56 protein-coding genes and 1 other RNA gene (1 of these 57 running past the window's edge) are annotated in these 57,671 nt (G+C 40.4%); 6 read left to right on the top strand and 51 right to left on the bottom strand.

The features are described 5' to 3' along the window. The first annotated feature begins 127 nt into the window (after positions 1-127). Positions 128-301, top strand: a complete 174-nt coding sequence (locus BW961_RS31930) for an IS3 family transposase (protein ID WP_082867297.1) — start codon at positions 128-130, stop codon at positions 299-301. A gap of 80 nt (positions 302-381) precedes the next feature. Here the strand turns inward: BW961_RS31930 and BW961_RS13960 are convergent, their stop codons facing one another. From BW961_RS13960 to BW961_RS14005, 10 genes are all read right to left on the bottom strand, one after another. Continuing rightward, positions 382-1,650, bottom strand: coding sequence for an adenosylhomocysteinase (locus BW961_RS13960; RefSeq protein WP_068587568.1), 1,269 nt, complete (start codon positions 1,648-1,650; stop codon positions 382-384). A 21-nt stretch (positions 1,651-1,671) separates the two neighbouring features. Then, positions 1,672-3,306 (bottom strand): bacillithiol biosynthesis cysteine-adding enzyme BshC, encoded by a 1,635-nt coding sequence (bshC, locus tag BW961_RS13965; protein ID WP_068587569.1) that lies wholly within the window; start codon positions 3,304-3,306, stop codon positions 1,672-1,674. Between the two features lie 277 nt (positions 3,307-3,583). Then, positions 3,584-4,522: an ABC transporter ATP-binding protein gene (locus tag BW961_RS13970; RefSeq protein ID WP_068587572.1), complete on the bottom strand. Its 939-nt coding sequence runs from the start codon at positions 4,520-4,522 to the stop codon at positions 3,584-3,586. Further along, positions 4,519-5,514, bottom strand: coding sequence for an ABC transporter ATP-binding protein (locus BW961_RS13975; RefSeq protein ID WP_068587573.1), 996 nt, complete (start codon positions 5,512-5,514; stop codon positions 4,519-4,521). Before BW961_RS13975 ends, BW961_RS13970 begins: the two co-directional genes overlap by 4 nt. 11 nt (positions 5,515-5,525) lie before the next feature. Beyond that, the gene (locus BW961_RS13980; protein ID WP_068587575.1) at positions 5,526-6,476 is read right to left on the bottom strand and encodes an ABC transporter permease; all 951 of its coding nucleotides are present in this window, start codon (positions 6,474-6,476) and stop codon (positions 5,526-5,528) included. Positions 6,477-6,479: 3 nt separating this feature from the next. Continuing rightward, entirely contained in the window at positions 6,480-7,412 is a 933-nt protein-coding gene (locus BW961_RS13985; RefSeq protein WP_068587577.1) for an ABC transporter permease, read from the bottom strand. 192 nt (positions 7,413-7,604) lie between these two features. After that, entirely contained in the window at positions 7,605-9,272 is a 1,668-nt protein-coding gene (locus BW961_RS13990; protein WP_068587578.1) for a peptide ABC transporter substrate-binding protein, read from the bottom strand. Positions 9,273-9,428: 156 nt separating this feature from the next. Further along, the gene (locus tag BW961_RS13995) at positions 9,429-9,815 is read right to left on the bottom strand and encodes a DUF3397 domain-containing protein (RefSeq protein ID WP_170878572.1); all 387 of its coding nucleotides are present in this window, start codon (positions 9,813-9,815) and stop codon (positions 9,429-9,431) included. A 4-nt stretch (positions 9,816-9,819) separates the two neighbouring features. Then, on the bottom strand, positions 9,820-10,803 hold the full coding sequence (locus tag BW961_RS14000; protein WP_068587582.1) for a ketopantoate reductase family protein: 984 nt from the start codon (positions 10,801-10,803) through the stop codon (positions 9,820-9,822). 222 nt (positions 10,804-11,025) lie between these two features. Next, a complete protein-coding gene (locus tag BW961_RS14005; RefSeq protein ID WP_068587584.1) occupies positions 11,026-11,676 on the bottom strand; it encodes an RsfA family transcriptional regulator in 651 nt (216 codons plus the stop codon). Between the two features lie 335 nt (positions 11,677-12,011). Here BW961_RS14005 and BW961_RS14010 point away from each other — a divergent pair, with 335 nt between their 5' ends. After that, entirely contained in the window at positions 12,012-12,248 is a 237-nt protein-coding gene (locus BW961_RS14010; RefSeq protein WP_068587586.1) for a DUF2626 family protein, read from the top strand. A gap of 172 nt (positions 12,249-12,420) precedes the next feature. Continuing rightward, positions 12,421-13,521, top strand: a complete 1,101-nt coding sequence (locus BW961_RS14015; RefSeq protein WP_244555958.1) for a coiled-coil domain-containing protein — start codon at positions 12,421-12,423, stop codon at positions 13,519-13,521. A gap of 28 nt (positions 13,522-13,549) precedes the next feature. Here BW961_RS14015 and BW961_RS14020 read toward each other — a convergent pair whose 3' ends face one another. Next, complete coding sequence (locus tag BW961_RS14020; RefSeq protein ID WP_068587588.1) at positions 13,550-14,794, bottom strand: extracellular solute-binding protein; 1,245 nt, start codon at positions 14,792-14,794, stop codon at positions 13,550-13,552. Positions 14,795-14,991: 197 nt separating this feature from the next. Further along, a complete protein-coding gene (locus BW961_RS14025; protein WP_068587590.1) occupies positions 14,992-16,323 on the bottom strand; it encodes a PhoH family protein in 1,332 nt (443 codons plus the stop codon). Between the two features lie 116 nt (positions 16,324-16,439). Here BW961_RS14025 and BW961_RS14030 point away from each other — a divergent pair, with 116 nt between their 5' ends. Beyond that, the gene (locus BW961_RS14030; RefSeq protein ID WP_068587592.1) at positions 16,440-16,997 is read left to right on the top strand and encodes a YhcN/YlaJ family sporulation lipoprotein; all 558 of its coding nucleotides are present in this window, start codon (positions 16,440-16,442) and stop codon (positions 16,995-16,997) included. Between the two features lie 24 nt (positions 16,998-17,021). Here the strand turns inward: BW961_RS14030 and BW961_RS14035 are convergent, their stop codons facing one another. From BW961_RS14035 to BW961_RS14060, 6 genes are all read right to left on the bottom strand, one after another. Beyond that, the gene (locus tag BW961_RS14035) at positions 17,022-17,474 is read right to left on the bottom strand and encodes a pyridoxamine 5'-phosphate oxidase family protein (RefSeq protein WP_068587594.1); all 453 of its coding nucleotides are present in this window, start codon (positions 17,472-17,474) and stop codon (positions 17,022-17,024) included. 76 nt (positions 17,475-17,550) lie between these two features. Next, positions 17,551-18,636 carry an LCP family protein gene (locus tag BW961_RS14040; protein ID WP_068587596.1) on the bottom strand — a complete coding sequence of 362 codons (1,086 nt, stop codon included), beginning with the start codon at positions 18,634-18,636 and terminating at the stop codon, positions 17,551-17,553. A 65-nt stretch (positions 18,637-18,701) separates the two neighbouring features. Beyond that, entirely contained in the window at positions 18,702-18,992 is a 291-nt protein-coding gene (locus tag BW961_RS14045) for a YlaH-like family protein (RefSeq protein ID WP_068587598.1), read from the bottom strand. A gap of 48 nt (positions 18,993-19,040) precedes the next feature. Then, a complete protein-coding gene (gene typA / locus BW961_RS14050) occupies positions 19,041-20,879 on the bottom strand; it encodes a translational GTPase TypA (RefSeq protein WP_068587601.1) in 1,839 nt (612 codons plus the stop codon). A gap of 176 nt (positions 20,880-21,055) precedes the next feature. Further along, positions 21,056-21,553 (bottom strand): hypothetical protein, encoded by a 498-nt coding sequence (locus BW961_RS14055; RefSeq protein ID WP_068587603.1) that lies wholly within the window; start codon positions 21,551-21,553, stop codon positions 21,056-21,058. A gap of 188 nt (positions 21,554-21,741) precedes the next feature. After that, a complete protein-coding gene (locus tag BW961_RS14060) occupies positions 21,742-22,407 on the bottom strand; it encodes a TerC family protein (RefSeq protein ID WP_068587605.1) in 666 nt (221 codons plus the stop codon). Positions 22,408-22,533: 126 nt separating this feature from the next. On the opposite strand from BW961_RS14060, the gene BW961_RS14065 reads away from it, so the two are divergent. After that, on the top strand, positions 22,534-23,226 hold the full coding sequence (locus BW961_RS14065; RefSeq protein ID WP_068587607.1) for a TerC family protein: 693 nt from the start codon (positions 22,534-22,536) through the stop codon (positions 23,224-23,226). A 118-nt stretch (positions 23,227-23,344) separates the two neighbouring features. On the opposite strand, the gene thiI is transcribed toward BW961_RS14065, so the two are convergent. From thiI to BW961_RS14095, 6 genes are all read right to left on the bottom strand, one after another. Beyond that, on the bottom strand, positions 23,345-24,571 hold the full coding sequence (thiI, locus tag BW961_RS14070; RefSeq protein WP_068587609.1) for a tRNA uracil 4-sulfurtransferase ThiI: 1,227 nt from the start codon (positions 24,569-24,571) through the stop codon (positions 23,345-23,347). Next, positions 24,571-25,731 carry a cysteine desulfurase family protein gene (locus BW961_RS14075; RefSeq protein ID WP_068587611.1) on the bottom strand — a complete coding sequence of 387 codons (1,161 nt, stop codon included), beginning with the start codon at positions 25,729-25,731 and terminating at the stop codon, positions 24,571-24,573. Before BW961_RS14075 ends, thiI begins: the two co-directional genes overlap by 1 nt. Before the next feature lie 131 nt (positions 25,732-25,862). Beyond that, positions 25,863-26,573 (bottom strand): lytic transglycosylase domain-containing protein, encoded by a 711-nt coding sequence (locus BW961_RS14080; RefSeq protein WP_068588097.1) that lies wholly within the window; start codon positions 26,571-26,573, stop codon positions 25,863-25,865. A 168-nt stretch (positions 26,574-26,741) separates the two neighbouring features. Further along, positions 26,742-27,173, bottom strand: a complete 432-nt coding sequence (locus BW961_RS14085) for a hypothetical protein (RefSeq protein WP_244555959.1) — start codon at positions 27,171-27,173, stop codon at positions 26,742-26,744. A 46-nt stretch (positions 27,174-27,219) separates the two neighbouring features. Further along, positions 27,220-27,438: a DUF1540 domain-containing protein gene (locus BW961_RS14090; RefSeq protein WP_068587613.1), complete on the bottom strand. Its 219-nt coding sequence runs from the start codon at positions 27,436-27,438 to the stop codon at positions 27,220-27,222. A gap of 223 nt (positions 27,439-27,661) precedes the next feature. After that, the gene (locus tag BW961_RS14095; protein WP_068587615.1) at positions 27,662-28,171 is read right to left on the bottom strand and encodes a YpuI family protein; all 510 of its coding nucleotides are present in this window, start codon (positions 28,169-28,171) and stop codon (positions 27,662-27,664) included. A 230-nt stretch (positions 28,172-28,401) separates the two neighbouring features. Between BW961_RS14095 and BW961_RS14100 the strand changes: the two genes are divergently transcribed. Then, positions 28,402-30,315, top strand: a complete 1,914-nt coding sequence (locus BW961_RS14100; RefSeq protein WP_068587616.1) for a S8 family peptidase — start codon at positions 28,402-28,404, stop codon at positions 30,313-30,315. A gap of 103 nt (positions 30,316-30,418) precedes the next feature. Here BW961_RS14100 and BW961_RS14105 read toward each other — a convergent pair whose 3' ends face one another. From BW961_RS14105 to BW961_RS14235, 27 genes are all read right to left on the bottom strand, one after another. Then, positions 30,419-30,748 carry a hypothetical protein gene (locus BW961_RS14105; protein ID WP_068587618.1) on the bottom strand — a complete coding sequence of 110 codons (330 nt, stop codon included), beginning with the start codon at positions 30,746-30,748 and terminating at the stop codon, positions 30,419-30,421. A 207-nt stretch (positions 30,749-30,955) separates the two neighbouring features. Then, an RNA gene (gene rnpB, locus BW961_RS14110) (RNase P RNA component class A) lies at positions 30,956-31,367 on the bottom strand. Positions 31,368-31,463: 96 nt separating this feature from the next. Continuing rightward, a complete protein-coding gene (locus BW961_RS14115; protein WP_068587619.1) occupies positions 31,464-32,579 on the bottom strand; it encodes a Nif3-like dinuclear metal center hexameric protein in 1,116 nt (371 codons plus the stop codon). After that, positions 32,555-33,331: a tRNA (adenine(22)-N(1))-methyltransferase gene (locus BW961_RS14120; RefSeq protein ID WP_068587621.1), complete on the bottom strand. Its 777-nt coding sequence runs from the start codon at positions 33,329-33,331 to the stop codon at positions 32,555-32,557. The genes BW961_RS14115 and BW961_RS14120 overlap by 25 nt, the downstream gene beginning before the upstream one ends. A 257-nt stretch (positions 33,332-33,588) precedes the next feature. Then, entirely contained in the window at positions 33,589-34,728 is a 1,140-nt protein-coding gene (rpoD, locus tag BW961_RS14125) for an RNA polymerase sigma factor RpoD (protein ID WP_068587623.1), read from the bottom strand. A gap of 43 nt (positions 34,729-34,771) precedes the next feature. Continuing rightward, positions 34,772-36,592 carry a DNA primase gene (dnaG, locus tag BW961_RS14130; protein ID WP_068587625.1) on the bottom strand — a complete coding sequence of 607 codons (1,821 nt, stop codon included), beginning with the start codon at positions 36,590-36,592 and terminating at the stop codon, positions 34,772-34,774. Between the two features lie 45 nt (positions 36,593-36,637). Then, positions 36,638-37,117 carry a YaiI/YqxD family protein gene (locus tag BW961_RS14135; protein ID WP_082867553.1) on the bottom strand — a complete coding sequence of 160 codons (480 nt, stop codon included), beginning with the start codon at positions 37,115-37,117 and terminating at the stop codon, positions 36,638-36,640. Between the two features lie 170 nt (positions 37,118-37,287). Beyond that, positions 37,288-39,366 (bottom strand): glycine--tRNA ligase subunit beta, encoded by a 2,079-nt coding sequence (gene glyS / locus BW961_RS14140; RefSeq protein WP_068587627.1) that lies wholly within the window; start codon positions 39,364-39,366, stop codon positions 37,288-37,290. A 1-nt stretch (position 39,367) separates the two neighbouring features. Continuing rightward, positions 39,368-40,246: a glycine--tRNA ligase subunit alpha gene (gene glyQ / locus BW961_RS14145; protein ID WP_068537690.1), complete on the bottom strand. Its 879-nt coding sequence runs from the start codon at positions 40,244-40,246 to the stop codon at positions 39,368-39,370. Between the two features lie 341 nt (positions 40,247-40,587). Further along, positions 40,588-41,343 (bottom strand): DNA repair protein RecO, encoded by a 756-nt coding sequence (recO, locus tag BW961_RS14150; protein WP_068587629.1) that lies wholly within the window; start codon positions 41,341-41,343, stop codon positions 40,588-40,590. 33 nt (positions 41,344-41,376) lie between these two features. After that, the gene (locus tag BW961_RS14155; protein ID WP_076576879.1) at positions 41,377-41,526 is read right to left on the bottom strand and encodes a YqzL family protein; all 150 of its coding nucleotides are present in this window, start codon (positions 41,524-41,526) and stop codon (positions 41,377-41,379) included. Between the two features lie 105 nt (positions 41,527-41,631). Then, positions 41,632-42,528 carry a GTPase Era gene (era, locus tag BW961_RS14160; protein WP_068587631.1) on the bottom strand — a complete coding sequence of 299 codons (897 nt, stop codon included), beginning with the start codon at positions 42,526-42,528 and terminating at the stop codon, positions 41,632-41,634. A 60-nt stretch (positions 42,529-42,588) separates the two neighbouring features. Continuing rightward, complete coding sequence (locus BW961_RS14165) at positions 42,589-42,996, bottom strand: cytidine deaminase (protein ID WP_068587633.1); 408 nt, start codon at positions 42,994-42,996, stop codon at positions 42,589-42,591. A 163-nt stretch (positions 42,997-43,159) separates the two neighbouring features. Then, positions 43,160-43,528, bottom strand: coding sequence for a diacylglycerol kinase family protein (locus tag BW961_RS14170; protein ID WP_068587635.1), 369 nt, complete (start codon positions 43,526-43,528; stop codon positions 43,160-43,162). Further along, positions 43,528-44,025, bottom strand: coding sequence for an rRNA maturation RNase YbeY (ybeY, locus tag BW961_RS14175; protein WP_068587637.1), 498 nt, complete (start codon positions 44,023-44,025; stop codon positions 43,528-43,530). The genes BW961_RS14170 and ybeY overlap by 1 nt, the downstream gene beginning before the upstream one ends. Before the next feature lie 3 nt (positions 44,026-44,028). After that, positions 44,029-46,290 carry an HD family phosphohydrolase gene (locus BW961_RS14180; protein WP_068587639.1) on the bottom strand — a complete coding sequence of 754 codons (2,262 nt, stop codon included), beginning with the start codon at positions 46,288-46,290 and terminating at the stop codon, positions 44,029-44,031. Between the two features lie 14 nt (positions 46,291-46,304). Continuing rightward, positions 46,305-47,276: a PhoH family protein gene (locus BW961_RS14185; protein WP_068587641.1), complete on the bottom strand. Its 972-nt coding sequence runs from the start codon at positions 47,274-47,276 to the stop codon at positions 46,305-46,307. Between the two features lie 6 nt (positions 47,277-47,282). After that, positions 47,283-48,476, bottom strand: a complete 1,194-nt coding sequence (gene yqfD, locus BW961_RS14190; protein WP_068587644.1) for a sporulation protein YqfD — start codon at positions 48,474-48,476, stop codon at positions 47,283-47,285. Continuing rightward, positions 48,473-48,766 (bottom strand): sporulation protein YqfC, encoded by a 294-nt coding sequence (gene yqfC, locus BW961_RS14195; protein ID WP_068587646.1) that lies wholly within the window; start codon positions 48,764-48,766, stop codon positions 48,473-48,475. The genes yqfD and yqfC overlap by 4 nt, the downstream gene beginning before the upstream one ends. A 431-nt stretch (positions 48,767-49,197) precedes the next feature. After that, on the bottom strand, positions 49,198-49,659 hold the full coding sequence (locus BW961_RS14200) for a hypothetical protein (protein ID WP_068587647.1): 462 nt from the start codon (positions 49,657-49,659) through the stop codon (positions 49,198-49,200). A gap of 22 nt (positions 49,660-49,681) precedes the next feature. After that, positions 49,682-50,680, bottom strand: a complete 999-nt coding sequence (gene floA, locus BW961_RS14205; RefSeq protein ID WP_068587649.1) for a flotillin-like protein FloA — start codon at positions 50,678-50,680, stop codon at positions 49,682-49,684. Between the two features lie 39 nt (positions 50,681-50,719). Beyond that, positions 50,720-52,060, bottom strand: a complete 1,341-nt coding sequence (locus BW961_RS14210; protein ID WP_068588106.1) for an NfeD family protein — start codon at positions 52,058-52,060, stop codon at positions 50,720-50,722. 181 nt (positions 52,061-52,241) lie between these two features. Further along, positions 52,242-52,685, bottom strand: coding sequence for a GatB/YqeY domain-containing protein (locus BW961_RS14215; protein WP_068537703.1), 444 nt, complete (start codon positions 52,683-52,685; stop codon positions 52,242-52,244). 15 nt (positions 52,686-52,700) lie between these two features. Continuing rightward, positions 52,701-52,874, bottom strand: a complete 174-nt coding sequence (gene rpsU, locus BW961_RS14220) for a 30S ribosomal protein S21 (protein ID WP_036657994.1) — start codon at positions 52,872-52,874, stop codon at positions 52,701-52,703. A 141-nt stretch (positions 52,875-53,015) separates the two neighbouring features. Beyond that, positions 53,016-53,375, bottom strand: a complete 360-nt coding sequence (locus tag BW961_RS14225) for a histidine triad nucleotide-binding protein (protein ID WP_068587651.1) — start codon at positions 53,373-53,375, stop codon at positions 53,016-53,018. A gap of 173 nt (positions 53,376-53,548) precedes the next feature. Continuing rightward, positions 53,549-53,989 carry a hypothetical protein gene (locus BW961_RS14230; protein WP_244555960.1) on the bottom strand — a complete coding sequence of 147 codons (441 nt, stop codon included), beginning with the start codon at positions 53,987-53,989 and terminating at the stop codon, positions 53,549-53,551. A gap of 287 nt (positions 53,990-54,276) precedes the next feature. Next, positions 54,277-57,671: the 3' portion of an AAA family ATPase gene (locus BW961_RS14235; RefSeq protein ID WP_068587656.1), read on the bottom strand. 28 nt of this gene lie beyond the right edge of the window; the window shows 3,395 of its 3,423 coding nt (coding positions 29-3,423); the start codon falls outside the window, past its right edge; the stop codon is at positions 54,277-54,279.

Raw genomic sequence — 57,671 nt, forward strand, 5'->3', positions numbered from 1 at the left:
CAAAGGTGTTCTACTGCATAGTGACCAAGGATTCCAGTATACATCCCGCCAATATAGTCAGCTGCTCAAACGATACAGCATCCAAGCCAGCATGTCCCGGAAAGGAAACTGTTGGGACAATGCATGTATGGAGAACTTCTTCAGTCATTTTAAAGCAGAGTGCTTCTACCTTCATGTTTTTCATTCTGTAAAGCAGGTCGAACACGCCGTTAAGCAGTACATCCATTTCTACAACCATGAACGCTTTCAAAAGAAACTAAACAACCTGAGCCCCTACGAATACAGGACTCAGGCTGCTTAAATATTGCTTTTTGTTAATTGTCTACTTGACAGGGGTCACTTCATATTATGGGAGGCCTGCTAAATTATCCAAATATATATTTAGTGCACATTCCAACTATCTAAATAAGCAACTTGTTCTGCACTCAAGGAATCTAGATCAATCCCTAGACTTTCAAGCTTGAATCGTGCCACTTGTTCATCGATCTCATAAGGTACATTAAGAACTTGTTTACCCAATTTCTCATAATTATCATTCACATATTTCAGAGACATGGCCTGTAATGCGAACGTCATATCCATAATTTCTGCCGGATGACCGTCACCCGCCCCTAAATTCACTAGACGTCCTTCAGCGATTAGGTACATTTTACGGCCATCTTTGAATTGATATTCTTCAATATTCTTACGAACAGTCCGAACAGAACTCGAACGGATAAGAAGCTCAGGTTTGTTCACTTCAACATCGAAATGCCCAGCATTTGAAAGAATAGCTCCATCCTTCATAACATCATAATGTTCACCTGTAATAACAGATTTATTTCCAGTCACAGTTATAAAGAAGTCTCCAAGCTTCGCTGCTTCGACCATAGGCATAACTTGGAATCCATCCATATGCGCCTCAACAGCACGAATAGGATTAACCTCAGTAACGATTACGTTCGCACCCAAACCTTTGGCACGCATCGCAACCCCTTTACCACACCATCCATATCCTACAACTACGACATTTTTACCTGCTACAACCAAGTTCGTTGTCCGATTGATTGCATCAAATACCGATTGACCCGTACCATAGCGATTATCAAATAGATGCTTACAGTACGCATCATTTACAGCAACCATAGGCAACTTCAACATTTGATCCTTCTCCATTGCCTTCAGACGGATAATCCCTGTCGTTGTCTCTTCTGCGCCTCCACGAATGTTGACAAGCAGGTCAGGACGTTCTGTATGTAGAATCGTTACAAGGTCCCCACCGTCATCAATGATAAGATCAGGCTTCGTCTCTAACAAGCGAATCAGCATTTCTTTATATTCCTCAGGCTCTGGATTATGCTTCGCTAATACAGTAACACCATCTTCCACCAATGCAGCGCACACATCATCTTGTGTAGAGAGTGGATTACTTCCAGCAATAGTAACTTCAGCTCCACCCGCTTTTACCACTTTTGCTAGATAAGCTGTTTTTGCTTCTAGATGAAGAGAAATCGCCACTTTTAATCCTTTAAAAGGTTGTTCCGCTTCAAATTGTGCACGAATCCGATTTAACACAGGCATATGAGCTTCTACCCAATCAATCTTCAAGTGACCTTCAGGAGCTAACTTCATATCTCTAACGATACTGTTCTCAATAGACTTAGAATTCATTATGATCCTCCTTATGTGTACCTACAATAAAATGACACGATGATCTTCTGAATAGTCACCTGTCTTCTCTAAGATATCTTCGATCAAAGACAGACCATATCGATTCATATAATGATATACATTGAAGACTCTCTCCTGCGGTTTACCCATTGGAAACAACAACGTACCTATGCGATCCCATTGACGAAGTGTTGCTTCGTGTTGTTGTTCAAGTGCATCCTTAGCTTTACCTTCTAAATAAGCGATCTGGTCGGTAATCTTGTTCTTGTTACTCTGACCCAATGTATACAATCCCGTCTGTAAGTTACCTAGTTGTTCAATTAATGGATCATACAATTGTTCGAAAGCTTCCCTTGTCGTGGTGAACAACTTATCAATCTGTAAGGAGTCTTGTGCGGACAGCCATTGTTCCCGACGCTCTTGTAAACGATATTGTACATCTTGAAATGAAAGTCCATATTTCTCCATATATTTCTGCTGTGTATCCTCAATAAGAGTGAAAGACATCCTAGGTAACAATATAGGCATCTTAGCATCCATGATTTCAAAAGCTTGTCGTGTAATGGCCCAGTAAGCTATTTCTCCTTGGCCTAACACGCATGCAAGAACCGGAAGCAAAGAATCCTGCATAATTGGACGAGTCAGTACATTATTACTGAAACGTTCTGGATGCATCTCCAACATTTCCAATAGTTGTTCTTTCGTGAATGAAACTAACCCTTTACGGTCCATAAATTTACCGTCTTGTTTCGCTAAGAGCAGTCTATTTCCTTCATGAATATAAAATAGGTTAGCACCGTCATCGGCAACATCTGCCTGCAACCCATAACCTAATGATGTAATCTGATCAGCCGAGGCGCGATATGCCTGGCCTAAATCATCGTTGCGCTCAATCATAGACGCAAAAACAGGCGATTCTAGCTTCCTCAATCTGGCATCGCTTGAGTCCAATAGCACCAATCCATACTTTCCAAATATATCGCCCATTAACTTAGCAAAGGCATCACTTAAATTGTCGGAAGTATCAGCTGATTGCTGAATCTTAGTGAGAATATCAGCTTTTACATCACTATCTGGTAACGTATCTGAGAGTGATTGTATAGCACGATCCCACTCATCGGAAGATATAGCGCTATAACTTACAGATGAACGCTGTGATGAATACTTATCCATCTTAATCTTAGACACCTGCTGTGGATCCCCTGAGAGGAAATAAGTATGATTGACCTCATCCCAGTCATGATCTTCACCCGCAATCCAGAATACAGGTACTACAGGTCTATTCAAGCGTTTCTCAGCTTCCTTCGCTGTTTGTATAATCGTGATTGCTTTATACACAACAAGCATAGAACCGGTAAACAATCCACTTTGCTGTCCACCCGTCACAACCAATGTTTCAGGCTTCTCTAACATATAAAGGGATGTATGTACTGCATCATGAGAATTGAACTTCCCATTATAATCTTTCAATATCTCTACCAAGGCATGGCGGTTTACCCGTCTGTCTTCTGTATCATCCAACCACTGCATTCGATCCATCCACGTCTGATCGTGGTGGTGATCTTCACCGTATAGGGGAGAAACTTTCTCATAATGATGAATATAATCATCTGCCAAAGATGAGCCGCTTTGTAGTGGCTCAGAAACAACTTTCATCGGGTATACCTCCTATTCTTGCACTATAAAATTCATCAAGTAGAAACGGCTTCTCTGTCCTAATAAGGACGGTATCCGTTTCAGCGAGAAATATATGATTAAGCATAAGATGAAACCTATACTTCTTATATTTCAATAATATCTAAAATTCTTTCTTGATTGTAACTAATATGATGGTTACAGTCAAAGAAACTTCTGAACACTTTGTCTCACTTACAGAAGTACAAAAAGACCGCCGGGTTCGCCGGCGGTATAAATATTCCCATTGAACTATCAATCAAGCATAAGGTGTTGCGACCCAATGTCCTTTAGATACTTCAACTAATTTGGATTCTGATAAATTGAATTTACTTCCTCCGTTTGATCCATTAGCAGAATGGATAGGTCCATCAAGCTCATCTGGCATGATAATCCGCTTCTTATTCGCCTCAATCTCTGGATCAGCAATTGGAATAGCTGATAGGAGAGACTTCGTATATGGATGAATAGGGTTATTGTACAATTCATCACTCTCAGCCAATTCAACCATTTTCCCAAGATACATAACAGCCACACGATCACTAATGTGCTTAACCATAGATAGATCATGAGCAATAAATAGATACGTCAAGCCCAAGCGATCCTGTAAATCTTTCAGTAGATTTACAACCTGTGCCTGAATAGATACGTCAAGCGCGGAAATAGGTTCATCACATATAATAAACTTCGGATTAACCGCAAGAGCTCGGGCAATCCCGATACGCTGACGCTGACCACCGGAGAATTCATGCGGATAACGAGTTGCATGATCGGAGTTCAGACCAACCATATCAAGTAACTCTTCGATCTTCTTCTTACGTTCTTTACGGCTATCCGTTAACTTGTGGATATCAAATGCTTCACCAATAATGTCAGAGACCGTGAACCGTGGGTTCAGAGAAGCATATGGATCTTGGAATATCATCTGCATATCGCGACGCATAGCTTTCATTTTGTTAGGTGGTAATTTATAAATATCTGTCCCACCAAAATTAACACTACCTGCTGTAGGTTCGTATAATCGAAGAATCGTACGGCCTGCAGTAGACTTACCACAACCAGACTCTCCTACCATACCTAATGTTTCGCCTTCACGAATAGAGAAACTAATGTCATCAACAGCCTTCAAGATTTTACCCTTACCTACATTGAAATACTTCTTCAAGCCATTGACTTGAATTAATGGTTGTTGACTCATGATGATTCACCCTCCCGAGCCATAGGATGTAGATTCCAACAGCGTGCCATGTGCGACTCAGTAAATACAGTCTCATCTGGACTAACACTTTCACAAATCTTCATTGCTTCATCACAACGGGCACAGAATGAACAGCCTAGTGGAGGTTTAATGAGATCTGGAGGCGTTCCGATAATCGGAATTAATGGCTCATCTTTTTTCTGATCCAGACGAGGCATGGAACGCAAAAGCCCCTTCGTATATGGATGTTGAGGGTTTTTGAATATTTCCATGACCGTGCCAGTCTCTACCACTTCACCAGCATACATTACGATTACCTTGTCACACATACCTGCTACTACCCCAAGATCATGTGTAATTAGAATGATCGATGTTCCCAAACGTTGCTGCATTTCCTTCATAACATCCAAGATCTGAGCCTGAATCGTTACATCCAAAGCCGTTGTAGGCTCATCCGCAATTAGAAGTGCAGGACGACAGGCTAGCGCAATCGCGATCATAACGCGCTGGCGCATACCACCAGAGAATTCATGTGGATATTGATCAAAGCGCGCTTCCGCATTTTTGATACCCACAAGTTTCAACATTTCGATCCCTTGTACTTTAGCTTCAGCCTTAGACATTTTTTGATGCTTAATCATGACTTCCGTAATCTGTTTCCCCACTTTAATGGTGGGATTCAAGGAAGACATTGGATCTTGAAATATCATACCTATATCTTTACCACGAATGGCTTCCATCTGCTTATTAGTTTTATTTAATAGGTTCTCACCCTTGAAGATGATTTCACCTTGTTTAATACGCGAAGGCGGCGAAGGAATCAGGCGCATGATCGTTTGAGCGGTAACACTTTTACCACTACCAGATTCTCCAACGATCGCTACTGTCTCACCCTCACCAATCTCAAAGTTCATTCCGCGAACAGCCTGAACTTCTCCGCCTTTTACGTGAAATGATACGTGTAAGTCTTTCACTTGTAAAATTGGCTCCATGGTGCCACCTCCTATTTTTTCAATTTGGGATCTAGTGCGTCACGAAGACCATCACCAAAAATATTAAAACAAAGCATGATCAAACTGATCAAAATTGCAGGGAACAACATGCGCCAAGGATAGTACATCCATCCGGTAAGAGCATCACTGATCATCGAACCTAAAGAAGCTACCGGTGCTTGTACACCAAGACCCAAGAAGCTTAAAAATGCTTCTGAGAAAATAGCACTCGGAACAGATAAGGTCAATGTGACGATGATCGGACCAACCGCATTAGGAAGTAAATGACGGAATATAAGACGAGCATTACCAGCACCCATAGAACGAGAAGCTAGTACGAACTCACGATTTTTAAGCTGAATCATCTCGCCTCGTACGATCCAAGACATATTAATCCATCCGGTAATCGTTAATGCAAGAATAATCGTTCCTAGACTTGGTTCAAGTACAACCAGCAAGAGAATCGTTACTAGCAAATACGGAATAGAATAAAGAATTTCAGAGAATTTATTCATAATTTCATCAACGCGACCACCGAAGAACCCCATTGTTCCCCCATAAATTACGCCAATGATAAGGTCAATTAGAGCAGCTGCTAGACCAACTATAAGTGAGATTCTAGCTCCCATCCATGTACGAACAAACATATCACGTCCCAATTCATCTGTACCAAACCAGTGAATAGAAGAAGGAGGCTGATTCGTATTCACCAGATCATTCGTGTAATGGTTGAAATCAGAAATCAGTGGTCCAAAAATAGATGCAATAATAATAAGGGCCAATATTATAAGAGCAGTCATGGCAATTTTGTTCTCACGAAGTCTTTGCCAAGCGTCTCTCCATGCTGACAAGCTTTCTCTTTGGATCACCTCTGAGTTTTTCTCATCGGTGCCAATCTTCCGAAAGTCTTCAGACGTCAATATAACATGATCTTGAGATGTCTTTGTCTGATTAATAGCCAACAGTTAGCCCTCCTTTCCACCGGATAGTTTAATACGTGGGTCAATCATAACGTAGGCGATATCGGTTAGGAATCTAGCCACCATCAGAATTACACCATAAAAAATAGTAACACCCATGATTAACGTATAATCACGGTTTGTGATCGATTCAACGAACACTTTTCCTATACCACCAATACCAAAGACTTGTTCAATTACAACAGAACCCGTAATAATGTTAGCAGTCATAGGACCCACGTATGTCACGACAGGCAGAATTCCGTTACGAATAACATGCCTAAACATAATAGTCAACCAGTTTAGCCCTTTTGCTTTCGCTGTCTTGATATAATCAGCATGTAACACTTCAAGCATACTTGATCTCGTTAGACGAGCGATAAATGCAATCGGTTGCGCAGATAATGCCATAACAGGTAGGACATAGTCTAACGGCTTATCAAAGCCCAGAACATTAAACCAACCGGCTTTTTCAGCTAAATAATATTGAAGTAAGGAAGCGAGCACAAAGCTGGGTACAGCCATACCAAGTACAGCTAATATCATGGCGACATTATCAATTAACTTTCGATGATAAAGGGCCGCAAGCATCCCGAGCAGAACCCCGACCACCACAGCTATGACAATGGCTACAAGACCAAGCTTCAACGATGTTTGGAACGTGTCCGATATAATTTTGGTAACATCCTGATTCAATTTCTTCATGGATATCCCAAAATCCCCTGTAGCAATGTCACCCAAATACTTGAAATACTGTACATACAACGGCTTGTCTAGCCCATATTGCTCCATGAGACGAGCTTTCATTTCAGCTGATACCTTTTTCTCGGCCTGAAAAGGATCACCCGGAATGGCTTTCATAAGAAAGAATGTTGCAGATATCAATATAAGTAACGAAATAAGCATATAGAAAAATTTATTGGCAACATAACGTACCATTCCATTCACACCTCCATATAAGAGTCCTACAACACGAAAATAATTTTAATATAAAACAAGGATTTTATCTAATCACTATATTTTCATAATAATGAAATCCTTGGATAGTTCATGGCAAGATAAAAAAATCGGGATATATATGGGCTATCCACATATACATCCCGAAGTGACCATTAGACTTCAAATATGACTCTACTCGAAGTATGCACGTGAAAAGTCAATTGCACCGTTATAATTAACGGAAATACCTTTAACATTTTCTTTAGTCAGCGACACATTGCTGTAATAGTAAATCGGCAAAAGAACCTGTTCATCTTGAATCAGAATTTTTTCTGCTGCTGCCATTTTTTCCATACGAACAGCGTTATCTTGGGATACTAGTGTATCTTTAACCAATTTGTCATACTCAGCGTTACTAAATCCGCTATCGTTATTACCACTACCTGTTTTCCAAAGATCCATGAAGTTCATTGGATCATTATAGTCAGCACTCCAGCCCGCGCGAGCAACTTGGTAATTCAAGTTTTGACGAGTCTCTAAGAAGACACCCCACTCAAGGTTTTCAGTCTTCACTTCTACGCCAAGATTGTTTTTCCACATGTCAGCAATTGCCAAAGCAATTTTCTTGTGACTTTCACTGGAGTTATAGATCAATGTGATTTCTGGCAACGTAGTGTAGCCTTCTTCAGCCATACCTTCAGCTAGCAGTTTCTTAGCTTCTTCCACGTTTTCAGTGAAGAAATTATCTTTGTATTCGGTACGGAATTCATCTTTAACACCTTTAATTCCTGGTGCTACGAAACCAAATGCAGGAATTTGTCCACCAAGTGTTACCTTATCAACGATATCTTGACGGCTCATAGCCATTGAGAATGCTTTACGGATCTTCACATTATCAAATGGTTTTGCCGTTACGTTAAATTCATAGTAATACGTACCTGCCGTACCTTTTTTAGAGAATTCTTTAGGTAATTGCTTCTCCATAGTAGGAATAGAATCAGAAGGAATTTCACCGTTAGGCGCACCCGCGAAATCTAGTTGTCCACTCTTATAACTGGAAAGTTCAGAAGCACCACTTGCTACCAAGGAAGCTTCAATCTTACTTAATTTAATATTTGATTTGTCCCAATATTTATCATTTTTAGTGAATTCGAGTTTTTGACCTGTCGTCCAATTTGATAAATTAAATGCACCATTTGTGATCATAGACTTATAGTCTGTCGCCCAAGCGGCATTATTCTGAACTGAACCGTGAACAGGATAAAACGTATAGAAGGATGTTAGACCCAAGAAGTAAGGCGTTGGGTTTTCTAATGTTACTTCTAATGTGTATTCATCAGTAGCTTTAATACCTACTTTAGAGAAGTCTGTAACTTTTTTAGCATTATAAGCCATTGCATTCTTGATGTAACCTAGTTGGTAAGCATAGGGAGCAGCTGGTACTGTTGTAGGGTCAAGAACACGTTGCCAAGCAAACACGAAGTCATTAGCTGTTACAGGATCTCCATTACTCCAGACTGCATCTTTACGAAGATTAAATTTATACTGCAATCCGTCTGGGGATATTTCCCATGATTCGGCAGCTGCCGGAACTTCTTTACCAGCATCATCTACACGTACTAAACCTTCATACATTAGTTTTAGTGCCGTGTTAGCTTGACTATCCTGAGCTTGTCCTGGGTCAAATGTTGGTGGTTCAGCACTCATGTTAATGTGAAGTACTTGTTCCTTTGCTTCTGCTGGTTTTCCAGCGCCGTTTGATGCTCCATCTTCTCTGTTGTTGTTACTGCCGCAAGCCGCGAGTACAGTACTAACAATCAAGATAAGTGCAAGCATACTTAGCAAACGTTTCTTGTTCATCTGATGTTTCCCCCTAGTTGTGTGTGGTATTAGGTTATTGTTATTGATTATACAACCAGTGGTCAAAAAAATCTACAAAACAATTGATGAATTGTTGTATTTTTCTGAAAAAACATCGGATTTTCCATAATTTTCATTGTTTTGTGTGACATTACATTACATCGACTTAAATATGTATCTAAATAATCCAATTATTGCAAATAAAATATAGCTACATGTCATAATTGCGAACGCCATTCTCCACACTGCTCGAAGCATTCTTGTTACATCTACCTTTCCTTTCATCCGATTCTGTGCTCCACCGATCATCCCTACTGCAATTAAAAGGAATAACAAAATAAGATAAAACCCAAATTTCAAATCAAATATATTATTGAATAGTGCTGATACAGACACAATTAGAAATACCGTAGTAACATCCATTGCCATCAACAAGGCATCACGTTTATTATCCTTCCACTTGAGGTAAATAAAAAACACTAATATAAATGGAAAAAATGGAAGAATACTAAACATGATAAAAGAATTACGTAGTAAGTCCAACATTCTATCCCTCCTTTGTACTCATTCCTTGTATTAACTCCACCATAGACTTGTGATACGTAGCAACTAGGCCTTTCTTATCAGCTAGAGTTACGATACTCCCATTAATCCATTTCACTTCCGTTGGATTATCTTCAAGTATATCCTGTAACATAGAAGAGGTGTTTGCAGAAGTGGATACACATATGCTCATAATCTGATCCCACAAATTATGATCCCAATATATTCCGCACGCATCATATACTGCAGTACCTTCTAAGAAGAGGTTTCTCATCATATCCACTCTTGCTTGCGTTGCCAGCAATTCTCCATTATGTATTCGCCACAGAGCAGTTAACGGATTTATACATGCGTTAATTAATAATTTACGATAAATCTGGTTAACGATTTTATTCGACAAATCACTTGCAAATCCTGCTTTTCTAAGCTCATATATCAAACTATTCTCACTTTCTCTTCGATTCTGATCCTCCTTCTGAAATTTCTCATCTGTTACTTGACCAAAGTTAGTTACACCCCGACCCGCATGGAACACCTTGTTGTAAGATACTCTTTTGGCTCCTTCCGTTGTGATTGCTGAATAGATATGCCATTGGGGTAATAATGAGTGTAATAGCTCAATATGACCCGTTCCATTCTGGAAACAAATCATTCCGTGGGTCGCCTTCAGAGTGCTCTTGTCCATCTTTGCGAGCAATTGTGAGCCTATGTATGCTACATCTTTTTGCTTCGTCATAAGAAATATCCACTCAGCAGGATCTCTCTTCCACCCTTCCGTGAAATGATCCAATACATCTGCCTCTATTTGTATAGGATCTACAGAAGATGCATCCAAATTCTCCACACTAGTCATATGTAGACCTTCCGTTCTTAAGGAAAGAACTTGATCCATACTTCGGCACCAAATACGAACTTGATTCCCTTCAGATGCTAACTTCCCACCATAGAGTAGACCTAATGAACCTCCACCAATAATATCAATTCTCATTGCCTATCCCCATTCCATGATCTGTTCGCTTCCCGCCTATTATAGCATTAGGAAGGAACTACAAAATACCCCGTACAGATTGTCATAGACGACTTCTGTACGGGGTATTTTGTTAGATAAGAATTGCTATATAGATTGAACTAAAGTTTCCGCTCACTAATTCAATCATTTCCTAAAGAAGATCATGAATATGAGGCTTCATCTTTAGTTCGATCTATATAGTTAATCGATACGTTCCAGATTCCCATTAGCGTCCATTTTGAATCTAGATTTACTTTCTTCCTCTTCTTCATTCAAGAAGGCCAAGCGTCTTGCGCGGTCCATGATCTGAATCAATGCCTTGTAGTCATCATTCACAACCCGATAATCCGTCTGAACCTCATTAACTTGTTTGGACAATCTCTCATTAATGAGGCGTAAGTGTTCTACTTCTTCATCCTTCTCACGAAGTTCTTTCTCAAGCATTTTTAACTGTCTGGTATTTTCCTGAACAGTTCCCTTCCACTGCCTTAAGAATCGAATGACCGCTTCCATAGATAGTGTTTCTTCGCTTATACCTTCAACCTTATAGTAATTACTGTCTTCTTCCACTTTCATTAAGCTTGCAACCTGTAATCCCACTACGGAAGGCTGCTTCTTGTAGTAACTACGCTTCTGACGCTGCGCTTTAGCAATACTAATCGCTTCGTCATACTTTTTACGGACACAACTGTTCCATCGAAATCCGCAGGCTGCTGAAGTTCTCCCGATTTTTTCACCAACTTCTTCAAATGCAGACAACTGCGTACCGCCATCACGAATATGGCGCAAAGTTACTTCTGCCAAAATAAGATCATCATCTACACTCCATGCGTCCTGTCTTACGGCTGTCATGCAACCAAACCCTCCTAACAACGTCCTAAAATAACCATCTTCTTAACCAGATTTATCCGGCAATGCATGAGGTATAAAAGCTGCTTAATTCATTTCTATGCCTCTCATAGAGTTCATAGAATCTATTTGATACTATTTTGTATTACCAATTTATTGAACAGCCATACACAGGCAACCAGAATCCATGTAGAATAATCAAATGTTATACAAATTCTTCTATAACAATAGTCACAAAATTTGAAAAAATTTACGTTTCATCATTTACACATATTTCCGAAACCGCTATAATGGAGCATATATAAGGTTGACCGTACATATGGAAGGGGATATGATTTGTGGGACGCATGTTTCGAGTTCTAGGTTTTTTCACATTAGCAATCGGACTTATGGCATTTGCCGGTGATTTGGTTGAAATGGCGTTATTGTTTTTTCTTCAGACCGCCTTTTTTGTAATCTTGGGCTATTTAAAATTCACGGAGAGAACCTATGTGCTTCTCTTTTGGGCCTACATGATTGTGACCTTTACAGGATTTAGCTATTGGACTGTATTTGTAATGGATATGCCAGTCTAAGTTTTATTAGTTACACAAGAGAACGATTCTTTGGTCCTTTTATGGACAAAAGGATCGTTTTTTGGTGAATTTTGAATTCATTAACACTAGAGTCTGTTAAAATACAAGTTATAATAACTAAAATGAATGACATATACATATAGTTACAAATACACAAGGGAGGGGAATACGCTTGAAAGGATCAAAAAGTCGATTCATTATTTTGTGTATGCTTTTAACCTTACTTCTATACTCTTCACTCCACCCTCATGGAATAATCTATGCAGACCCTGTTGTGCCACCGGATGAAGAGACTCGCCAAATGCTTGAGAAAAGTCTATCTATTGTGGAAATAGACAGTGAAATCGAGCGTATCAGTCAACGTCAAACAGAAATGGCGATGGAACAAGAAGAATTAAAAATAGAACTTCTTCAGAAGCGTAATCAAATCAAAGACAAACAAGATCGTGCAGGAGCCATTGTACGTTCTTATTACATGGGTGAACGAGATTTTCTATACTCAGGTTTTCTTTCTGTCAAAAATATAAGTGGACTTCTCATCATCTATGGCTATTATGAAATCATCATGAATAATGATAAAGATATTCTAAATACATATCAGTCAGAATATGCCAATTTAGAAATAATGCAAAAAAAAATAGCCCGAAATTCTGTTGAACTTGAGGAAATGAAGAACAATTTGATAAAGCAGCGAGAACGAGTGCTCGCTCTTCAGCAATCAGTAGATGGCAGTCTCCAAACCAGCAGTGATCCAGAGGCTATGCAAAAGATGATGAATGAATTCACGCTATATTGGGAAAACGTAGGGTTATACGAGGTCAAACGCCATTTCAGAGCACTTTCTTCGGCTATGAAAGATTTACCTGAATTTGTTCAGAATACAAAAGGCATTATTCAAGCGAAAGGTTCAACTTACACCATTAATATTACAGAAGATCAATTAAATACATTTCTTCGTTCCAAAGATGATCTATTTAATAACTTTTCTTTTCATTTCGACGATGATGTAATCTCTGCTTCTGGACAAAGTGGTGAGGTATCCATCAGGATAGAGGGGAGATATAGTATTGTTAACGATCCCGAGAATGGGATTATGTTCCATGTATCCAAGTTAATATTTAACAAATTAGAACTACCTGATACGACCTGTCGTGCACTTGAAGAAGAATTTGATCTAGGTTTTTATCCACACAAACTCATATCTTTTGTCAAAGCAACCGAAGTGAAAACTTCTAAAAACCTCTTAAACATCACATTGAAATTATCTATGTAGCTCAAGCAATGATCAGTCCTTATCTAATCTACTTTATCACCTTTGTTTCCTTACCTAACATTGCCTCTTTAAATTGACTAACTTTTATTACACCTGTAAGCAATTGATTAACATGAATGGCTAGTTCTTTCAATTCATTGTTGGTTAATTGCTTAGAATGATTTTCCTCGCTGTTTAGCTCATGTAATACATCTAACCGGAATGGTATATCAAAAGAATCCGTTATAGGGTTCTCGTAAATTGCACTCAAAGAAGGCAATCGATTTGTCTCGTTGAACCATTCCTCTTGATTGGAATAGGTTGTCATATAAGCAATCCATTCTGACGCCTGTTCTGTCAATGAAGACTGTGAAGATACCCCAAATGAACGACTCCGCAAAAATGATGGTGATTTACCATAGAAATGTTCAGGAAAATCAACTCCTAATCCATCATTCCATGTCACGGTTTCTGAGTACGGGGCAAGGTACATTAACATGTCACCATCCATGAAGGATTGCAACGCTTGCTGTTTATTGTTTGTATTCACAAGATACATATACGGGAGCGCCTGCTCAATCCACGTTAGTTGATGATCCTCTGGTTGTAAAATATCCCCGCTCATCCTACCAATCAAAGCAGCTAGCGCATACGGTTGGTCTGATTCAATACCAAGCAGAAGTTTCCCCTTTCTTTCCATTTGTATATTTAACAACTTAATCCATTGTTCATTCGTGCTTGGAGATACCCTTATCCCCTTATTATTTAACAACTCCGACTGCCATACTAACACATAAGGATTCATATCAAACGGTGTAGCCCATTGATAACCATTCCACTCGACTAAATCAAGTAATGAACGTAAGACATTACTTCCAGGAGTACTTTTACGGTAAGATTCAACAGGCAGCAAATAACCCTTGGCAGCAAAGGTCTTAACCCATTCACTTTCCATTAATAGAACATCCGGGCTTTCTCTTATCGCCAAAGATTTAGAAACCTCATCATACGCATTACCTTCAGGCATATTAGTAAGTTCAGCTTGAATCCCTGTTTCTTTAACAAAACGTTTATTCATAATTTCAAGCTTATTAAAGTCATCTATACTCAATTGTACCGAGATTGTAATAGGTTGATCACTAGATTCCTTATTTTGCAAATCCAAAGATTCGGGACTAGATGTATTATTCTTATTATTCTTTGAATTTCTCTGTGTGAAATCAAGACTTGGAGACAAACTTGTTAAAGATAGCAGTAGAATCGCAAATAGTAACCAGTAATTCTTCCGTTTCATTGTCTCCATCTCCTTCTCACAACCATATACCCTTATTTTAGCAAATATATAGTGACTTTGTCCTACCTTTATTTTATATTTTTACTAAAAAACGCAAATGGAACTAGTCCCTTAGGTCAATACAGACCCTTGAGGGATAGTTCCATTAAGAATATACACATGAAATATGGACTAGCTTATTTCTCGGGAAATATAACCTATAATAAATCTGCTGCGAGTTGTGCTAACTTAGAGCGTTCTCCCTTTTCCAACGTAATATGACCACTGATCTTCTCTTCTTTGAACCGTTCCACAAGATAGCTTAATCCGTTACTGGTGGCATCTAGATAAGGATGATCGATCTGTTCAGGGTCGCCCATCAATATAACCTTGCTTCCTTCCCCTGCACGAGAAACAATGGTCTTAACCTCGTGCCTAGATAGGTTCTGCGCTTCATCTATAATGATAAATTGGGCAGGTATGGATCGACCTCTAATATACGTGAGTGCCTCCACTTGAATACTACCTAGACCCATTAATATTTTGTCAATGTCACCTGATCGTTTCGTTTCAAATAAAAATTCTAAATTATCATAAATGGGCTGCATCCATGGTCTTAGCTTCTCATCCTTCTCCCCTGGAAGGTAACCAATATCTTTTCCCATTGGCACTACAGGGCGAGCAATGAGTAGTTTTTTATATTTATGTTCATCCTCCACCTTAGAAAGACCGGCAGCTAATGCAACTAACGTCTTACCTGTACCCGCCTTTCCCGTAATAGTGACTAATGGAATATCATCGTTGAGAAGTAATTCCAAAGCCATACGTTGCTGAGCATTACGGGCACTCAGTCCCCAGACCGGTTCATTACTCAAATAGAGTGGTTCAAGCCGAGTGCATTCAGCATTCACTTTAAGAAGAGCCGATTTACCACTACCCATTTCATCCTTTAGAATCACGAACTCGTGAGAATATAGTGGATAGGTTAACTGAAGCGTGTTGATGGGTAGGAAGCGATAGCTATAAAATTCATCAATGATCGATGGGTGGACTTTGATGTTTAAGTAACCCGTATAAAGATCGCTTACACTCGCTGTCCGATCCGTGAGATAATCCTCTGCAATTAATCCCAGTACATCCGCCTTAATCCGAACTAATACATCTTTACTAACAATCACTACGGAGGAAGGTTCTACTTTTTCCTCTTCTTCCAATTGGTAGTTCAGTGCAACGGCCAGTATTCGATTATCATTGTTTAATTCTCCGAACATCTCCTGCACTTTAAGAAAACTACGATGATTCAGTTCTACCTTCAGACTCCCACCATTTTGCAAATTTACACCACTATGCAAATGTCCATGCTCTCTAAGTCCATCAAGTAGCCTCGATACGGTACGTGCGTTGCGTCCGATTTCATCTGCATTACGCTTTTTGGAATCAATCTCTTCTAGAACAACAGCCGGTATGATCACTTGATGTTCATCGAAGGTAAAGATTGAATTGGGATCGTGTAGCAGTACATTAGTATCCAATACGTAAATTTTCTTCATCGTAACCCCTCCAAAGCGCATTTATAATGGATACATAAATTTGTCCGTCCAGGACATGATAAAGGTACGTATTAAAGATTCAGCAATGACTATTTCCGTGAAAGGACGGATGACATATGCGATTATGTCTATGCTTTCTGTTAACCATGTCTCTATTGACAAGTTGTGGTACTGCTAATAAGAATGCATCACCCTCTCCTCAGAATCAAAACACGAACACCCTGTCTATTAAATCTAATGCGAATACGGGTGTAAAAGACCAATCCGTGAAAAGTCATTTGGAGGCTTTAGCAGAAAGAGTACCAGGTGTTAAAAAAGCCCATTGCGTCGTTATAGGAAACACCGCTGTTGTTGGTATCGACGTAGAAGGTAGTTTGACCCGCTCACGCGTAGGTACAATTAAATATTCGGTTGCTGAAGCACTTTCACATGATCCTCGCGGATTGAAATCGTTAGTTACCGCTGACATGGATTTGTCTCATCGTATCGCCGAAATTGGTAACCACATTCGACAAGGACACCCCGTTTCTGGATTCACTTCAGAACTCGCAGATATTATGGGAAGAATTGTCCCTCAATTGCCTGAGGACGTCAAAACTCAACAAAATTCACCCGCCACTAAATCAACTAAATCCACACAAAAATCTCATCCATCTTCACATAACCAAAAATAATAAAAAAAGCCTAGTGATTGCTCACTAGGCTTTTTGCATGGCAGAAAATACTTGTCCGTCCAGCTTCTCTGAAGCACGCTGGTCATAGGTTTTAATATATTGAGGGGCAGAAGAGAGCTGTGCACCATAAAACAATGCATTTCGCACGGCTTCTATACTGATGTCGAAACAGCACAATTTAAAGGGAATGTTAGGTAACAGATCTAATGCTATTGCTGCTCTACCATTCATAGCATGTACCGTCCCTTCCCCAAACACAGTGATAGTCACCAAGGGATTACTCTTGATGTTCTCAACTAACCGAGAGCGATGATCAATCGCAATCCGTAATGTGGAGGCATTTAACGCATAAACCCATGATATAGCACTGGACGTAGGTCCTCCAGTCTCTGCATCGACGGTGCTCAGCAAAACAAATGTTTCAGACTTCAATTGCGCTAATAAAGTCTCTGTCATTTGTGTGACGGTTCCGGACATAGAACCATACCTCCTATACGCTTCAATTCATTATATTCTATTATATTATACCACAGGATAAAAATTGCATCCAAGTTTACGGATTTGTATCATTTGTGCTCTGATCCAATGTTTCTATAGACTTACCTGCAAGTTCATTCATTAATGCTTGTTTGGCGTTATCCAATTCGTCATCGTTAATATAAACGAATGGGCTCTTCCATTCTCCAGTCACTGGAACAAACTTCACATTAGATTTAGATATATTCCAATAGGTAGCAATGATGTTCTTGAGTTGAGTCTTCTCGAGATCCGTCTCCATGTTATCTTTGACGGCATCAAGTACACTACCAATCTTGGTCGCACCACTGAAGGTTTGCATCTGATCAATTAACGCGTGAAGCACTTCGCTTTGACGCTCATTTCGACTGAAATCGTCAGACTCCTTCGTTCTAGGCTTACACCCAGGTCCAGAATGACGATATCTGACATAACCTAGTGCATCTTCACCCTTCAGTTCAGCAGGACCCTTCTTAAGATCAATATCAGTCCCATCTGCTGTATCCTTATAACACATATCCATACTTATATTAACGTCAACACCACCCAGTGCATCAACAACGTCACTGAATCCTTGGAAATTAATAACTGTAACGTAATCAATCGGTAAACCCAAATACTTAGTAAACATCTGCTTCATTTCATCCTGAGCCGTAATACCAGACCTTTTCTCCGCTTCCAGAAAAGTAGGATAATAAGCGTTAGCTTTCCTCACCTTATATCCGTCCAAATCAATTCTTGTATCCCTTGGAATCGAAACGACCGTAGCCGATTTCGTATCCGGATTAAAAGTCGCCACCATCATAACATCTGTCAGATGAGTTCCTGTCTTCGGACGATAATCCGTTCCTAGAAGAAGCATCGTAATCGGTTTAACTTTGGCAGAGGCTTCAGGCGCTACTGGAGTGTCAACACCTGTATTAAGAATGGTATCATCCACCTTGAGTGCCAACCAGCCTACATAACCAGCAACAGCCAAAATAACCACAATAATGACAATTAATATAAATTTCAAAAAAGATTTAAAAGGACTTTTCTTCTTTTTCTTCTTCTGTGGCAATCTCGGTTGTTTGACTACTCCACCACGATTTCTGGGAGGAAGGTGAGAATTACTGGGACTCATGTTGAACACCTTTTTCATTATTATTAGTTAAAAAAAATTACCCCATTAAGGGGTAATATTCACACTTACTTCGCAGAGGGATCAGCATTCTTCTTCTGCCTACCCTCTACGAAATAGCGAATACGTACCAGGAGCATCAATCCAACGGCCACTAACAGACATTGAATGATCGGTAGCTTATCATGTTGAAAAATGAGAAGCATACCGGAACCCATTGCCATCAACATGTACAATATTATCTCCTTCAACAAAGGTAACTTCTGATGTACACGAAATACTTTGTTGTAAACATAAGTGATTAGTACAAAGATAACAATATAAGCAACAAGAGGATGTTCTGCAAACCATACCTGCATGTAAGTTTCACTCCCTTCATAATGGGGCACTTAACTTAAATATTAATATTAATTTGAATTTGCCATTTTACGGTTTTTATCAGCGCGTTCACGTTCACTCTTATTCAATATCTTCTTGCGCATACGAATTGATTTAGGAGTGATCTCACATAACTCATCCTCATTCAAGTATTCCAAAGCTTGTTCCATAGAGAAGATAATTGGTGTTTTCATTTTCACCGTATCTTCTTTATTCGCAGAACGAATGTTATTCACAGCTTTTTCTTTACATACGTTAACGACGATATCACTATCACGTGTGTGCTCACCAACGATCATACCTTCATAAATCTCAGTACCTGGTTCCACGAATAGCGTACCACGATCTTCAATACCAATCATAGCATATAATGTGGAGCTTCCGTTCTCACTAGAAACCAATACACCTTTACTACGTCCACCAACTTGACCAGATACAAGAGGACCATAGCTATCAAAAGCATGGTTCATGACACCATATCCACGAGTTAGTGTAAGGAATTGAGTACGGTATCCGATAAGTCCACGAGCTGGAATTAGGAATTCCAAACGCACGTTACCTGAACCTGTATTGATCATATTAGCCATTTCTGCTTTACGTTGGCCAAGACTCTCCATAACAGCTCCCATACTCTCTTCAGGAACATCAATCATTAGACGTTCAATCGGCTCGCTCTTCTTCCCGTCAATTTCTCTTACGATAACGGAAGGTTTAGAAACCTGTAATTCAAATCCTTCACGACGCATGTTCTCGATTAGAATCGTAAGGTGAAGTTCACCACGACCTGAAACGATAAATGCTTCCGGTGTTTCAGTATCATCTACTCTTAAACTAACATCTGTTTCTAATTCTTTATATAGACGTTCACGTAATTTACGGGAAGTAACCCATTTACCTTCACGACCAGCAAAAGGACTGTTGTTTACAACAAAAGTCATTTGTAGTGTAGGCTCATCAATTTTAAGAACAGGCAATGCTTCTGGATTATTTGGATCTGCAATTGTTTCTCCGATGTTAATATCTTTAATACCGGCAATTGCAACAATATCTCCTGCCCCTGCTTCTTCAATCTCAATACGTTTCAATCCTTGGAATCCAAACAATTTCTCAATGCGAGCAGTTTTACTTGTTCCATCACGCATAATAACTGTTACGGATTGTCCTTGTTTGATAATACCGCGATTGATACGACCGATCGCAATACGACCCATATATTCGTTATAATCCATCAACGTTACTAAGAATTGAAGAGGCTCATCCATTTTCTCAGTTGGTGCTGGAATATGTTCAAGAATCGTTTCATACAAAGCAAGCATCGTTTCGTCTTGTTTCTCTGGAACCATACTTGATGTACCGTTCAACGCAGATGCATACACAACTGGGAAATTCAACTGCTCATCAGTTGCGCCAAGTTCAATAAACAAGTCCAATACTTCGTCAATAACTTCTTCAGGACGAGCTGCTGGACGGTCAATTTTATTGACAACAACAATTGGAGTTACATTGGATTCGAGTGCTTTACGCAATACGAATTTAGTCTGTGGCATACAACCTTCGTACGCATCAACTACCAACAATACGCCATCAACCATTTTCATAATACGTTCTACTTCTCCACCAAAGTCGGCGTGACCAGGTGTATCCATAATGTTAATTGTGAAATCTTTATACGTAATTGCCGTATTTTTAGCTAGAATGGTAATTCCGCGTTCACGTTCCAAATCATTGGAATCCATTGCGCGCTCTTGCACTTGTTCGTTCTCACGGAAAATCCCCGATTGCTGTAGTAATTGGTCGACTAGTGTCGTTTTACCGTGGTCAACGTGGGCTATAATCGCAATATTGCGAATCTGATCTCTTGATTGCATGGTTTATATCCATATCCCTTCATTCTTAGGTCTCTAATTCATTATACAACGTGTCTCACAAAAGAAGCGCCAGGCGATAATGCCGACGCTTCAACATATCTTTTATATTATAATGATTTTTCTGAAATAATCAAGTTTTTTTCTTGAAAATGATTCAAGTTTATACAGTTAAATAATTACCATTTACTTTTCGTTGATGACTTTCTTCTCAAGATCAACCAGAGTCCGAAAGCCATAAGAACAATCGCTAAAATGTATAATACTCCTGTTTTCATCAGACTCAAAAGAATGAAGGCAAGTGAAAACAATCCAAGAATACTTGATACCCATAAAGCGATACTTGATCGTGGATTCTCATATACATAGTACTCATATAGTCCTACGGCTACACCAAGGATCAACGCAGGCCACAAATGAGACATTAAACCCCAGCCCCATATATTACATATCCCAAAGAGTAGTCCCCATACCGTTAAAGCTCCGCCCGGAATAAGAAGGATTGACTGACCACGACGATTGAAATATAGAGCTTGCAAAAGGAGCCCTGGAATTAATATGGCCAGTGGCCAGAGGGAACGACCAAGAAAACCAAATACGCCAAGTTTCCCTAACAAAATGACAATACCCGCGATGATAATTAACAGTCCTAACTTCACATCTCTTTTGAAAGACATCTCACACCCTCTTTTCTCCAAAATGCCATCAGGTCAGAAAACATCGAATCCTTTTTTCATCATTATTGTATCTGAATTATGAAAAAAAAACCATATTTACAGATAAAGAAATGGATATCATCTTTTATGAGATGATATCCATTTCTTTGTTATACGAGATATATTGTTTATTCTTCGCAAGAATCCTTTTAAGACTGTAGCCTATGGTTCGCCATTTTCTTAAATCCACCTGCAATGATAACAATCGTAGCCAATACGAGTGGTACTAAAGAATGGTATTCGGGTAATAGAGATGAAATGTGCTCACCGAAGCTAGAATCCTGGAGCATCATTTCTCCACCCGTATATCCTAATATTCCTGCACCCAAATAAATAAGGATGGGATAACGCTGTAACCAATTCATAATAATATTACTACCGTAGATCACAATGGGAATACTGAATGCAGTTCCAATAACAATTAAAGCTAGATCACCATTAGCTACTCCAGCAATCGCTAATACATTATCAAGACTCATAATGAAATCTGCTGCAAGGATCGTACGGACCGCTCTTGAAATCGTTGGTGTTTCACCTAACCTGATCTCTGTCTTTTCTTCCAATAACAATTGGAAGGCAATCCATAATAGCATCACACCCCCGATGGCTTGGAGATATGGGATTTTTAACAGCAGCACAGCAACAAAGGTCAGTATAATTCTAAGAACAACAGCACCTAGAGCTCCCCACCATACTGTTATCTTACGCTGTTCTGGAGGTAGATCTTTGCTCGCTAAAGCAATAACAACAGCATTATCGCCACTCAACACTAAATTAATAACAAGGATTTCTAATAGTAACCACACATTCTCCAAGGTACAACCCTCCCATTCTTACTTGTATGAATAAAAGAGAGGGGCTATGCTAGAGATAACATATTTTTTCTATATACATTCGATTTATTCTCGGATGCGTACATCATTTAAAGGAGTGACACATCAATGGACACAACAGTACTCGGATTTCTCGCTTCACTAATGAACATCATATTTCTCGATCTCATCCTTGCTGGGGATAACGCTATCGTTATAGGTTTAGCAGCTAGGAATTTGCAACCCGCTACTCAGAAAAAAGCTATTATTTATGGAACAGCCGGTGCGGTCGTACTCAGAATTTTCGCTACAATCGTCGTATTGTGGCTACTTAATATTCCATGGTTATTGTTAATTGGAGGTATTCTGCTTGTCTGGATTGCGTACAAGTTGATGACCGATGACGATGACCACACGGATGTCAAAGCAAGTCAGTCATTGTGGGCTGCCGTTAGAACCATCATCATTGCTGATGCTGCGATGGGCATAGATAATGTTATTGCTGTCGCTGGTGCGGCTAATCATAATCTTATTTTAGTGATCATCGGTTTGTTAATCAGTGTTCCGATCGTGGTCTGGGGAAGTACCCTATTTATCAAATTAATCTCACGTTTCCCATGGATTATTTATGTAGGATCTATCGTACTTGGATATACAGCATCCAATATGATGACTGAAGAGAAGAAGCTACAACCATTTTTCGAACAATATCCTGTACTCCGCATTGTATTCATCATTATTGTCACAGCGGGGATACTTACTGCAGGATTCATAAAAATCAGATCTAATAAACGTAATAAAATGACAGCATCCAATGTCTAAATCGCTGCATCTCATCAGTATTAGTACTTATGTGTATGATGCTAAACCCTAACAAAAAAACAGTAGATCAAGGATAATAACCTTGGTCTACTGTTTTTCTTTTCCACTGCAGAATGCTCTAGAACCAATCTTCCTCAACAGGGCTATCTACTTTTGTGTTTCCATTTCCATTAGGTGTAAGTATCATCGTCTCTGTACGATCCACCGCATCCAAAATCATGTCATTAAGATTAGTAATAGAACGCTCAATACTTTCCACGATGCGCAAGTTGGGCTTAGTCGCAGGTGAATCTGGAACAAAGAGTGTACAACAATCTTCATACGGTTGAATCGAAAGATCATACGTTCCGATATCCTTCGCAATCGAAATGATTTCATTCTTGTCCATCATAACCAGAGGTCTTAGCAGTGGTAACTCGGTTGCACGGCCAATGGCATTCATACTTGATAAGGTCTGACTTGCCACTTGACCAAGACTATCTCCCGTTACAATTGCCAATGCTCCTTCACGCTCAGCAAGCAATGTAGCAATGCGGAGCATGGACCTACGCATTAACGTAATGATTAATTTGTCCTGACCCTGACCTGTAAACGAAGTTTGTACTTCTGTAAAAGGAACTAAGTGAAGTTTGATTTCTCCTGCGTAACCAGATAACACTTTTGCAAGATCAATGACCTTCTCCTTTGCTAGTTGACTGGTGAAAGGATAACTGTAGAAATGAACACATTCCGTCGTAAGTCCTCTTCGCATAGATGACCATGCAGCAACCGGACTATCGATCCCTCCTGAGAGCAGCAACATCGCTTTACCATTACTTCCTCGCGGGAATCCTCCAACAGCTGGAATCACTTCATAAAAAATATAAGTTTCTGTCTCTCTAATCTCTACTCTTAGATCTAGTGCAGGTCGATTCATACTCACATCTAACATTTCAAAATTCTTTAATAAATGCGATCCTACATGATGGTTCATTTCATGCGAAGAGTGACCGAACTTCTTCCATACACGTCTGGCACTTACTTTAAACGTAGTGCTTTCTTGTATATTCATTTCTTCCAAATAACGATAACTTGTTTCTAAAATATCTTCCAATTCGGACTTACATACAATAACTGGACTTATGGAGGCAATACCAAACACCTTTTTTAATACTTGAATAGGTTCTGCCGCCGACTCTCCATTTAGATACACATAGATTCTGCCGAACTCATTTCTTAATTCTACTTTAGGATAAGGCTCAAGTACTGATTTCACGTGAAGAAATACCGAATTCTCAAATCTTCTACGATTTTTACCTTTTAATATGAATTCTCCAAAACGCAGTAGTAACATATCATAGATCATTATCTATCATTCCTTCCTTTTTCTAACAATGGATATAACTGCTCAACTGCCTTACGCAGTGCAAGTTCCAATTGGCTTATCTCTTCTTCCGTATGACTGTCCCCAAGACTGATGCGAATCCCACTTGATGCTTCTTCATGACTAAGTCCCATGGATATTAACACTCTACTTGGCTCTGTTTGTTTGGAAGAACAAGCTGATCTAGTTGAGACTAACATTCCTTGCAATTCTAACGTATGCATCAACACTTCCGATTTCATCCCTGGAAAAGAGAACTGCACAATATGGGGTGCACCGTTCTCATTACTATGAAGGTGTAAGCCTTTAATATCTCTAATAAACCCAAAAATCCTGTCTCGTTGAATGGAAACATTTTTGGTGAATATAGGTTGTTGTTCACTAGTCATTCTCATCGCCTTAGCCATAGCTACAAGATGTGGTGTATTTTCCGTCCCTGCACGGAATCCAGATTCCTGAGAACCCCCAGTAAGAAGAGGCATTAATTTCAATCCTTCTCGAACATAGAGTAGCCCTATCCCCTTAGGACCACGGAATTTATGTGCAGAGAGCGTATAAAGATCCACGCTCCATGTCTTTAAATCTACAGGTAACTTCCCAAAACCTTGGACCCCATCGACATGAAATAAAGTCAGTGCATTACAGCGCTTAATTTCCTGTCCGATAGCATCTATGGGTTGTATAGCTCCCATCTCATTGTTGACATGCATAATACTAACCAATATCGTATCTTTTCTTATGGCTGCGGTAATGGATTCCAAGCTAACACAACCTTGTGAATCAACAGGAAGAAACGTAACTTCGAACCCCCACTGTTGTAGTTGAAGAAAACTCTCATACACCGAAGCATGCTCAACCATCGACGTAATCAAATGCTTTCCACGACTCATATATTGGAGTGCTGCACCCTTAATAGCCAAATTATTAGCTTCTGTCGCTCCTGATGTGAATATGATTTCTGAAGGTTTAACATGCAGCGCATTCGCGCAAACTTCACGGGATCGCTTAATCAGCTTTACAGAATCCCCACCTAATTGGTGGATTGAAGATGGATTTCCATAATGCTTGTCCATAACCTCAGTCAATGTGCGTATGACATCTTCATACGGTGGCGTACTTGCAGCATGATCCCAGTAGATCATTTATGTCTTCCACCTTTCTTTTTCGACAACGCAAAAAGATCAAACGTCGGAGAGGGCGTAAGTGCTCTTACTGCTCTTTCACCCTGGTGCCTCCCCCGTGTGATCCCATGTATAACTATGTAGTTGTCTCTTTATACTTCATATTTGGAACGAGCGTTCTGCACCTTAGTTATATAGTTTCTTGTCTCCTCTGGGAGCGAGCTCAAGTGATTCATAAGTTCGGCATCTGATGATATACCAAGCCGCTGAACTCTTCCTGGTCCAGCATTATATGCGGCAAGAGCCATATTCTCTTGTCCATCAAAGCGCTTTAATTGATATGAAAGGTATCTTGTTCCTGCATCGATGTTCTCAGCTGGATCAAATGAGTCGCTAACTCCCAGCCCTTGAGCTGTTCCATCCATTAATTGCATTAATCCCTTCGCTCCAGCGGAAGATACCACTTGTGGATTAAAGGATGATTCTGTATCAATGACGGCTTTGATTAAGGATTCAGATATACCATATTTACGGCTAGCTTGTTCAATCAGATCATTATAAGTTGTAGGTAACGACTCTGCAGAATGATTCTTCGTTTCAGTAATGATTGTATTATCCGTATTTACAGCTCCAAGTTGCTGCCATAATAGACCCTCACTCCATGAAACACCGGGATTTAGAGGTACAGTACTATCGGTCGCTGGTACTTCAGACGTCGTCATCATCTGTTTCAATAATACGTCAAAATCAGATTCACCTGTATTGGTATTAAGTATGCTCTGTATAAGATCATTTTTATCCTGTATCGTAGCATTTTCTTGAAGACTTATAGGTTGTTTAGTCGTTACTGAGTCCATCTGCATGATTATTATCCCAACTTCCATCATAATGTACTTTTTACATTTTATCATGCGAATGGGACATACGCTACCTTCTCTTTAACATCAATAAAAAAAGTGAACATCTAAAACCTCATGAGAGGCTTTAGAAAGTCCACTTTTGATATCTGAATTCGGGCAACCGAGTCATTATTATCTTACAAAAGGCATCAGCACAAAATAACTGATCGTAGCTAATATTCCGAGAGCCATTGACCAGCCTCCGGTTGCTTTGTTACCTTGTGAAAAAGCATAATATCCCATGATCGCTGCAACTGGACCAAGAACGATAGACCACATGAATAAAGACACAACACCAAATGCAAGACCTACATACCCAATCAATTGCCCTGTTCTTGACTCCAAGATGTCCGCATCTACATCTTCACCTCGGGTATCATCTAATATACGAGAAGGACCTGGGGCGACTTCTGCTGCATACTCCTCTGCATACTCCTCTGCATACTCCTCTTTATGATCGTTCTCTAGACGTGGATAATCAACACGTTTGGCATGAAGTATTCTTTCTTTACGAATACTTTCATTCTCGGAATGACCATGATTACCATGTTTATTTTTACCCAATGACAACACCTCCCTTTTTCGATTCAACACAATTACATAAGATTTCTCATTTTGGTTTAAAAGTTAAACAACAAGTCGAGGATGACGTTCGAGCATTATCCTGATGATTATTAAAATGCTCTTCCCCAAATTCTTCATTCAAATTCCGACTTGCATGAGCATCAATTTCAATTACAATTTTCTCAGCTTGACACAGATTAGCTTCTCCCCAAAAGTGACAATTGCTTACGCTACACTTAACTAATGTTTTGGGCTCATTTATCATTAAGATCACCTCTTCTCCATTGTCTCCGACACCGTATGCTGATATGCGAATATGTAGCTGTAAGTTGATGGCATAATGCAAAAAATAACCCATTCAGTAACCTGATTCACTCTATTTCTAGACACATTAAAATGGCTGAGCCGCCCCTATATAGGACAACTCAGCCATTATGTAATGATCATTATTTAATAATTCAATGTATTTGAATGTATTTGGGTTTTAACTAAGCATGACTGCGTTGACTTTGCATCCGACGCTCTGTTAAATAGTCACTTTCATAATACGTAAGATCATCTCTTAACTCTTCATACACTTTATTAATATCTAGAATGATACTACGTGCTTCTTGAATTGGCTTGATACGGAAACGAATTGCATCTTGTCCTGTATAAGCATAACGGCCGTCCTCAGCATAACTCTCATTTTTAGGATAAAAGAAATTGTTGACGCAGTGATGATATACATTGTATAGAGCCTTCTCGGCAAATTCGATATCAAAGTTCGCACGACGCAAAACCACTCCTAATTTCTCATAAGAAACTTCAGAGAAGACAAGTAAGTGGCGCAATTCGGACAAAAATCCTTTGTAGAATAGCACCATGTCTTCATCCGGTTGATCTGATGTCAATTGTGGTAGTGCATGCTCATTCAGAAATATCTCTGTACTTTCAATACCTTTTTTTAATTTTTCTCTTGTGGATTCACACAATTTTTGAACATTGGCTGCTGACATAATCGTTAGCTCCCCCTTAAATGTACCTACGTCAATAGTTGAAGTTGATAATAACTTCTACCATCGATTTCACTTGTATTATCCTACCATATATTACTTTGAAGCGGTACACTTTTCTAGCTTAAATATATCACCTAAATTCAATCATTATAACCCAAACATTACGAATAAAAACACAGCAACTTCCTAACGATAAAGAAAAGCCCAGATACGTATTAGGAGGTATTGAAATGTCCCGCAAAACATGGTTAGTGTCAGGATTAACTGTAGCTATGGCAACGATAACAATCTTTGCGTTAATTCCAAATTCCGATTCCAATTCAAACTTAAATCAAGCTTCGAGAACTCCAGTCGCTAAGCCCAAACAAGAAGAAACCCTTAAACAAACAATAATGAATCATGATATTACGTCCACTGATCATTTGACGCGAGCGGATGCGAAAGAGCATCTTTCTAACATGGCAGACCGATTCAATTCATCAAGTAAACAGCAAATAAATCAATACGTCAGAGAACTACAAAAGACTCATCATCACATTCAATTGCTGACCTGGGTTGATTTCTCCAATCAGCATTCTACACCATACCAATCACCAACCTTAACATGGGACACGAATGATAACAACCAATTCAACACGTATCAAAAATTAGCCACAAATCAATTGCGAAATCATCGCTCCTATGAGTCTCCCTCGTTCAAGGTTAAGGATAATCAATACTTTATTATGGCTGAACCCTCACCTAAGGGAAACAAGGGCATTATCGCGTTAATAAGCCAAAAGGTTCTCAACGAAGTGTCCAATCACCAGAAGAGAAATTTAAGGCTAATTCCATATCCTAAAGAAGGTAATTATCGCGTCGAATCGGTTGAGACCAATACACTTCGAGACATTACCGTGAAGACTGGCCATGATAATGAAAAAGCGAGCCATTATTATGAGAATGAGATTGTCGTACACTTCCGTGAAAATGTGTCAGTTCGAACATTGATGACCATTTCCAGCGAAATCAAAAGCAAATGGATTCGTAAAATGGGTTATGCTTACGTATTTCATGCTGATAACATGAACTATCCACAACTCAAGACTTATTTTATGAATAAATATAGACCTATTTATGTTGAACCTCACTATTTATATTTAACCAATGATAATTTAACTAATGATAATTTAACTAATGGGAAAAACACGTCTATTACACCTAACATTCCGAATGACCTACTATTCTCTAAATACCAATGGAATTTACCGGCCATTCAGACAAATAAGGGATGGGATTTAGCTAAGGGAAACAAAGATGTGATCATCGCAGTCGTTGACACAGGTGCAGACTTGCAACATTCCGACTTAAAAGGAAACCTTATCCAGGGATATAACGTCATTGATCCTTCCAATCAACCTAAAGATGATGTAGGTCATGGTACTCATGTTGCTGGAATTATAGGTGCAGTCGTCAACAACAACGAAGGAGTAGCTGGTATAAGTTGGTATAATAAAGTCATGCCTGTAAAAGCACTCGACAGTTCTGGTGCAGGTACTACCTATTCCGTAGCAGAAGGGGTTATATGGGCTACTGATCATGGAGCGAAGGTCATAAACATGAGCCTGGGTAATTATGCTGACTCTGAATTCCTACATGATGCCATCAAATATGCCTATAACAGAGATGTAGTCATCGTAGCTGCTACAGGTAACGATAATACGGAGCGACCTGGATATCCTGCAGCTTATCCTGAAGTATTCTCCGTATCTGCCACTGATTCATCAATGAAACGTGCCTCTTTCTCGAACTATGGAGATTATGTTGATGTTGTAGCACCAGGGGAAAGCATAGCCAGCACCTATCTTAATAATGAATATGCCGCACTTTCTGGAACATCCATGGCCACTCCTCATGTTGCTGCTCTAGCGGGACTTATCAGATCCAGAAATCCAAATCTCACGAATGAAGAAGTCATGAATCTGATGCGTGAAAGTGTTGTGGATTTAGGCGATAAGGGTAGAGATAAGTATTTTGGTTATGGACAAGTCGATATTTACAAAGCACTTCAAGCTGCTGGAAACGGAGCTTCCCCACTTCAATTTTGGCCACAGCATGTACAGAATCAATTACAATCGGTCATCCAAAGAAACGCATCTAAATAATTCAATACGTATTTTGCAAAAAAACCAATCCGTGTACATTGCAACACGGTTGGTTTTTTTTGGTGAGGTATCGCATTTGTGTCACTTTGCTAGATATTTCGCATTATTTTTTTGATTTTGATTTTATTTTTGCTTTTGCTTTTGTTTTCGCTTTGGTTTTGGCTTTTGATACTGTCGCATTTCGTTTGTTTTCTTTGCGACCGGATACCCCTAATACGCCTACTCTCTCGACTCCTCTTTCTTCGATTCCTTCTTCAACTGTTTCGGAATGATAAATATGTTTCTCAACAGGAATACAATGATGTCTATTGACCACTTGAATCGTGTGGATTACAGGAACAACTTGTGTAAAATAATGGTCTCTTATAACGACAATGGGATCGCAAACGATCGGTTCAACCACGGGACATTCAAAACCACAATGATGGCTCATATTCGTTAGCTCCTTTCGTATTTTGATATAGTCTATTACATACGTCTAACTCCGGTTTGTACGAATGACCATCATAAGTACATACATCATTTAAATAGGCTTTATGCAACGAAAAAAATGGTGATGTTCTATAGGCTATTAACCGATAGAACATCACCATTTCAATTATCATTCATCATAAGTATTTCATTCATGAGTTGTTGTAGTTCTGAAAGTCTGCCGTAAGCCGGGTTCTGTGTCTATTGTGGTTCATACGGGAACAACCCTCCCACTCCAAACGACAATCATCTATCTAGGCCGAACATTGCTGAGCGGCTCCAGCGACCAACCTAAACGCGCCTCGGGCTAAGGCTGCTCTCCTTGCACAGAGAAGCTGCGTTCCATTAGGTCTTGCTCCAAGTGGGGTTTACCAGGAACGAAGTCACCAGCGTTCCTCGGGGTCTCTTACACCTCGGTTCCATCCTTGCCTGTGCTGCTTGCGCAGCCATCGGCGGTCCATTTCTGTGGCACTATCCTTCAACTCGCGCTGACTGGACGTTATCCAGCACCCTGCCCTATGGAGCCCGGACTTTCCTCTCGTGATGCCTTAAGCATCACCAGCGATTGTCTGTCAAACTTTCGGGACAACATTTAATACTATACAGTGAGTTGACCAAGAAAACAACCCCATGAAATTTTGACAGATTATTAATTCTAATTTAGGCAACGTTCTATGCTACATAAATTGGAATGGTTCAGTATTTACCTTGGACACATGTACCTGGGTCTCAACCTTTGCAGTTTGAAGTTTTTCTCTCATCCATTCTGCTACTTTTGATTTCATTATTTTCTCTGCGTTATGACCTGGATCAATGATTGCGATACCTGCCATCAAAGCATCCTGTGCCGTATGGTAGTCAATATCTCCAGTCACAATCACATCTGCACCACGGAATATTGAAGGGGATACATATCTACTTCCAGAACCCCCAAGTACAGCAGCTTTACGGATAGGACGTTTCAGGTCACCTACTACCCTGACATGATCAACATCTAGATTCTGTTTAACAACCTGGACGAACTCCTCAAGTAACATTGGTTTATTTAATTTACCTACGCGACCTAGGCCTAAGGTTCTCCCTTTAAGATTCATAGCATACAGATCATACGCTACTTCTTCATAGGGATGGGCTTTCAACATAGCCTGTACTACTTTTCGCTGGATTCCCTGAGGCACAATGGTCTCAATTCGCATTTCTTCTACCTTCTCAAGCTTTCCTTCTGAACCAATGAAAGGATTACTACCCTCATGAGGCATGAACGTACCATATCCCTCGATATTAAAGCTACAGTGACTATAATCACCAATATAGCCGGCACCAGCTCCTAGAATCGCATCTAGGACTTGTTGATGATGGCTCTTAGGCACAAAAACAACTAACTTTGATAATTGCTCTGTATGAAGATCTTCAATAGGCGAGCCATTCTCGATGCCGAGTGCTTCTGCCATCCAATCGTTCATACCACCCTCTGTAACATCGAGGTTGGTATGGCTAATGTAAACAGCAATGTCGTGTTTAATTAGCTTCTCGTATAGCTTACCCATAGGCGTGTCCGTCTGAAGTTGTTTCAATGGACGAAAAATAATCGCATGATGCGCAATAATGAGATCAACGTTTAATTGTATCGCTTCTTCTACAACTTCGTCATTGATATCTAACGCAATCAGCACATTGTGAATATCCTTCTGTAAGGTTCCGAGCTGTAGTCCTATACGATCGTCAGGCATGGCTACATGTTTAGGAGCTAGCTGTTCCATATATTGAATTACTGTCTGTCCTTTGGCGAACATGAAAGCACCTCCTTAATATGTTGAATTTCTTGTGCTATTTCTTCAGATTTAGTCTCTGCCGAGGACAAAGTAGACGTAGCAAGAGATTTCAGTATTCGTTCCAGCTTATCAATCTCAGACATCCATTTAGAAGTAAAGATCGAATTCCTCTCTTGCAACAACCAAGGGCCCATTCGTACAGACATTTCTTTCGTGATTTTCACTTGCCCATGGCTACTACTATCGAGATAATACTCTTTATAAACATCCTCATTTGATAACGTTACCGTACCACTATTCCCAGGCACAGCCGTTAATATTTCATATACTTTACGATCCTCTTCCATAATGTGCTCAGAGGTTAACACCCAGTGTCTATCTAATAACCAACGGCGCACAAGCTCTTCGCCAACATTCGGTTGTAATATAAGTTTCTTAACACCTTCGAGCTTATCTACACCCTGTTCCAATATCGTTGAAATTAATCCCCCACCCATACCAGCAATCGTGATAACATCGACCTCACCAGGAGAAATCACATTTAGGCCGTCACCAAGTCTTACCGAGATCTTGCCTCCTAGACCCGCTGTAGCCACCTGCTTTGCCGCAGCATCCCGAGGACCAGGATTAACTTCCCCAGCCACCGCACTTAGCGCTTTTCCCGATTTTATCGCCGCTACAGGTAACATAGCATGATCTGAGCCAATATCAGCAAATGTACTTCCGACTGGGATCTGTTCCATAATATATTGCAATCTTTTTGATAATTTCATGAGCCACCTACGCAATCCTTTTTTTTCGTGAATAGAATAACATTACAAGTATTCCCATAACAATTTCTCACTAAATAAGCTGTAGTGATGATTTGCAATAGCTAAGAAAAAGCGCTAAAATAAAAATCAATACAACAAATCAAGGAAATAATTCCAAAAGAAAGAAACCTATCCCTGACATTCCCATATTTCAAATAGACAGTTTATGAAAAAAAGACCTCTGAGCTAATAAGCTGCAGAAGGTCCAATTATACGCTTTATTCCAGAAAATCCTTAAGCCTTTTACTACGGCTTGGATGACGCAATTTACGAAGCGCCTTAGCTTCAATCTGGCGAATCCGTTCACGGGTTACTCCGAACACTTTACCAACCTCTTCAAGTGTTCTCGTACGTCCATCGTCAAGACCGAAACGTAGACGCAATACATTTTCTTCCCGTTCAGTTAGCGTATCCAGTACATCTTCCAACTGCTCTTTGAGTAGCTCATACGCTGCTGCATCAGCAGGCGCCAAAGCTTCCTGATCTTCTATAAAATCTCCAAGATGCGAGTCATCTTCTTCCCCGATCGGTGTCTCCAACGATACTGGTTCTTGAGCAATTTTCATAATCTCCCGAACTTTTTCAACACTTAATTCCATCTCTGCTGCAATTTCCTCTGGTGATGGTTCACGCCCTAATTCTTGAAGCAATTGACGAGATACCCTTATCAGTTTATTAATGGTCTCCACCATATGAACTGGAATACGGATTGTTCGTGCTTGGTCTGCAATGGCACGGGTGATAGCTTGACGTATCCACCATGTAGCATACGTACTAAACTTAAATCCTTTTCCATGATCAAATTTCTCTACAGCTTTGATAAGACCCATGTTACCTTCTTGAATTAGATCAAGAAACAACATTCCCCGTCCAACATACCGCTTAGCAATGCTGACTACGAGACGTAGATTTGCTTCAGCAAGACGTCTTTTAGCCTCTTCATCACCATTCTCAATACGTTTGGCTAGTTGAATTTCATCATCTGCTGATAATAATTGTACACGTCCAATTTCCTTAAGATACATACGGACAGGATCATTGATCTTAATCCCTGGTGGTAAGGATAAGTCGTCATTAAAGGAACTCATCTCGTCACCACTATTATTTTCCTCGGAGTCATCATTAGGCCGAAGTGTATTAACCTCTTCATCATTCTCGTTGACTACTTCAATCTCCAAGTCAGCCAAATGTTCGTAAAACTCTTCCATTTGTTCGGGATCTTGGTCGAACGGGGACAATTTCTCCATGATGTCTTTGATATTTAATGTCGATCTTTTCTTACCTTGCTCTACTAGTTGATCTTTGACCTGATCAAGGGTCAACTCTGTCTCTATTTCAGTACGTTGATCATTCGCCATATTTCGACTCCCTCCTCCCTAGATACACTCAAACCACGTTCATTTATTGTCTCTCTAGGGCTATAATCTCACTACCTATTTGTGCTGCACGTAAAAAATCACCAGAGCGTTCTGCATTCATCATCTCTTCTTTTTTACGTTCTACATGTACTTGCTGTGGAACCTTATGAATTTCCCTAATGTAATCATCAAGTACCTCAATATTCCAATCTCGTGGTGTGTCCATCATTGAGATTGAACTAAGTGTCTTCTCCAATCGGTCATCATGAAGTGATGACATGAAACGGCTTATATCTGGGTGTTTACCCTGAGCATAATATGCATATAGATAAGCAGCAATAGCTGCATGATCATCAATGTTAAAAGCATCTCCGAGGCGCTCGCCCACATATTGGGCGACTTCCGAATCTTGAAGCATCAGAGACAGTAGACGACGCTCTGCGGTGTGATAAGCAGGTAGTAAAGTGGGAGCTGGAATCCGCCCTTTTTTATGCCTACCATTATTCCACCCATCTTCAAAATTATCCCCATCCGGCATATTTTTTTGCATCGTCTGGCGAATCAGGTTGCAATCTTGCTTAAGACTTTCATACGAAAGCTGATGTTCAGAAGATAATTCCCTCAAATACACTTCTCTCTCCGTCGAGGATGATAGGGCTGCAATGATCGGAAGAACTTCCTTCAAATAAGAAATTTTCCCATCTTCTTCTAGGAGTATATGGTTTTTTTTCAGATATATAAGTTTAAATTTTGTCGTTGAAACGGCACCATCAATAATTTGACTCATAAATCGTTCCGAACCATATTTACGTACAAAATCATCAGGATCGAGTCCATCACTTAATATGGCGATCTTAATTCTAATTCCCGCACTTTCCAACAATGGTATATTCTTCATAGCTGATGATTGTCCTGCGCGATCCCCATCGAAACAAATTAATATTTCATCTGCCATGGTCTTCATCATCGAAACATGACTTTCAGTTAAAGAAGTCCCCATCGTTGCAACACCATTGTGTACGCCTGCTTCCCAAGCTGAAATCGTATCTCCATATCCTTCAAACAACACAATTTGTCGTAGCTTTCGGATGGAACTCTTCGCTTGATGCAAGTTGTACAACGTCCGGCTTTTGTTAAACAATTTACTTTCGGGTGAGTTCAAATACTTCGGTTGTCCATCCCCAAGTACTCTACCCCCAAAGGCAATAACCCTACCATTCCTATCGCTAATCGGAAACATAACTCTGTCACGAAACCGATCAATAAATCCCGTACCATCACTTCGAGTGGATAATAATCCTCCCTTTTCCATTTCCTCTAAATCGAAAGATCGTTTCGTCAAAAACTGCACCAATGTATTCCATGACTCCGGTGCATAGCCAATTTGAAACTGATCAATCATTTTGTCACTGAATCCCCTTGAACGTAAGTAATCCATAGCTGGTTTACCATGTTCCGTATTCTTCAGCAAATAATGAAAAAATTTGGATGTCCATTCATAAGCTTGTAGAAGTCTTTCTCTCTCTGGATTGGATGAAGCAACTGCTACACCCTGTATCTCAGGCATCTCGATATGACTTTCTTCCGCCATCATTTTCACAGCTTCGGGAAAAGATAAGGCTTCGATTTCCATCATAAACTTGATTGAGTTACCACCCTTACCGCATCCATAACAGTAGAAAATCTGTCTCTCTGGTGTCACAGTAAATGATGGCGTCTTCTCCGAATGAAACGGACATAGGCCTTTCATATACTTTCCTTGCTTGGTGAGATGAACGTACTTACTTACCGTATCGACGATATCATTGTGTTCTAACACGGAATCAATTACTTTTTCCGGAATATTACCTTGTCCGGCACTCATCTTTACCACCTTCATCTCTTTATGGCACGTAAATATTATTCGCTATTACTGACCGTTCTCCTGCAAATCCTGCAAAATTATTGTCAGATTGTGTTGAAAAAATATTTTATCATCGGCTGTGATCGGCTTGGGACCTTTGGAATGCTTACCCATTCTTCTCGCTTTAGCCTGATGATGCCTACGATCCAACATCAATTCAATATCATTATCCCCATAATGCATGCCTCTAAAAGAGATAACATAACAACCTTTTGCTAAAGCCAATGCTGCTAGCCCATAATCCTGTGTAACTACGATATCACCTCGTGTAATATGGTTAGCAATATAAAGATCAGCGCTTTGATCACTACGGTCCACTTGTACAGCCGTCACACCTTCTTCTTCACGAATCAGATGATCGTAAGATGAGACCATTAGGACGGGAACTGAAAATTGACGTGCAGTGACTGCTATTTCATGCTTTACGGGACAGGCATCCCCGTCGACAACAATATGGAATTTTGCAACTGTAGTCAGAGATATCACCTATTCCACCCAAAATAAAGTTCTTAAATAGTATATACGCTCTTGAATAGCTGAAATCCTTCTTAATCAGACTTAGCAACTTATGGGAAATGATGAAATACCTGTATACGGACCCCATCAAATACAGAATAATGTTGGTTTCCGTATACAATTACCCTATTACGTTATGATTACCACACAAGTTTCGTAAAATCTGCGAATTCCTTTAAATCTTTATCAATCGCAGCCAAAAGTGCCAATCGATTGTTTCTTACTTGTTCATCTTCTGCCATAACCATAACTGAATCGAAGAATTCTGTTACAGCGTTACGGATCTGTCCTAGCCATTGCAACGCTTTAAGTCCATCTCGTTGTTCCAATGCACTATGATATCCATCTTGGATAGATTGCCATGCTTTATAAAGTTCCTTCTCTCCATGTTCTTGGAGAAGAGCTTCGTTAATAACAAATTGTTCTTCTGCTTTACCACCTAGATTACTCACACGATTAAATGATTCAACCGTCGTTTTGAAATCTGTCTGGTTCATTACAGCATCCATTAGAGCTTTACCACGCGAAACAACGGAGGCAATATCATCAAAGTCTGCTGAAATCACCGCATCTACAACATCATAACGTAAGTTCTCCGAAAGAATTTTCTTCACTCGAAGTCCAAAGAACTCAACGATAGCTGTACGTACTTCATCAGCGGAAAGTTTCATTTTGCGAAGACTCTCATGAACATCAAGCGAAAGTGTGAGTATCTCTGATAATGAAATAGGTAAATTTTGCGCAAGCATGATTTGAACAATACCTTGTGCTTGGCGGCGAAGTGCATAAGGATCTTGAGATCCAGTTGGAATGATCCCTATGGAGAAACACCCAATAATGGTATCGATCTTATCAGCAATACTAACAAGTGACCCAACGATTGATTCAGGCGTATCATCTCCAGCAAAACGTGGTTGATAATGTTGGAACACAGCCTTAGCTACTTCCTCTTTCTCCCCAGCTCTACGTGCATAGTCTTCACCCATCACACCTTGTAATTCAGGGAATTCGTAAACCATTTGAGTGACAAGATCAAACTTACATATTTCAGCAGCACGGGAGACAGCATCTGCATCTTCCTGAGAAATCTGCAATATGGAAGCTAGACCATCTGCAATACGACGTGTTCTACGAACCTTGTCAGCAATCGATCCTAACTCTTCATGGAATACAATATTTTCAAGTTTCAACAAAGCGGTCTTAATGTGAAGTTTCTGATCTTCTTCGTAGAAAAATTTCGCATCTGACAAACGTGCACGTAGTACTTTCTCATTTCCTTTGGCAATGACATCCAAAGAAGTACTATTCCCATTACGTACAGTGACGAAGAACGGTAGTAATTGATCTTGGTCATTTAATACTGGGAAGTAACGTTGATGCTCCCTCATGGAAGTAATTAATACTTCTTGTGGGATTTCTAAAAAGGCAGGGTCAAAGCTTCCAAATAATGCCGTTGGTGTTTCAACAAGAAACAAAACTTCCTCAAGAAGATCGTCTTTAACTGCAATTTTCCACTGTTTCTCTTCTGCAAGCGCCTTGATCTGCTTCTCAATCAAGTCTTTACGTTCATTCACGCATGCAATAACAGACTGGCTTCGAAGCACATCCAAATATGCGGAAGGTTCCGAAACAACAGCTTCTTCCCCTAAGAAACGATGACCTCGTGTCACATTACCCGATTTCACACCTGTAATTTCAAGTTCTATGACATCAGTTCCAAACAGAGCTATAAGCCAACGAATCGGACGGACAAATTTAAATTCATGAGCGCCCCAACGCATATTCTTAGGAAACGTCATCGAAGTAAGAATGCCCAACAATGCTTCCGATAGAATGCTTGAAGTCTCTACTCCTAAACTGCTCTTAGTTGCATATATATATTCAACACCATTTAACTCTTGGAACGTAAACTGTTCAGGATCAACACCTTGGCTACGAGCAAACCCTAAAGCAGCTTTACTCCAAGCACCACTAGCATCCTGAGCAATTTTGCGAGATGGGCCTTTTACTTCTTCGTCAATATCTTCTTGCTTCTCCGCTACACCTTCCACGAGTACCGCCAAACGACGTGGTGTTGCATAAGCATGTACTTTTCCATATGAGATTCTTGACTGCTCTAACCACTTAACCATACGCTCTTCTAACTGTTCTACAGCAGTACGTATAAATCGAGCAGGAACTTCTTCCAACCCAATCTCAAACAATAAGTCTTTAGCCACGTTAAACGTCTCCTTTCTTACAAAGCGGGAAGCCCAATTTCTCGCGTTCTCCCAAATAAGAGGCAGCTATTTGTCGCGCCAAATTTCTTACGCGAATAATGTAACCCGTCCGTTCAGTTACGCTGATTGCTCCACGAGCATCAAGTAAGTTGAAGGTGTGAGAACACTTCAAAACGTAGTCATACGCAGGAAATACTAAGTTTTGCTCCATCGCTTTATTAGCTTCCTCTTCATACATATTAAATAATGTGAACAACATCTTCACATCAGACACTTCAAATGTGTATTTGGAATGTTCAACTTCCGCTTGATGAAACACATCTCCATATGTAATTCCATTGACCCACTCAAGATCAAATACATTCTCTTTATCCTGAATATAAGACGCGAGGCGTTCCATACCGTATGTTATTTCAACAGCGACAGGACTTGCATCAATGCCTCCCACTTGTTGGAAGTACGTGAATTGTGTTACTTCCATACCGTCAAGCCATACTTCCCAACCTAAGCCCCATGCACCCAATGTTGGTGCTTCCCAGTTGTCTTCAACGAATCTTATATCATGTTGTAGAGGATCAATACCCAGGCGTTTTAAACTCTCTAAATAAATTTCTTGAATATTATCAGGCGAAGGTTTAAGAATAACCTGGAATTGGTGATGCTGATAAAGCCGATTAGGATTCTCTCCATAACGTCCATCGCTTGGGCGACGGGATGGCTCTACATATGCCACATTCCACGGTTCTGGACCAATCGAATGCAAATACGTCATCGGATTCATGGTACCTGCACCTTTTTCCGTATCATACGGCTGGACAATAATACAGTTTTGATCTGCCCAGAACTGCTGTAGTGTAAGAATCATTTGTTGAAAATTCATTCTAGCATCGCTCCTTTGCTTTTTTTCAAGTTCATCACATTCACATATCCTGTCTGAACAGCAAAAAGCCCTCGTCTCTACGCCTGCTGAACAGACATAGGGACGAGAGCTTGTATCCCGCGGTTCCACCCTACTTGATCATGCTTGTGCTTAAAGCTAAAGCATAATCCACTTTTATCATTCATTCATGCTCCCGAGTTGCCTTTTCACGATTTCTCTCCGTTGGGCTTTCACCATTCCCAACTCGCTAATAGGATCTAAATCGCTACTATCTCGATCACTGCATGTTACAATTAAATAAATATAATCTTATAATATACTAATAGATATTGTCCCATTCGTCAAATTTCATATTTATCCATCTGATCCAGGAAATTTCTCGACTTAAGATTAACACCTAATTGCATATCTATAAAAGATCTCATGACCTTCTTCAATTCCAGCTTGGTTTCTTCCTTCACATCAATATTACCAAGTTTTCTTAGATCAAGCCTTTCAAATATACGCAGTAATTTTAATGTGCGAGGCGTAACTTTCAAAGCCTGGGGATCAACATGCCGACAATACGTACATAATACGCCGCCAAGGCGAGGACTTATGAGTAACTCATCTTCACTTTGTGATCGCCCACATGAGACACATGCATCTAACACCGGGGCATAACCCGCGGTCTGTAACATTTTCATTTCATATACGTTGAGTATGATTCCAGGGTCTTTCCCTTCTTCCAGTTCACCGAGACAAGCCTTCAACTGTTGAAACCAGAAGCTACCTGTCTCCTCATCTAAAAGAATACGATCAAGCAGCTCACAAGCATAGGATGCATAAGCTGCCATATACAGATCTCCACGCAAACGATGATGAGACACCGATATTTCACCTGCATTTAATGTGCCTAATCCCGTCCCGTTTCGAAAAAAAACATATTCCCCTAACGTAAACAGCTGCGTCAATGCAGCATGCCGGCTCTTTACTTTCTTTGCCCCTCGAACAAGTACACCTATTTTTCCCGTGTTTTCGGTGCAAAGCGTAATGATTTTGTTCCCTTCACCGTAGTCCATGCTGCGGATGACGATCCCTTCCACCCTGTAAAGCATGCCTCTTCCCCCAACCATTCACGGAGCAACCACTCATTCGTTCTCTTCATAATCAACCATCTCTTCTACCACTGGTTCTATTGAAAACAACACCTGATCTGGAGATCCGCCTGCTTCTTTGAATAACAAATAAGCATCGACATCTCCAGTCATCGCAAAATACTTCCACGAAAAATCTCGCATACGTATTCATCCTTTCCTTTGGAAATGCGTCTGCATCTTCAAAATTAGGATGTGCGTTGTACGAGGTAATATGTGTTGCAATTCCTACCAACCGGAGCAAAAGCTCTAGCTTCCGCGGTGGAAGCCTAGATCACGAAGAACTCGATCTTGATTGCGCCAATCTTTTTTAACTTTGACCCAAATTTCCAAGAAAATTTTGGAACCTAACAAGTTCTGAATATCATGACGTGCTAACTGTCCAATTTCTTTCAACATTGCACCTTGTTTACCAATGATAATGCCCTTCTGAGAACTTCTCTCCACAAATATTACAGCAGAAATATGCACCACACCATTGTCCTGAACTTTCATATCTTCAATCATAACTGCGATGGAATGTGGAATCTCTTCTCTCGTCAAATGAAGAATTTTCTCACGAACTAGCTCGGCACACACAAATTGCTCTGGGTGATCCGTTATCTGATCTGCAGGATAATACTGTGGTCCTTCAGGTAAATACTTCTCTAATTCCTTTAATAAGGTATTAACATTATTTCCGTTCTTCGCAGATACAGGAATAATCTCTGCAAAATCATACAGCTTACGATATCCCTCAATAAGTGGTAGTAATGCTTGCGGCTCAATACGGTCAATTTTATTCAACACTAGAATAATGGGTGTCCGAACATTCTTAAGTTGCTCCACAATGTAGCGATCACCACCACCCATACCTTCAGCTGCATCAACAAGGAACAATACAGCCTCGACTTCTCCTAATGTGTTAAGAGCCGTCTGATTCATGAAATCACCAAGTTTAGATTGGCGTTTATGAATACCAGGTGTATCTAGAAATACGATTTGGTTATGTTCTGTTGTGTATACACCATGAATTTTGTTACGGGTAGTCTGAGGTTTGTCAGACATGATTGCAATCTTCTGTCCAATCACCTGATTCATCAGTGTTGATTTACCCACATTCGGTCTTCCGACGATCCCTACGAAGCCTGATTTAAATTTTGCCATTTAATTATTTTCCTCCTAAAAATGTTCCTCTATATCTTGAATATCATTTCAGTAGCATTACTATTTCTTGATTAGATCCGATGGACCAAAGGAATCTGGTAATAACTCACGCACAGTCGTTTCGCGGATTTCACCTTTTAGATTGCCTAGAATAACTAGCATATCCAGATCACACAGTTCTACCATCACTTGACGACAAACACCACAAGGAGCAACGGGTCCTTCTGTGTCTGCGACAACTGCGATTGCTTTAAAACTACGTGCCTGATGACCATTAGCAATTGCACTGAACATCGCTGTCCGTTCAGCACAGTTTGTAGGCCCATAGGCTGCATTCTCAATATTACATCCATGATGTACCTGTCCTTCGCTATCTAACAGTGCTGCACCTACACCAAAGTGTGAGTACGGAATATAGGCCTTCTCTCGCGCTTTAATAGCTTCTTCCAACAATGACTTTGAGTTCATATGAGACCTCCTAAAAGTTTTTTTTAGCGATACTTCTTGATATACTCCGCAAAAAACTTGCAGCGGAAGCATGCCTTAAAAGTTATTGAGCGTTACTTCATCGATATGCTTCGAAAAAACTTACTTCGGAAGCATGTCCTTAGTTTTTGAGCATTACTATATTTTATCCCCCGAATAACTCCACAAGGGGTCTGTAGAAGACCACAATTCCTACAACCACTGCAAAAGCCGCAGTAAGAAGCACAGCTCCTGCGGCAGTATCCTTGGCCGCTTTAGCCAAAGGATGGATATCACTTGATACAAGGTCTACAGCAGCCTCTAAAGCCGTATTAAACATCTCTGCTGTTAATACTAAGGTGATAGCTAGAAGCAGAAACAGCCATCGCATGGTCGATATTTGTAATACAGCAGCAGCCAATATAACGAACAAGGCCGCCACCCCATGCACCTTCATATTTCTCTGAGTGGTCATGGCGTACCTGATTCCCTCCGCCGCATAACCAAAAGAAGAAAGGAAGGATTTCTTACTCATTATCGATTCAACCCCACTTGAACGAGAACTGCCTCTTGTTTGCCCATCATTTCATCTTCGGAAGCTTTGTCTTGATGATCATAGCCGAGCAAATGCAAGAATCCATGAACGAACAAGAACCCAATTTCGCGTTCCAACGAATGTCCAAATTCTTCACTTTGTAATTTCGCTCGGGAAACAGAGATGATAATATCACCTAACACATCAGGAATCTCTTCCATCTCTTCTCCTTCTCCTAATTCGTAGACAATTTCAAGTTCATCGTCTAATGAATCATTCATAGCAAAAGAAAGTACATCTGTCGGACGATCGATGCCACGGTAATCTCGATTCAATTCATGAATCTGTTCATCATTCACGAAGGTTAGTGCAACCTCCCCATCGATTACACTCTCAGCTTCTCCAGCCTTTTGCAAAGCAGCTTCAAGCAAAGAAATTAAAGACTCATTGATTTCATATTCCGACTGCTCGTTACTCCAAGCCAGTTGTAGACTCATATATTAAACGCCCTTTCTATTGTCATCCTCGACAATCTTTGTTGTCTTCTTTATTTCTTCTGGATATTCAATTCTAGAATGGAATATCCCCATCACACTTTCTTTCAATGTTTTACTAATAATATCCAGTTCCTTCATTGTGAGATCACACTCATTGAACTGATGATCATCCATACGACTTTTAATAATTTTCTCAATCATGGTCTCCACTTGTTCTACCGTAGGATTACGCAATGATCGAACTGCCGCCTCTACACTATCTGCAATCCCAACAACAGCGGCTTCTTTAGACTGCGCCTTTGGACCTGGGTAGCGGAAGTCAAGCTCAGTGAATTCAGGCGCCACGCCTTGTTCCTCAGCTTTTTTCAATGCCTTGTGATAAAAGAAATGTAAAAATGTTGTTCCATGATGTTGTTCAGCAATATCTCTAATGAGCTTCGGTAACTTATAGTCTTTCAACATCTCTACGCCATCTCTAGCATGAGCTATGATAATTGATTTACTAAGTTTAGGATCAAGTGAATCATGTGGATTCTCCATATGGTTCTGATTCTCGATGAAATAACTCGGTCGTTTCGTCTTACCTATATCATGATAGTATGAACCTACTCTACATAACAATCCGTTGGCGCCAATGGCCTCAGCAGCTGCTTCTGAAAGATTACCTACCATAACACTATGGTGATAAGTACCAGGTGTCTCTGTAAGTAACTTACGAAGTAACGGATGATTAGGACTAGACAATTCTACTAGCTTCAAGGCAGACAAAATTCCAAACGTGACTTCAAAAAATGGCATCAGTCCAATAACAAGAACTGCTGTCAATAGACCCCCTGCAAATGCAAAGGCAAGGGTATATAACGTTTGTATCTGGCTCCATTCTTTGCCGTCAATTAAGATCAATATAAATACAGCGATCGATCCGAACAGACTTACCATAATACCACCCTTGAGTAAGGTAGACCGCTGGCTGGCCTTATGAATAGCAGAAATAGCGACATATGAGACAATCATCGTAAAGAACCCGAAATGAAAATCAAAAATTTCTCCTTGATTAACATTTAATATCACACTAGACAATATACTGAATATCATAGCGCAAAAGAAAGCCAATGAAACATCCATAAGCAACGATACGAGTATTGCACCCAAAGCTACAGGAGCAATGTACCCTATATAAGGATGAACACTATTCTGCACTATACTTACCATGTTCATAGACAGCACCGTAATAACAAAAATAAAGACAAGCATCAATAACTGTGAATTATTGTATCTATATTTACCCGCACTAGATTGACGAATAAACATATGTAGTCCAAATGCCAACAAACAAGATAACATGACTAGACCTAGTTGAGGCCAATAGTTAACCTCATTCTTAAGAAGCTTATTATCATCTAAAAGAGCGTATAACTCCTCGGTGATAAACTGCCCCTTGCTTACGAGAATATCCCCTTGCTTAATAAAAACAGTATCTGTATCCTCGCGTGCCTGAACTTTGGCTTCCTTGGTTGCTTCCTCATCGTAAAATTTATTTGCTGTAAGCGCCAATCGTGCAATTTCTTGCACAACTTCTCGTAGTGTCCGCTGACTAAGAGAACTTGTACTCACCGCTTCTGCCACTTTAGCTCGAGCTGTTTGAGCATCCATGATCTGATCATTACTCAATTTCTCAACAATATTCCGAGCCACGGGTTTCATAGCCTGAATATCTTCACTTGTGAGCCTAGGTATCTTAATAAACGTTTCCTCAGGTATACGATATGTCTGTTGGCTAATCACTCGTAGCATTTCATCCATCAGATTATCGGAGTATGCGCCTGAACTTCGGCTACTATTTACGAAATTTTGCACAAATTCCTGAGCTCTCTGTGGAATTTCCTTACTATAAATTGTAACTTTATCCTGATTAGATACTTGATCATCTTGATTAAGTCGATCTATGCGATCAAGAATCTGAACAACTAACAAATCATTTCGAAGTGAAATAATACTATAGTCGGGCTTAACTTGTTCAGCTGCTTTCTCTTGTGCTTTTAACGTTGCCTTGCTATTGGGAATTTGTACCGGTGCCGTTATTTCTTTTTCACTGTAGGAACCTCGATGTATATCATAACGTTCGGGCAAAACCTTAGGTGCAAGAGAAACATAGAATAACACAACTATAAATAAAAACAGAGTATAGCGTGTTAACACGCTATACTTGTAGCTAACATTTTTATATGAAAATGACTTGCCTGATGACGTTTCTTTCGAGTCCATAGAGTTAATCCCCTCTAGCCTTGATTTTCCGTAGCTCGATCGTAGGCAACAATAATTTTTTGTACCAATGAATGACGGACAACATCTTGCTCCGAGAAATACACAAAACCAATCTCAGCAATCGAACTTAATATAGCATTCGCTTCTACCAAACCCGACTTTTTGCCTCTTGGAAGGTCAATTTGTGTAACATCACCTGTAATGACCATCTTGGCGCCGAATCCGAGCCGAGTCAAGAACATTTTCATTTGTTCAGGTGTTGTATTCTGAGCTTCATCTAGAATAATAAATGCATCCTCAAGTGTTCGGCCACGCATATATGCAAGCGGAGCAATTTCAATAAGTCCCCGTTCTAATGCTTTCGCAGTCTGATCTGGTCCCATCACGTCGAATAAGGCATCGTATAATGGACGCAGATACGGGTCTACTTTCTCCTGTAAATCACCGGGTAGGAATCCTAGATTCTCACCAGCCTCTACAGCAGGTCGGGTCAGAACAATTCGCTTAACAGACCCTTCTTTCAGTGCAGCAACCGCTAATACAACAGCTAAATATGTCTTTCCGGTCCCCGCAGGACCGATCGCAAACACAATATCTCGTTTCTTAATCGTTGTGACGTAATGCTTTTGACCAATCGTTTTGACACGTATAGGCTTACCACGAAAGGTAGTTGTTATTTCTCCCTTGAACAAATCTAATAACTGATCGGCTCTAAAGTCTTTTGCTAAATCTATTGCATACATCACATCGCGTTCCGTTAAGACGTATCCGTTGCGTACCAACTGTAATAGCACATCAAACAACTGTTGAAGCATTTGAACCTCACGGTCCCCACCCCGTACTGTAATCTCGGCTTCACGCGAATCAATCTTTGCGGGAATTTGTGCCTCGATCATCTTAAGAAAAATATCCTGTGGACCAAATATAGCTAGTCCTTCTCCTGCGCTCTGAAATGACACCTTTATACTGTGTGTATTCTCTGACAAATAGCCTCAGTCTCCTTGGTTATACGCTATTGGTAACTCTTCAGCGATTTTTTCTTCCACTTCAAAAAGAACTTTCATATAAACTTTACCATTCTCTTTCTTCTCTTGCAAAATTTTTCGGCTAATGATGGTTGAATCACTACCGTATTTCGCTATAATGTCACGAATTGCGCCTTCTATTCCTTGTTTTTTCGCTTCTTCTATCGTAATCACTTCGCTTCTCTCTTCCGTTTCCATCACATGTTCGGTCATCCAGCCCATTGGTAATTTGGTGGATCGCCAAGTGAGAGGATCTGTTTCCGTTACAACATCATATTTAGCATATGGAACTTTGCCGTAGCCCCATAATTGTACCCCACGATTACCTAGTACAAGATAACTTTTGTTCTTAATTTCTCCTGTATATACTTTACGTTTCTGCACAGTGGGCACTTCAATGTTGTACTCATGCCACACTAATCCCTTCACTTCACCTTTAGCAACGACAGACTGGGAATTTTCCTCATCCCCTAACAAACCAGAGATCAAGATTTGTCCCTTCTTAACCCTACTGTTCTTTGCAACCAAAGGAAGACCCTGTTCTGCATAAATACTTGTAACTACCGCATCTGTTCTGCTAATTAAATGCCTTGGACTAAGCAACGGTTTTGTCTCAGGTATCGATGATTCTACAACTTGAATTGTAATTGTAGTTCCTTTACGATCTACGCCAACCCAGGCTGTTCCAGGTAACTTCCTATTTATTTGCAGTGACAACTCGTCCAAATGATTCAATCGAAATATCCATTGAAGTGGGTAAATCCCCTCTTTCTTGGCTACCACAAGTACATCATCTGTTGAGATCTTAACGTTACCTACGACTTTCACATCCCATATAACAGAGGATAAAAGGAAAAGTATTGCAAAAAAAGCTACTATGCCAACAGCAAAAAATCGACGTTTCTTCAACTTCACCAATTGAAAGGGGAATCCTATCCGTGTATTAACATGTATGCGGCAGCCTGTCCGTTTCAAAAGAGGGCGGAGAGCATGGAAATCAGACAATAACACTTTCATCTCAAGCGACTGTAATGGAGACGGTTTAACATCCCACACCGGAATGCCCATCTGGCTTAAAGCATTAATAAATGATTCCAGATGTCCATCCCTAACTGTGATTCCGACATATCCGCGCCAATAGACTAATGTTGGGATTTTCAATGACTCTCCTCCGTTTCTATGTATTTTATATTCTTAACTGTTCCTTCTATCAACACTTCCTTGGGTAAAATAGACCGAATCATAAGTTCCGATCCCTCTATCTCAAGCGATCCTTGAGTAAGTGCAAGAATTAACTTATCTGGTGAAAAATGAATCACACCATTATGATTCTCGATAAAGAGTTCTTTGTTACCCACCATAGTTAACCGAGGGAGATTAAACACAATGTCCTGAGGCAAATCTAGTTTCTCATAAGTCCAATTACGAAGTTTGCGACTGATCCGGGTCATACGGAGGCCTTCCCCCTTCCTGTACTTTAAACCTTATGCGGGGAACAACCTTTTTATGAAAGCAATTGCTCAAGAAATACTTCAAAAAATAATATCAAGAATGAAAAAAAGCCCCTATATACATCAACCCATTACTAGAGGGGCGTGGAGGAGCTTTTACAAGATTTGAATAACGTCGACTCATATTTCTATCCATCGTTCTCCAAATGGCTCAAAGGCGTAATTAGGAGCCCTATGCTCCTGATCAGGATCCGTTGATAAATTAAAAATTAGAAACTGATCCGATAGTTCGTCCCATCAAAGTGGAGTACTCAAGGTCAATAAATACGAAACCCTAATTTCACAATAATAATAGTCGAAACAAAAAGAATGGCAGAACAAGGATTCCCTTGACCTGCCATTCTTTGTACAACTATCGTATCTAAACTATTCTAGGACTGCCGGTTATTATATGGTTGTTTGGCACGTGGAGGTCCCAATATCTCAGACCAAATAATGCCATTCACCGTTTGGTTCACCGCGCTTGATGAATTGGACTGCTTTAATTCCTCATCAGAATTATCATAAGCATTCCACTCTGTGGAAGAGGGTGTAGAAATTTTATCTAAAGCTGCCGTGACACGATCAATATCTTTTTGCATTTCAAGATTTCGACTTTGTATCGTATCTTCCCACATCTGAGAAACGCCTTCACCCGTCTTGTAATCCGGACCTGGAGAGAAATCCCTAACAGAGTCATCACTTTCTCTAGTGAATATAGGATCTGGTGATTGTTCTCCATTCCCTCCAAATGTCGGCATACTGCTAGGGTTATTCTTTGACTTTGTTTTCCCTTTGTTTGTTATCGCTGAGATAACACCTAAAGCAGCAATTATGAGCCAAATATAATCCATGGGATACATCATTCCCTACTTATTATTTTTTGGGAGTGTTAGAACTATCTCCACCGTCACCAGTTTTACCGATAGATCCTCTCATTTGAGTATCTGCTTCGATATTTTTGAGGTTCATATAATCCATTACACCAAGACGTCCAGAACGTAGTGCTTCTGCCATTGCTAAAGGTACTTCTGATTCAGCTTCTACAACCTTCGCTCTCATCTCAATGACACGTGCCTTCATTTCTTGCTCTTGAGCTACAGCCATTGCACGACGTTCTTCAGCCTTCGCTTGAGCAATTCTCTTGTCAGCTTCTGCTTGTTCAGTTTGTAGATATGCTCCAATATTCTTACCGATATCAACATCCGCGATATCAATGGATAAGATTTCAAAAGCCGTCCCTGCATCCAATCCCTTAGAAAGAACCGTACGAGAAATCATATCTGGATTCTCTAATACATTTTTATGAGAATCACTTGATCCGACAGTTGTAACAATACCTTCCCCTACACGAGCAATAATCGTTTCTTCACCGGCACCACCGACTAGACGATCGATATTCGCACGTACGGTAACACGCGCCTTAACTTTAACTTCAATTCCGTTTCTCGCAACTGCAGCAACCGTAGGCGTCTCAATGACACGTGGATTGACACTCATTTGAACCGCCTGTAGTACATCACGACCTGCCAGGTCAATGGCAGCAGCACGTTCAAATTCCAATGGAATATTAGCACGCTGAGCGGCAATCAATGAATTGACTACGCGGTCTACATTCCCACCTGCCAGATAATGGCTTTCCAACTGGTTTATATCAAGCCCTAAGCCAGCTTTTGTTGCCTTAATCATTGGGTTAACAATTCTACTTGGTGTAACACGACGCAATTTCATCGCAACTAATGTGATAATGCTAATACGTACACCTGATGACAGGGCAGCAATCCATAGCATAACTGGGAAAAAGTTGAAGAATACACTTAACACAATGATTACCACAACAGCAATCAACAAAATAGGAATTAATGTTGTATCCATAAATTGATTCATCCTCCATAATCTATATTTGATTAAACGCTAATCAACAATTGGTTTAACGACAATACGAGAACCCTCAACCTTCACAACATGAATAGTCATGTTAGTACCGATAAACTCTCCATCTGTGACGACGTCAAAACGCTCTCCATCAATTAATACGGTTCCCGCAGGACGAAGTGGTGTAACGCTAACCCCATTCTTGCCAAGTAAATTCTCTTGGCTTACCGACGGAATAAACCCTTTTTCTTTACTTAACGTGTCATTCAATATAAAACGATTCCATATGCCACGTTTCTTGAACACTATCGCTACTATGATGATTACGATCAGTGCAGAGACACTTGCAATTCCTAATGATAACGCGACATGAGAAGTACTATAAGCTGCCCGTACTACACCAACAATAAGACTTGCTGACCCAAGTAATCCTAGTATCCCGAAGCTTGGAATAAACAATTCAAGTGCCAACATGATGATCCCAATGATAAAGAGCACCCACGTCTCCGACCCAGCAAATCCCGCAACATAGTTACCAAAGAAATAGAGCACGAATCCAGTAACACCTAGAATCCCAGGAATTCCAAATCCAGGAACAATCAATTCAATGATCACTCCGGCAATTCCCATAAACAGGAGTAAAGTCATCACAATCCGATTCGTTAAGAACTCAGAAAATTTCTCAGCACCTGATTGTTCGACACGAAACATATCATCCGTCGAGTAACCCATCCAATTAACGACCTCATCCGTCGTATTCGCAATGGTATCTGAATACCCCACTTTCATTGCCTGTTCGCTAGTCAGTGAGATGATCTCGCCCTTCTCTTTCGTATCGTTAATTTCAGGCATATCAACAACCATGTTCACATCTGTCATACCTTGAGCAATCTTTGGATCACGCTTACTTACCTCAGCTGCACTAGACATAAGCGACTTCCAATAGGACACTAGCTTAGGATCCTCAATAGGATTACCTGTAATGCCATCGACTAGTACCGCCGCACCAATCATACTACCCGGCGCCATAGCGATCTTATCCGCATTTAAGGCGATATAACTTCCTGCTGAAGCAGCATCTCCTCGTATGTATGCGACCGTAGGAATTTCACTTTTACGAATGATGTCAACAATATTATGGGCTGTATCTATCCTTCCACCAGGCGTGTTTATTTCCAGCACGATGAGGGACGCATTCATTTCTTTAGCTTCTGTAAATCCCCGCTCCATGAACTTCTGAAGCCCTCTTTCAATATCTTGGTCAATCGGAATAATATACACAGTCCCCGATTTAGTCTCTGTCGGAGATACAGGCGCTGCAAAGGCTGTTCCCATTTGACCTAAAACAGGGAGAATCAGCACCATGACGAGTAGACTCATGACAAAAAGCGAACATTTCTTTTTGATATTCGTCAAATCCCTTCCTCCTTTCTGTCGTATTCATATCCAACTTAAGTCTATATTATGTACCCAACTTATCCTTATTACTACGTTCTATGCCTGTTGAAGTTTCAAAAAATAAAAAACACCCCTCAAAAATCGAGGGATGTTCCGTTATTGTTTATTGCAGAAATTGTTGAACTACTTGATTAACAAGCTTGCCGTCAGCGAGTCCCTTAACCTTAGGCATCAGGGCACTCATTAATTTCCCCATTTCGGCTTTCGAAGAAGCACCGGTTTCATGGATGGTCTGCTGTACAATGACTTTAATTTCTTCTTCAGTAAGCTGAGCGGGAAGATACTGGCCGACTATCTCGATTTCTGCTTTTGCATTAGCGGATAGATCATCGCGTCCTGCTTTTTCAAATTCTTGGAGGGCATCTTTGCGCTGTTTGATTTCACGACCTAGGATATCAAGCACCTCGGAATCATCCAAAGTTCTTTTCAAATCTATTTCAAGATTCATGATTGTCGAACGAATCATTCTAATAGTGGAGAGTTTGAATTTATCGCGACTCTTCATTGCTTGTTTCATGTCTTCGTTCAATCGCTCGCTAAGATTCATAGTTGTTAAATCCCCCTAAAACTTTCTCTTACGAGCAGCCTCAGACTTCAGCTTTTTCTTAACGCTTGGCTTTTCATAATGTTTACGTTTTTTCACCTCAGCCAAGACGCCATCTTTAGCGATGGAACGTTTAAAGCGACGAAGTGCAGCATCGATTGTCTCATTTTTACGAACTTTCGTTTCAGACACCAGTTTTCCCTCCCTCCGACCAGACCGTCCAAGAGTATTAACACGGTTCATCAACTTTTATTATAGGTGATAGTGAAATAAGGTGTCAACCTTACAGCTATTTTTTTCGTAATCTGATACAATACACTTTTTTCCATACCCTTATTGATGGGAGTTAGAGATGCCTGTTAGAGCCCCTAACTTGGCCCCTCCAAGCAGGTGAAAGTGTATATGGTGCACGGTTTGTTCACCGTCACGACCGCAGTTATTAATGAGTCGAAATCCCGATTCAGCAATACCTAAATCTACTGCAAGTTTCTGTGCTACCTGATGAATCTCTGCAATAATTGGCATATTTTCAGGAGAAACTTCATTCATGGAAGCAATATGTACTTTGGGAATAATTAATACATGTATAGGAGCCGCAGGCTGTATGTCGTGAAATGCCACAATATTCTCATTCTCAAACACCTTGTTACTAGGGATACTTCCCTCTATAATTTTACAAAATAAACAATCCACTATATTGCCCCCTCAACTAACTTTTATTTATTTTATCATACTGGATAAAGAATAGGCTCGTCCAATGTCCTTAGTCAAAACAAAACGTATGTTGAATAAAAAGAATACGGGGCAGGTCCTTAGGGCCATCGTTCCGACCTTAGGACCTCCCCCTTCAAACAGTAATTGTATTATTAATAAAATGGCAAGATAGAAATGGCAGTCAAAGCTGCTAACGGCAATAGCAAACGATTAAAGCGTCGTCTCCCGTATGGATTGTAGCCAAATCCAGGAGAATAGTATCCTGGGACAAAAGCACGTACATCTACACCTGGATATCCACTGGATCCAAAAGATGGATTGCCATAAACTTGCTGTGCTTGGTGTGTTCCATACGGTGTCGGTTGATGCGTATTACATCCACATCCTCCAACAGGAGCCATGTTCTCATGTGGCATACTAGCATTATCCATATGATCACAATACATTTCATGACCAACCGGTACCGCTAAATGTAGGTGGGTATCATCCACATTGTCTACAAAACCATCAAAACTTCTTCCATCCACAATGACCACTCGCACATAACGATGCATGTGATGGTGACACATTTGCTTAGCTTCAACCTTTTCCATTTCTTCTAGTCCTCCTAAATATTCCATGATTTACTACCATCATATTCAGGTCTAGGCGAATGGATACTGATTAATAGGTTGAATAACATCAAAAAAAGAATAAAAAAAAGAAGAAGCACCCAGTCAGCTTGCAAAAAAGCTGCTTGACGTACGGACTTATGACAGGGAAATCCATCTCCCTTCCATAAGTCCGCCGAGGTACTTCTCAAAGTGATGTCGGTTATTATCTGTATTATAACAGCAGCTTGTTACTGTTACTGTGACAGACATCACAACCATATTTATCTCTACATATTTTCCATAACTAATCGAGATCCCCCTCCAGCATGCTCTGCTGGCATCACTATTAATTTACGAGGTAATCGCGCGCGTAGTTCAGGTACATGGCTAATAATGCCCACCGATAGATGGTCGCTATGAAGGCGTTCCAATGAAGTAATGACCATCTCAAGCAATTCTGGATCTAGTGTTCCAAATCCCTCGTCCAAGAAGAAAAACTGTAAAGGATATTGACCACGAAGTTGAATTTGAGCCGATAAGGCAAGTGCTAAAGATAAGGATGTCAGGAATGTTTCACCCCCGGATAACGTGGATACAGGTCTACGTGTTCCTCCATTTGCATCGTCGCGAATCACGAATCCACCACCTGAATCCACCTCTAGTGCATAACGTTGTCTAGTGAGAAACAGAAGGCGTTGAGACGCAGCTTGACTGACCTGCATTAACTGCTCTTCCGCAATATATTCCACGAAGGCATTACCCCGTAAACAAGATTGGAGCTTAGAGAGTTGTCCCCCTTTAGACTGACGTTCTACACGTGTATCCTCCAACTCCGCCCATCTTGCGTGTCGCTGTGCTACGTCTTCTAGATCACGTTCTGCGCGAGCCTTCCATTGGATTGCCGCTTCATCACTCTTTCGGTATTCTTCCAATTGAGACTTGCACATACTCCACTCTTCTTCGGTGATAGAATTCCCAAAAAGTTTGTCTTCGACATGCGCAAGCTGTAGCGTAACTTCTCGCTCATTCTCACGATGCTTCCTTACTCGATCTGTGTAATTAAGCTCTTCTTCACGTTGTAGACAACAAGCTACAACTTCATCCGCAGTCGATAAGGATGAGGCTTCTAACTTCTGCTCCCAACGACTTTCTGCTGCTTTATAGTGAACTTCTGCCGATTCCACAGCCTGCTGTGCTATAACAGCAGCTTTGATGGCTTCATTCTTCAATTCCTCTGCTATACGTCGCTCATTCTTCGCTTGCGCGGCCTTCGCTCTTACCTGGTGGAGTTGCTGAATACATGCCTCAAGTAACACTTCCGCTGAACTCTCACCTACCCAAGCTAAGAGTCGTTCTACTTTCTCTTTCAGCAGTTCACTTTTTGCATGCCAAATTGTATTCCATTGGATAAGATCCTTATCTAACTCCCCAATTTGTTGTTCTAGGGACTTAACAGCTAACAATTTGGTCTCTAGGAAAGGAACACTGATCTCTAGCCGCTCCTTGATCGTTTCAACTTCCGTATCTTTCTTCTGCATAAGCTGAAACTTTTGGTCAAGTTCGTCCATAGGGAGATCTGGAAATTCCTGCGTCCACTCTTGCTGTAACTTCAATAATTCAGCTGTTACTCGCTCAAGCTTAACCTTCGTATCCATGTGAACACTACTTAACGCTTCTCCTTCTGCCGAATATTTCATATGCTGTTGCTGAAGTGTATCATGCTGCTGCTTCATTTCTGTCGCTTCTTGTCGCAGGTTCGCAGTCATTTCCGTAAGATTCAGAGATGCCTCTTCCAGCTGTTCGATTATTTCTGTCCAGTATAAATCTGAGAATTGAATCGAAGTTTCTTCGCCAATTTCGAACTGTTCCTTCGCCACGGCTACATGGGAATCATCTAGTTCAGGAAGCGTTATTCCAGATTGATCTATTAACGTTCGGCTCTCATTCATAAGTTGGCGAAACGTTAGTCGATGTTCTTGAAGTTGGGATTGTATTAGACGTATCTTATCCATTTGCGAAGTCTGGATCATAAGATCTTCGGAGCTTTCAGCAGCTCCTGTCGGGTTAGGATGCTCTTCCGATCCACACACAGGACATGGATGCCCTGCTTGTAATTGTGTTGCTAAAGTCAGCGATAGCACATGAATCTCCGAACTTTTGAGTTCTTTACGTAAGTGCTCCTCTTCGTAAGCGAGTCTAAGAACCGCTTGACCTACCGTAGCTTCCTGAACAATTAATCCAGACATATGGGAAGAACTCTGTAGCAAAAAGGACTCATGATTTCCCTCGTTAATCTTTAAATTTCGCTCAGAGCCAGTTAACTTGGCAGTTATTTCAGCGACTATTTTCTCCTGTTTCGAAAATTCTAGCGCTATGCTTTCCCGCTGCTCCTCCATTGACTGAACATGTTGTTTGCGCTGTAACGCTTTATGAATGAACTCCCGCTCTTGGGATTTAGTCTCTAATGGTTTTAAGCTTGCCTGTAATTCAGCCTGTCTTGTCTGCCCCTTACTAAGTAGCTCCTTCTCTTTCAGTAGCTTGCCATTTAGATCAGACTGCGTGATCACAACGTCCGCTATCTTCTTCTCAAGTTCATCACACTCGCTACGCAGATGATCTCGTTCCTGTTGAAGCTTACACGCTTGCTCCAACTGTTCTTGACGAACCAGTAGCTTCGGTTCTTCAGTGGATAATATGAGCTGTGTAGCATCATCCGTCTGACTGGCAAGAATGGATGATTGCTCAGCTTCTTTTGATGCAATATTCAATAATGCAGACTTCGCTTCACGGTCTACATGTTCTTGCTTACTCTCCTGCATTTGCGTAAGCAAAGGCATCAGATGCTGCGCAACACTCGATTTAAAAAGTTTGTCTTCCAACATAACAATTTCATTTTCTAAAGCTCCAAGTTGTACTAATTGTGCCTGGCTGCGATCACGTTCAATTTGCCATTCCCACACTTTAGCCAACTGCGCTGCTTGGGCTGTAATTTCATCCAATCTACTTCGAGAAGCCTCGGCTTCAGCAATAGCTTCAATCCGTTGCTTCTTAGCATCTTCTAAAGCCTCATTGCCTGCATTCCCCAGACCTTGCTGTTCTGCCACAATATTCTGAAGAGCAGCTTCATTCTCTTTCACACGACGGCTTAGCTTCAACGCCAGTTGATCACCATATTGCTCGAGATGAAATAGACGTTGCAACATTTGCCGTCTCTCGCTTCCCTTCAATGACAAGAATTCAGCGAACTTCCCTTGAGGTAGAACGACAGCTCGTGTGAAATCATCCATTTTGAGTCCGATTTTATCTTCTACACAGCGAGTGACGTCTGCCAATTTGTCTGCCATCACTTGATCCCCGTCTGGCGTAACCTCAATAAATCGACTAATGGTATTACTTATTGATAATTCATTTGTCCGCTTAAAACGACGTTCTACACGATATTGCTGTGGTCCTTCAGATGAATTCAATTCAAAAGTAAAGGATACAAACAACGAATCTTCCGAATGATTCATAATTCCTTGTGTTCCGTTGACGGCCCGCTCCACTTTGCCATACAACGCAAGCGTTATTGCATCAAGCAAGGTCGATTTCCCACTACCCGTAGGACCAAATATCCCGAATAACCCCATTTGCGTAAGATCGTCAAAATCAATCTGTTGCGGTTCACGATAACTTTGTAGTC

It is taken from the genome of Paenibacillus macquariensis, from assembly GCF_900156375.1.
Classification (GTDB): Bacteria; Bacillota; Bacilli; order Paenibacillales; family Paenibacillaceae; genus Paenibacillus_AQ; species Paenibacillus_AQ macquariensis.

Coding starts and splice junctions, on each gene's coding strand:
- BW961_RS31930 (WP_082867297.1), top strand. CDS start 128: ATGGAGAACTTCTTCAGTCATTTTAAAGCAGAGTGCTTCTACCTTCAT.
- BW961_RS13960 (WP_068587568.1), bottom strand. CDS start 1,650: ATGAATTCTAAGTCTATTGAGAACAGTATCGTTAGAGATATGAAGTTA.
- bshC (WP_068587569.1), bottom strand. CDS start 3,306: ATGAAAGTTGTTTCTGAGCCACTACAAAGCGGCTCATCTTTGGCAGAT.
- BW961_RS13970 (WP_068587572.1), bottom strand. CDS start 4,522: ATGAGTCAACAACCATTAATTCAAGTCAATGGCTTGAAGAAGTATTTC.
- BW961_RS13975 (WP_068587573.1), bottom strand. CDS start 5,514: ATGGAGCCAATTTTACAAGTGAAAGACTTACACGTATCATTTCACGTA.
- BW961_RS13985 (WP_068587577.1), bottom strand. CDS start 7,412: ATGGTACGTTATGTTGCCAATAAATTTTTCTATATGCTTATTTCGTTA.
- BW961_RS13990 (WP_068587578.1), bottom strand. CDS start 9,272: ATGAACAAGAAACGTTTGCTAAGTATGCTTGCACTTATCTTGATTGTT.
- BW961_RS14000 (WP_068587582.1), bottom strand. CDS start 10,803: ATGAGAATTGATATTATTGGTGGAGGTTCATTAGGTCTACTCTATGGT.
- BW961_RS14005 (WP_068587584.1), bottom strand. CDS start 11,676: ATGACAGCCGTAAGACAGGACGCATGGAGTGTAGATGATGATCTTATT.
- BW961_RS14020 (WP_068587588.1), bottom strand. CDS start 14,794: ATGAAACGGAAGAATTACTGGTTACTATTTGCGATTCTACTGCTATCT.
- BW961_RS14025 (WP_068587590.1), bottom strand. CDS start 16,323: ATGAAGAAAATTTACGTATTGGATACTAATGTACTGCTACACGATCCC.
- BW961_RS14030 (WP_068587592.1), top strand. CDS start 16,440: ATGCGATTATGTCTATGCTTTCTGTTAACCATGTCTCTATTGACAAGT.
- BW961_RS14035 (WP_068587594.1), bottom strand. CDS start 17,474: ATGTCCGGAACCGTCACACAAATGACAGAGACTTTATTAGCGCAATTG.
- BW961_RS14040 (WP_068587596.1), bottom strand. CDS start 18,636: ATGAGTCCCAGTAATTCTCACCTTCCTCCCAGAAATCGTGGTGGAGTA.
- BW961_RS14045 (WP_068587598.1), bottom strand. CDS start 18,992: ATGCAGGTATGGTTTGCAGAACATCCTCTTGTTGCTTATATTGTTATC.
- typA (WP_068587601.1), bottom strand. CDS start 20,879: ATGCAATCAAGAGATCAGATTCGCAATATTGCGATTATAGCCCACGTT.
- BW961_RS14055 (WP_068587603.1), bottom strand. CDS start 21,553: ATGTCTTTCAAAAGAGATGTGAAGTTAGGACTGTTAATTATCATCGCG.
- BW961_RS14065 (WP_068587607.1), top strand. CDS start 22,534: ATGGACACAACAGTACTCGGATTTCTCGCTTCACTAATGAACATCATA.
- thiI (WP_068587609.1), bottom strand. CDS start 24,571: ATGATCTATGATATGTTACTACTGCGTTTTGGAGAATTCATATTAAAA.
- BW961_RS14075 (WP_068587611.1), bottom strand. CDS start 25,731: ATGATCTACTGGGATCATGCTGCAAGTACGCCACCGTATGAAGATGTC.
- BW961_RS14080 (WP_068588097.1), bottom strand. CDS start 26,573: ATGCAGATGGACTCAGTAACGACTAAACAACCTATAAGTCTTCAAGAA.
- BW961_RS14090 (WP_068587613.1), bottom strand. CDS start 27,438: ATGATAAATGAGCCCAAAACATTAGTTAAGTGTAGCGTAAGCAATTGT.
- BW961_RS14095 (WP_068587615.1), bottom strand. CDS start 28,171: ATGTCAGCAGCCAATGTTCAAAAATTGTGTGAATCCACAAGAGAAAAA.
- BW961_RS14100 (WP_068587616.1), top strand. CDS start 28,402: ATGTCCCGCAAAACATGGTTAGTGTCAGGATTAACTGTAGCTATGGCA.
- BW961_RS14105 (WP_068587618.1), bottom strand. CDS start 30,748: ATGAGCCATCATTGTGGTTTTGAATGTCCCGTGGTTGAACCGATCGTT.
- BW961_RS14115 (WP_068587619.1), bottom strand. CDS start 32,579: ATGTTCGCCAAAGGACAGACAGTAATTCAATATATGGAACAGCTAGCT.
- BW961_RS14120 (WP_068587621.1), bottom strand. CDS start 33,331: ATGAAATTATCAAAAAGATTGCAATATATTATGGAACAGATCCCAGTC.
- rpoD (WP_068587623.1), bottom strand. CDS start 34,728: ATGGCGAATGATCAACGTACTGAAATAGAGACAGAGTTGACCCTTGAT.
- dnaG (WP_068587625.1), bottom strand. CDS start 36,592: ATGAGTGCCGGACAAGGTAATATTCCGGAAAAAGTAATTGATTCCGTG.
- glyQ (WP_068537690.1), bottom strand. CDS start 40,246: ATGAATTTTCAACAAATGATTCTTACACTACAGCAGTTCTGGGCAGAT.
- recO (WP_068587629.1), bottom strand. CDS start 41,343: ATGCTTTACAGGGTGGAAGGGATCGTCATCCGCAGCATGGACTACGGT.
- BW961_RS14155 (WP_076576879.1), bottom strand. CDS start 41,526: ATGCGAGATTTTTCGTGGAAGTATTTTGCGATGACTGGAGATGTCGAT.
- era (WP_068587631.1), bottom strand. CDS start 42,528: ATGGCAAAATTTAAATCAGGCTTCGTAGGGATCGTCGGAAGACCGAAT.
- BW961_RS14165 (WP_068587633.1), bottom strand. CDS start 42,996: ATGAACTCAAAGTCATTGTTGGAAGAAGCTATTAAAGCGCGAGAGAAG.
- BW961_RS14170 (WP_068587635.1), bottom strand. CDS start 43,528: ATGAGTAAGAAATCCTTCCTTTCTTCTTTTGGTTATGCGGCGGAGGGA.
- ybeY (WP_068587637.1), bottom strand. CDS start 44,025: ATGAGTCTACAACTGGCTTGGAGTAACGAGCAGTCGGAATATGAAATC.
- BW961_RS14180 (WP_068587639.1), bottom strand. CDS start 46,290: ATGGACTCGAAAGAAACGTCATCAGGCAAGTCATTTTCATATAAAAAT.
- yqfC (WP_068587646.1), bottom strand. CDS start 48,766: ATGACCCGGATCAGTCGCAAACTTCGTAATTGGACTTATGAGAAACTA.
- BW961_RS14200 (WP_068587647.1), bottom strand. CDS start 49,659: ATGGATTATATTTGGCTCATAATTGCTGCTTTAGGTGTTATCTCAGCG.
- floA (WP_068587649.1), bottom strand. CDS start 50,680: ATGGATACAACATTAATTCCTATTTTGTTGATTGCTGTTGTGGTAATC.
- BW961_RS14210 (WP_068588106.1), bottom strand. CDS start 52,060: ATGAGTCTACTCGTCATGGTGCTGATTCTCCCTGTTTTAGGTCAAATG.
- BW961_RS14215 (WP_068537703.1), bottom strand. CDS start 52,685: ATGAATCTTAGCGAGCGATTGAACGAAGACATGAAACAAGCAATGAAG.
- BW961_RS14230 (WP_244555960.1), bottom strand. CDS start 53,989: ATGGAAAAGGTTGAAGCTAAGCAAATGTGTCACCATCACATGCATCGT.